We start from the raw sequence: 57,671 nt of genomic DNA, 5'->3' as shown, positions 1-57,671 counted from the left end.
ATACAGTCTATCGCAAATGAACTTGTAGAACATATCGGAAAATATAGTGAGGTTAATATTGTTGAAGAGTTTGCTGCACCTTTACCTGTTACCGTCATATCCGATTTGTTAGGAGTGCCAACAACTGACCGTAAAAAAATTAAAGAATGGTCTGATATTTTATTTATGCCGTATAGTAAAGAAAAGTTTAATGATCTGGATGTAGAAAAGGGGATAGCACTAAATGAATTTAAAGCATATCTTCTACCAATTATTCAGGAAAAGAGATACCATTTAACCGATGATATTATTTCAGATTTAATACGAGCTGAATATGAAGGTGAAAGATTAACTGATGAAGAAATTGTAACTTTTTCTTTAGGTTTATTAGCGGCAGGTAATGAAACAACTACTAATTTAATTATTAATAGCTTTTATTGCTTTTTAGTGGACTCACCTGGAACATATAAAGAATTAAGAGAAGAACCTAAATTAATTTCAAAAGCAATTGAGGAAGTATTACGCTATCGCTTTCCTGTTACATTAGCTAGGAGGATTACAGAGGACACAAATATATTTGGACCTTTTATGAAAAAGGATCAAATGATTGTTGCATGGGTAAGTGCAGCAAATTTAGATGAGAAAAAGTTTTCAAAAGCCTCTAAATTTAACTTACACCGAATAGGAAATGAAAAGCATCTAACATTTGGTAAAGGCCCTCACTTTTGCTTAGGGGCACCACTTGCACGTTTAGAAGCTGAGATTGCATTAAGAACTTTCATAAATGCTTTTGAAAAAATAGAGTTGCCTTCATCTTTCAATTTAGAAAAATGTATATTGGAAAATGAACAAACTTTGAAATTCTTACCTATTTGCTTAAAAACTCAATAAACAGTGCAGCAAGGTACAAATTTACTGTACCTTGCTTTTTATTTCTCAATTGTAAAATTTTAGTATGTTATTTAGTATGGAGGTGTGTGAAAAAGAATAGAGGAGGACGCTTATGTTAACGTGTAATGGAAGTAAAACGTTTCAAACATTTATTAAAGCTGTAACGGATTTAATTGATAGTAATTTATTAGAAGATCAAATTGTTTGTAAGATTGAAAAATTACTTGAAGAACTTTTAGAAAAGAAAACATGGCTTCCGTTAGAAAAACAGAAGGCGAATTCGGCTCAATATGCACGACACTTGCTATATGAAGATCCTTTAAATCGTTTTGAAGTATTAGCTCTTGTATGGAAAGATGGACAATCTACACCTTTACATGATCATGATGGTACATGGGGAGTAGAAGGAGTTTTTACAGGAAAGATAATGGTACAGAACTTTATACAAACTAAGCAGCTTGAAAATTCACTTGTTTATTTAACACATAAAGGAAATCTTTATTTGGGAGAAGGAGAAACAGATAAAGTCATTCCACCAGCTGATTGTCATATTCTTGAAATAGCTAAAAATGAAAGCGTTATCACCATTCATATTTACGGAAAACGTTTAGAAAAGTTTAAAATATATGTCCCAACTGAAGAAAAGAATGTGTACATGTGTGAGACAAAATATATTAGTTATAGTTCATAGTTTAAAATCAAAAGCTTTTCTTTTTAAAGAAAAGCTTTTGATTTTATTTTTAATTATTTCTTGACCTGAAACGCTTTTCATAAATTATAAATAAGGAGTACTTTACGAGGGCAGTATGAAAACGATACCTTTCGTTTAAGATGAACTCGTGTATATATAGAAAGTGGTGAAGAAATAATGAAATTAATCGCAATTGATTTAGATGGAACTCTTCTTTCGGGGAATAAAATGATTAGTAAAGAAAATGCAGAAGCAATTCGAAAATGTCAGGAAGCGGGCCATGTTGTAGCAATTTGTACAGGACGTTCTATCATCGATATTGAACGATTATTGTTAGAAGTAAATTTAGAGTGTCCAATTATTGCCGAAAATGGTGCGCTTATATATAAAGATAAAAAAATGATGAAGAGATATCCAATTCAAAATGTGCAAGCACTTGAGATTGTGAACTATCTTGAAGAAAATGGCTTATATTATCAGCTTTATACTGATAAAGGTGTGTACGTACCGGAATATGGAGTAGAGAGTGTACGCAATGAAATCGAGTACGTGAAGAATTCAAATGAAAATTTCGACTTGAAAGAGTTAGAAACGATCGCAGCTTTATATCTTGAGCATACAGCGTTTCATAGTGCGGAAAGTTGCAAACCGATTGTAGAAACAGATATACATGTGCATAAGCTGTTACCATTTTCTTATGATATAGAAAAATTAAAAAGGTTAAAAGAAACGTTTCTGCATAATACTGATTTAGCCATTACATCTTCCTATTGGCATAATTTAGAGATTAATCATCGAGATGCCCAAAAAGGAAATGGATTATATACTTTAGCAGAACACCTGAATATTTCAGTTGAAAATACTGTAGCGATAGGTGATGGTCTAAATGATGTTTCCATGATGGAAAAAGCAAATATATCAATTGCAATGGGGAACGCAGTTGAAGAAATAAAAGCGATGTGTCAATACGAAACCTTATCAAATGAAGAACACGGTGTTGCACATGCTTTATATAAATATGTAATGTAAATATAAAAAGAAAAAAGAATCCAAATGGATTCTTTTTTCTTTTTATTAGGGGTAAGGTATTCTATGAGAATCATAGAAGCCTTATTACATTTTATTATATAGAATATATTGGAATAAATGTTTATATTTTTCATGATAATTGTGAAAATTTTATGAACTTTAAATTTTTTGTATTTGTATACTATTAAAATCGATGTGTATGAATCTGATATCAAAATCAGGTGTATGTATGAGTGCGCGATTTGGGTTCTCTTCAAATCAGAATTAGTGTGTGAGGACTAAAATACATATTGATGAAAGGTTCATTTTATACTTATATACTTCTCTTTTTTAATTGAAAAATAAAATTTGTTCGAATAATTGTTCTACAGCTATATACCTACAGGCACATTCTTCGTATAATGGAGAAGTATAAATTTTGAATTTGTATTAATTTTACATATTGAGGTGAAAAAGGAATGAATGCGCGGCTAATGGAACTTATTGATGTGAGTACAATAGAAACCATGGCAGAACAATTTTATAAATTAACCAACATATCACATCAACTTCTTGATGCTGAAAAAGAATGTATCTTTTCATTTGGAATAAATGAGATGAAAATATGTAAACTTCCCAAAATTGAAATCCCCATTTTTTTATACAATCAACATTTAGGATCTTTTGTAGTATGGTCAAACAAAAGCGAAATTTTCAATTGTCAAAAATACTTTGAAATGCTTTCAAATCTAATTATAGATGGGGCAACAAAAGTATTTCAAAGTAAAAATACAACGTTGCTTTCTCGAAAAGAGGAGGAACTACATACGATTTTACAAAACATGCCTGTTATGGTAGATGCGCTTGATTATAATGGAGATTTTGTTTTGTGGAATCGTGAGTGTGAAATTGTAACAGGTTATACCGCTGCAGAAATAATAGGAAATCCAAATGCACTTCAATTATTGTACCCCGATCATAAATATCGTCACCAAATACAAACGAAATTTTTAACTCGTGGAAAAAATTTCAGAGATTGGGAAATGCACTTAACATGTAAAAATGGTGAAATCAAAACAATTATGTGGTCCAATATATCAGAACAGTTTCCTGTAACAGGATATAGCTATTGGGCTGTTGGTGTAGATATTACACATTTAAAAGCGATAGAAGGACAGTTAAAACAACAAACGTCTGAATTAGAATTAATTTTTAAAGCTTTACCAGATTTATGTTTCTTAACAGAAGATGATGGCACGATTATAGATTATAAGGCAGGATCTCCTACAAAATTTTACGTACCGGCAGAAGCTTTTATGGGGAAAAAGTTTTTCGAAGTATTACCATCTCCAGTAGCGCAACAGTTTCAGGAAGCCATTCGTCAAGTGCAGGAAAAAGGAACGAATGTAATTGTTGAATATCCACTTACACTTAGTGGAAGTATTGATTTCTTTGAAGCTAGATGCTTACCATTATTACATGATAAAATTATGATCATTGTACGCGATATTACAGAGCGGAAAAAGACAGAAGAATTGCTAAATAAATCAGATACACTTGCAGCAATCGGTCAATTAGCAGCTGGTGTAGCTCATGAAGTGAGGAACCCATTAACAGTCATTAAAGGGTTTATACAGTTATTCCAAATTAATAAAGAAGATCAAGAAAAATATTTCGATCTAATGCTTTCTGAAATTGAAAGAATAGAAGCGATTCTTCAAGAGTTTTTATCAATTGCTAAAACAGATGAAATAAATACAGAACAAAAAAATATTTATCAAATTTACAAAAATGTCGTATCGTTAATGAATACAAAAGCAATTATGACGAATATTCAAGTTGAATTATATGCAGACGCCAAAGATATTAGTATTGAATGCTCAGAAAATCAATTGAAACAAGTATTTATTAATATTTTGCAAAATTCAATCGAAGCTATGCCAGATGGTGGGAAAATTGCAATTTATTTAAAAGAATTAAACGATGATGGTGTCATTATTCATGTAGTAGATGAAGGAATAGGAATACCTGAAGAAAGAATTAAGAGATTAGGTGAGCCTTTTTATAGTACGAAAGAAAAAGGTACCGGTATTGGATTAATGCTAAGTTATAAAATTATTGAAAGTCATCAAGGGAATATAAGTATTATGAGTGAGGTTGGTGTCGGGACAACAGTGACTATTTATTTGCCGAAAGCTCAGAGTAAAGAATCTTTATCATATTGTGACGAAAGATTCGAATCAATACGCCCAATTATTAACTCGTAAATTACTAAATACCCAATAACAAAAGCTAAGCTTTTTGTTATTGGGTATTTTTGTATTTAATTTAGTAAACTTTACCTTTTCTTTAGATTTGTTTTAATTTCTATTAAGTTTTAAATGTTACATTAATATTTGTACAAAGTAATGTGTGGAAATTGTACGTTGCTTTTAATATAGAAACCAATTTATTATTTGAAATGTTGTAAGGAGGAGATTATGACAAGGTGAAAAAACAAGAGAAAAAAAGCGGTAGAGCAATACCGATGCGGTTAAACATTTTATTCTTTTGTGTATTTTTATTATTTTCTGCCATGATCATACAGTTGGGTAAAGTACAAATCATTGATGGAGAGACGTATAAAAATGAAGTAGAGAAGAGAGAAAATGCAACCGTTAGTCTTTCTGTCCCACGCGGGAAAATATTTGATCGAGAAGGGAATCCAGTAGTTGATAATAAATCTTTACGTACAATTACATATACAAAGATGAAAGGTGTAAAATCAGAAGAAATATTAAAAACTGCAAGACAACTTGCCGACATAATTGAAATGCCACAAGAAGATATTGATAAGTTAACTGAGACAGATAAGAAAGATTTTTGGATGCAATTAAATCCGAAACTGGCTGAAAATCTAGTGTCTAAAAAAGAAATAGATACATTTAGAGAGAAGGATATTAGCGGCAAGAAGCTAGATAAAAAAATAGAAGAGTTAAAAAGAAAACGAGTTACAGATAAAAATCTTCAAGAATTAACAGATAAAGATATAAAAGTATTAGCTATTAAAAGTAAGATGACTTCTGGTTATCAAATGGCTCCTCAAATTATAAAAAAAGATGTTAGTGAAAAGGAATTTACTATAATTAGTGAGGGTTTAGCAAATCTCCCGGGTGTAGACGTTTCGGTTGATTGGGAGAGAGTGTATGTAAATGATGGATTATTCCGATCTGTTCTTGGAAATGTTTCTAATGCCGATGAAGGATTGCCAAGTGAACGATTAGATTACTACTTGGTACGTGATTATAGCCGAAATGATAGGGTTGGAAAAAGTTATATCGAGCAGCAATACGAAGATGTACTTCATGGTACAAAAAAAGAAGTAAGAAGCGTTGCTGATAAACAAGGGAATACAATTAGAACGGAAACAGTTTCTGAGGGAAAGAGCGGTAAGAATTTAACTTTAACAATAGATATGGAATTACAGAAAAAAGTAGAAGAAAGTATAGAAAAAATATTAAAGGCATATAAAGGATCAGAATCCATGTTAGATCGTGCTTTCGTTGTGATGATGAATCCGAAGAACGGACAAGTATTATCCATGGCTGGGAAAAGACTTGTAGAAAAAGACGGAAAAACAGAAGTTGAAGACTATGCATTAGGCACAATGACTAGTTCATATGAGCTTGGATCAACAGTTAAAGGTGCGACAGTTTTAACTGGATTTGAAACGAAAGCTATAACACCAGGTACTTATTTTTATGATACACCTATGAAGTTTAAAGGAACTAAGGAGAAAAAGTCTTGGAAAGAGTTTGGAAATATAGACGATTTAAGAGCGTTACAAGTCTCTTCAAACGTTTATATGTTTAATACAGCATTAAAAATTGCAGGTGTGGATTATGTGAAAAATAGTTCATTAAATATTAAACAGGAGTACTTTGATAAAATGAGGTATTATTTCAGGCAATTTGGATTAGGTGTTCCAACGGGCATCGATTTACCAAATGAAACAGCTGGACAAATTGGTAAAAAAGATAATCAACCAGGTTTCTTATTAGACTACTCAATTGGCCAATATGACACGTATACACCGCTTCAGCTTGTACAGTATATTTCAACAATCGCAAACGGTGGGTATCGAATGAAGCCACAAATTGTTCAAGAAGTTAGAGAGCAAACGTCGCAAAAAGATGAGATTGGTAAAGTGGTGCATTCAGTAGAACCAATCGTTTTAAATAAGATAGATATGAAAGAGGAATATATAAATCAAGTAAAAGAAGGATTTAGAAGGGTATTCCAAGAAGGTGATGGAACAGGAGTAAGGGCGTTCCAAAAAGCATCTTATAAGCCAGCAGGTAAAACAGGGACAGCACAGACTGTATACGGTGGAGAAAGTGATATTGGAAGAAATGAAAAAGGTGAGCGAAGAGAATGTTATAACTTAACGTTAGCAGGATATGCGCCATATGATAATCCGGAAGTAGCGTTCTCTGTAGTTGTACCATGGGTTATTAATGATAAATCTGGTATTAACTCTGATATTGGAAAAGAAGTTTTAGATGCTTATTTTGAATTGAAAAATAAGCGATTGACTGGAGAAACGATGAAAATAGATAGCTCTAAAGAGGATTAAAACATACGAAATGTTATAGAAACCAGTGGCGCCTTTATTTAGGGATAGGCCAAAATGGGTGATGGAGAGGGATAAAATCATTCTATCAATTATTCACGTTTTATAAAAAAATTCATATATTGATAGCATAGGACAAGCTGAAAAGTTTATTCTAACCTCACAGAACACTCCTTATCACGGTTAGGCATCTACTTATGTAGATGCCTTTTTTAATGTATTAACTGACAATTATTTATCAACCTAAAGTAGTAAGTATATTAGGACTATTAGGGGGAGGGTGACGGTAATAATTATAATATGATTAATAAGAGCATTGAAATGTAAGGAGTGAGTAACAAGTGCTAAATATTTTAGTGGTTAATTTCCCGGCAGAGGGACATGTAAATCCTACATTAAGTTTAGTCAAGGCCTTTACTGAACGGGGTGATTACGTACATTATATTACAACAGAACACTTTAAAGGCAGAATTGAAGATTTGGGAGCAACTGTATATACCCATCCAGATTTATTAAAGGAGATTTCTATTGATAGTGAAACTTCATATGGGCTGAATTCTTTCTTTCATGTACATGTTCAAACTTCTTTATATATATTAGAAATTACGAAACAATTAAGTGAAAGCATAAATTTTGATTTCGTAATTTACGATATATTTGGTGCTGGAGAGTTAGTAAAGGAGTATTTACAAATTCCAGGCGTACTTTCTTCTCCTATATTTTTAATTCCTCCAAAATTATTGGAGACTTTACCTTTTCATCCAAATGCAGAAATACAATTCCGACCCGATGAACGTTCTGAAAAGTTACTATGTCAAATGGAACATGAATTTGGAGTAAAGCCTAAAAATAATCTTCAATTTATGCATAATAAGGGAGATATCTCACTCGTGTACACAAGTCGTTATTTTCAACCTGATAGTGATTTGTTCGGAGAAAATAACATTTTTATTGGGCCGAGTATTTCAAATCGTAAAACAAATGTAGAGTTTCCACTTGAATTGCTTAAAGATAAGAAAGTTATTTATATTTCAATGGGGACACTACTTGAAGGGCTCGAACCATTCTTTAATACTTGTATTGATACTTTCTCAAATTTTGAAGGGATAGTCGTAATGGCAATTGGTGATCGAAATGATATTTCAAAAATAAAGCAAGCACCAGACAATTTTATAATTGCTCCATACGTACCCCAATCAGAAATATTAAGTGAAGCAGATGTATTTATTACACATGGCGGCATGAATAGCGTACACGATGCTATTTATTTTAATGTCCCATTTATCATAATTCCACATGATAAAGACCAGCCGATGATAGCACAAAGATTAACTGAACTTGAGGCAGCACATAGGTTATTGAAAGAGCATGTTAATGCGCAAACTTTAAAAGAAGCGGTAACAAACGTTCTTTCAAATGAAAAGTATAAACATGGTATACGAAAACTAAATGATAGTTTTTTAGAATGCGGTGGTTCAAATGAGGCAATTGCAGCTATTAAATCTCTTTTAAATAAATAGTGTGGACAATATAAAAGCATAGAGGTTCAACCTTTATGCTTTTATATTATTATCCCGCAAACTGCACAGCAGTATTTGCATGTAAAAAAGCAGTATCAAAAACAGGAACAGTAAGGTCGTTTTGGGAAATAAGCAAAGGGATTTCAGTACAGCCTAGTAATATACCTTCTGCGCCATTTTGAATTAATGATTTTGTAATTTGTAATAGTTTTTCTTTTGATGTTTCTGAAATAATTCCTTTACTTAATTCATTTAAAATAACATGATGAATAAAATTTCTTTCCTCTTCATTTGGGATAATCGTCTCAATATTATAATTCGCTAAACGTGATTTATAGAAGTCTTGTTCCATCGTTTGTTTCGTACCCAATAGTCCGATACGCTTTATATTTTGTTCTACCACTTCTTTAGCACTCACATCACCAATGTGAAGAAGTGGAATAGATATTGCACTTTCTACTTCTTCAGCAAATAAATGGACCGTATTGGAACACATTAATAAACAATCAGCTCCGGATTTTTCAACCTTTTTTGCAACTGTGACTAATTCGTTTTTCACTTCTTCATATTGATGATTTTGTAACAAAGTAGTTACTTCACCAAAGTCCATGCTATATAAAACAAGCTTTGCATTTTGATCATATTGAGAAAGTGTAAGTGTATTAATATGTTTATAGTATAACGATGTAGATTCCCAACTTAGTCCACCAATTAAACCGATTACTTTCATCATACATTCCTCCCGAAACAATTTTGAATTCATTATTTCATAATTCCGATAAGAATACAATGATATAAATGTGCTATTTAACAAAAAATAAAAATAATTAGAAAACTATTGTAATTTATCTTTCTTAGTGCCATAATACGAATTACAAATTAATACTTATCCAGAGAGGTGGAGGGTACGGCCCTACGAAACCTCAGCAACCCCTATGTAAAATCATAGGAAGGTGCTAATTCCGCAGAGGACACAATGTGTTTTTTGGAGATAAGAGGATTCTTGAACGTGAAAGAAAATGACCTCTTATGCAAGAGGTCATTTTTTGTTGTATAGAAAGGGAGTGTCGATGCATAATTCATTTTTAAAATAAATATAGAGTAATAAAAGTTGACTAATATGAGAGGGGAATTGTAATGAACAAATTATCAACAAAGTTAGTAGCAGCAATCGGAATTGGATCAGCGTTATACGGGATATTAGGACTTTGGGGATTTTCTATTGCACCAAATACATTTATTAAACCTGCATTAGCTATTTTAACTGTTTTTGGAGCGTTATTTGGTCCAGTAGCAGGACTGTTAATAGGACTTATCGGTCATATCGTAACAGATACAATCGCTGGATGGGGTATTTGGTGGGGGTGGGTTATTAGTTCAGGACTTATCGGCCTTGCAATGGGACTCATTCAAAAAAGAGTTGGCTTTAGTGTGAAAAACGGGACGTATAATAAGGGAGATATTTCTTATTTAGCCATTACTGGGTTAATTGGTATTGTCATTGCGATTATATTTGCTGGGGCATTCGATATTATTGTGATGGGAGAACCGTTTGACAAAATTGTTATACAAGTATTAGGAGCAACAATTGCCGATGTTATTGTATTTTTAGTTCTCGGATTGCCAATTACAATAGGTCTAGCTAAATCTAATAAGAAACATACACATTTAAAAATTGAAAAGTAGGGATGTTAACATGCAACCAATTATTTCTTTTGAACAATTTAGCTTTCAATATGAGCATGCGGCACAGCCTACTGTAAAAGACATTACATTTCATATATATCCTGGAGAAAAAGTACTAGTTGCTGGACGAAGCGGTTCGGGGAAATCAACGTTAGCTCATTGTATCAATGGGCTAATCCCATTTTCTTATGAAGGATTTAGTACTGGTAATATTTTAATTGCCGGAAAAGATCCGAGGAAAGAGAGTATATTTGAACAGAGTAAACAAGTAGGAACAATTTTGCAAGATCAAGATGCTCAATTTATTGGCCTTACAGTAGAAGAAGATGTAGCTTTTTATTTAGAAAATGAATGTGTAAATCAAGATGATATGAAAAAGATTGTTTCGGACGCATTAAAAAAGGTAAAGATGCATACTTTTCATAAACAAAGTCCACATGAATTATCAGGAGGGCAAAAACAAACTGTTTCTCTAGCAGGTCTGTTAACGACAAATGCTGATATATTATTGTTCGATGAACCGTTAGCAAATTTGGATCCGCTAAGCGCCTTACATACAATAGAACTTATTCAAGATATACATAAACAATATAATAAAACAATTGTAATTATTGAACATCGAATAGAAGAAATGTTAAACCTGGATTTAGATAAAATTATTTTAATTGATGAAGGTGAAATTGTTGCCATAGGGACACCAGAAGAGATTTTAGCGTCAAATATATTACCATCTATTGGCTTAAGAGAGCCTATGTACATAGAAGTATTAAAGAGATTACATTTTGATAGTAATAATGATGTAATATACCCAATTGAAAATCTTCAAAGGGAAAATGTTAGTAGCGTAATAAATGAGTGGATGGAGAAGCAAGCTTTTTATAAAGATAGTCCTACAAAAAATGAATTATTGAATGTAGAGAATTTGTCGTTCTCATATCCTAATAAACAAAAAGTATTAGACAATGTAAATTTCTCTCTATATAAAGGGGAAATAGTAGGACTGTTGGGCCATAATGGAGCTGGAAAATCAACATTAGCTCATAGTCTTATAGGGATAAACAAAACAAAAAATGATAGGATTTTAATTGATGGAGTAAATATCAATTCTTGGTCTATTCGTAAACGCGGTGAGGTTATATCTTATGTGATGCAAAATCCAAATCATACGATTACACAACATACTGTTATAGAAGAAGTTTCATTCACATTAAAATTAAAAAGGGTTTCAAAGGAAGAGATTAAGCTTAGAGCGGAAGAAGCGTTAAAAGTTTGTGGTTTGTATCCATTTCGAAACTGGCCAATTCAGGCGTTAAGTTATGGACAAAAAAAGAGATTAACAATTGCATCTGTACTAACAACAAATCCGAAACTTATCATATTAGATGAACCGACAGCGGGACAAGATTATTATCACTATAAACAGTTTATGTCGTTTATTAGAAAATTAGCTGCAAAGGGAATATCGTTTATTTTTATCACACACGATATGAATCTCGTATTGGAATATACAGACAGAGCGATAGTTTTACATGAAGGGAAAATTATTGCGAATAATACCGCGTCTATTGTATTAGGGCATCTAGAAACGTTACAAAGAGCGAACCTAAGGGAAAGTTCTTTATACAAACTAATTAAATTTAGTGGGATTGCATTTCCTGAAAGGTTTGTAGAACTTTATTTTGATGTTATTAGGAGGGAGGAAGGTGTATAGTACATATTTTCATCGCATGGATGGAGCAGTGAAATTGTTGTTATTTATTTTCTGTATGACACTTACTTTTTTATTTTTTGATTTTCGCATATTGCTATTTGTATTTATGATTGGATGTATCGGACTTTTAGTTGCTAAAATTCCATTTCGTAAAATTTTTATTGTTTTTAGTGTTATATTTACATTTAGTTTATTAAATTCTGTCATGATTTTATTTATTACACCAACCCATGGATCTGAATTAATCGGATCATATACTTCATTTGTGTATATTGGATATGCAACAATTACATACGAAACCGTATTTTATGCAGCTACACTTTCGTTAAAGTATTTTACGTTATTACCATTTACACTTATATTTATTTATACGACTGACCGAAGCGAATTTGTGAGTAGCTTAAGTAAATTTCGTATTCATTATAAGATTACCTATGCAATAAATATTGCATTACGCTATATACCTGATATTCAGTCCGAATATAAAGTTATTAAACATGCACAAGAGGCGAGAGGAGTAGCTTTTGAAAAAGGTGAAGCAAGTTTATGGATTCGTATGAAAAACCGTGTCTTAATTTTCTGGCCGCTAATTATTCATTCACTAGATAGAATTGATACAGTTTCAAATGCAATGGATTTAAGAGGATTTGGAAAGAAGGATAAACGTACATGGTTTTATACAAATAAAGCGAAAAAAGGGGATTTCATGGCTTTATTTGTAGGTGTTTTTATTTTAATTATTGCAGTATATTTAAAGTTACATGTATTTCAAAACTTTTGGTATCCATTTTAAAGCACTCTCAAATGAGTGCTTTTACTTATTTTTATGTAGACATGCTCAAAAAAGGGATATTCACATAATGTATAATACGAACCAGTTAAAATGATCAACTACCTATTAGTTTTCAAACCAAAAGGAGGAGAAAATATGAGTTACGGTGGTTCTTGTGGTTTTGGTGGAGGTTTCGCTTTACTAGTTGTGTTATTTATTTTATTAATTATCGTTGGATGCAGCTGCTGGGGCGGAGGGTACTAATTTCTAATTAGTCTCCACAAATGTAAACTAAAAAAACATAGAAGATACTTATGTATCGAAACAAATAAAAAAGGAGCAATTATGCTCCTTTTTTATTTGTTTTCAGATGAGTTCGTATTACATTTCGGCAATGTAATTGTCAAAGTTGTACCTTTATTAACGAGACTTCGGATTTTTAAACTACCTTGCATCGTTTCAATAATCTTAACAGCAACCATTGTACCTAATCCTGTACCTTTTGTTTTTGTGCTAAAATAGGGTTCGCCAAATCGATTTATTTGCTCTTGTGACATACCAATTCCGCTATCCTCAATTCGTATTATAACTTTATTATTACTAATAGATGAGGAGATATGTAAAGTACCACCATTAGGCATTGCTTCAATACTATTTTTTATTAGGTTTAAAAAACATTGTTGAAAGTGCTGTTTATTACCAACAATTGATGCCCTAGAGAAATCTTTCGTAATATGTATTGTATTCATATTACATAAAGGTAAGATCATATTAATAACTCGAGTTAACTCTTGTTCTACTGAAATATGATCTAATTTTTCTGAAGCAGGTTTGGCAAATGTTAAATAATCATCAATAATTCCTTGGGCACGATGCAACTCTTCAAGTATATGTTCAATATACTCGTCTCTAGATTCTGGAGTTAAATTCGGTGTTTTTAAAAGTTGAGTAAATCCTTTTACGACAGTTAAAGGATTTCTTACCTCGTGCGATATACTAGCAGCGAGTTGGCTCACAATCTCCATTTTTTCCATTTTAATTAACTTCGATCGCATACATACTGCATCTTTTAAAACTTCATTAAAATAAATTACAAACAACATCAAAGTAGTTGGTAATATTATAAAATAAATAATGTATAAATTATTCACTTCAAAATCCGATAAAGTTAATACAATTACAGTTGTAAATATTGCTAGAAAAAATGTTAAAAACATTCCATAAGCTACTTTAACTTTTCTATTATACTTATTAAATTTTGCGGATGCGAACGCTGTAATGATAAACATTGTGCCATAAACGAGTATTGTTAACATACTAAATCCATAAAATGAAAATCTTGTAATTAATAAAATAGCAAACAATATTATACCGACAGGGAAGCCACCATAAAGCGTACCTATTATAACTGGTATTTGTCTTAAATCATGAATACAATTTTCATCCATATAGATAGGATAGCGCATACATAAAATAAGAGGGATACTCGTACAAAGTATAGTAAGTAGCTTTTTATATTTCTTCAAATAGCGCCCGCTATCAAATATAAAATAAAAGATAAAGATACTAATTAAAATGTAAAGAAGATTATTTAATACGTTTTGATTAATATAAACAAAGTCCATAATATTTGCCTCATTATTTTGAATTTCCTTTTCAAATATATTATACATGATAATAGTATAATATATATATTTGTTTAAATAATATAGGTTTATATTTTTTCAGTATTTGACACGTTTACCCACTCTTCATAAAATTCTTCAACTGATGCATATCGTTCAGTTCGGTTTTCATTTACAGCGCGATACGCTATTTCATATAAATCCCTACTTGCTTCCCATTTTGTAAAGGAGCGATCTTTTCCACCACCTAAGAGCACAAAAGCCATTGCGCCCATATTAAACACATTCGTTTTTTCGTCAATTATAGCGTTTAACTCAAATTCCTCTGGTGACATAAAACGTGAGGATCCCCATAGTCGTCCCATTGTATTTATATAGGGTTTCTTATTGTATAAATCTATATCACAAATCTTCGTCTCATTTGTATGAAAATTATATAAAATACTACCGTCATAAAAATCTATTGCTACATAGTTTTTCTTTTCAACATATGTATGGAAAGAAAAAATGGAATTTAAGGATTGAATCTGTTTCATAACAGATAAATGTTTAAATTTATAAAATGGAGAGTTTGGATTTTTATATTTATCAGGAGGCGGGAAACTCCAGTGTGAATGAAGACATTCTCCATCAAACCAATCAAAAATTAATACATATCCAGATTGAACTGGAAAATGTTCAATTAGTTTTATAAGCGAGTCATGCTTTAATTCCTCGTAAAGGGAAACTGATTTTTTTAATCTTTCAATAGCGTCGTTCATAGTTCCTTCATATGCAATTGTTTGTGCCCCTGCATATTTAATAAATTTCTTATGGCCATCTCTTTCTACACCGAAAGATAGATTGCCTGAATCTTGCTGGTCAAAAACCTCAAATACGGTTCCTAATTTCAATAGCCAATCAAAATTATGATGTTCTTTTAATTGAAATGTTATTTGATTCAACTGAATTTCAACTGGTTTAGCTTCCATAATATACCTCGCATTTATTATAATTAAGTTGTATATTTCAGTATTCGACATATTTTGTGAAAATCCTATGTTAATCACATGGAATTTTATAAATATAATAATAAATAATTATAAAAAGGTGAATAAAATGGAAAAACAAATCGTTATTAAACCATATCAAAAAGACTGGCATGAAGAGTATTTAATAGAAAAGGAGAAATTTATTTCATTATTCGGAGGAGAATGTATTGCTATTGAACACATAGGGAGCACATCTGTACAAGGATTAGGAGCGAAACCTCTAATTGATATGATGATTGGTGTAACGGATTTGCAAATTACCGAAAAGTGGATTGATGATCTGTTGAAAATTGGATATGAATATGTACCAAAAGAATCAACTAATTGGCGCTTTTTTAGAAAGGGAAAATGGAGAGCGGGTACCCATCATTTGCATGTTTATATTTATAATAGTGACGAATGGAAAAACAATCTTTTATTTCGAGACTTTCTAACAAAACATGAATGGGCACGCAATGATTATAGAGAATTAAAAGAGAAACTTGCAGCTACATATCCTTTTGATCGAGTTTCATATACAAGTGCAAAAGCACCGTTTATCCAAAAAATAATAAAGGAAGCTAAAAAAATTTAAGGGGTCTTGAAATTCTTATTTTATTTTAATCTTTCTCTCATGTTCCTTTCTTTTTTATTTGATATTCTGCTTGTTACAGAAGCTTTTTAGAAAGGAGCTTAAGTGAAATGGAAAAGCTACTAAGAAATAAATCTTTTCATTCATTAGTAAAAATTATAGGCTTAATTATTATTTTTTGTAGTGTAGCATTGTTACTTATTTATGTAATTTACGGCAACGTACTAAATGTAAAAGGGTTAAATAAGAAATTAGGTTCTTTCGGTGAGTATGGAGCCATTTTAGCTGCATCGTTATGGTTTTTACATCATGTATGGTTATTTTTTAAAAAGAAAAATATAATTGGGGTTAAGTTGATAAAAGATTTATATTTGTTCATTAAAAAATTTCACGTATTAATTGGATATGCTGTATTAGCTGTATCAATTACTCACGGTGTTTATTTTTTATTAAAAGGAAGTCGGCATATATTCATATTCTATAGTGGTATATTCTCTCTTTTCATTTTAATCATACTAGGGATTGTTGGATTTTCCTTACAGAAGCATAATAAAAAAACAAACTTGAAATTGTATAGAAAAGCACATCAAATCATTGCGATTATATTTGGAATAGGATTACTCATTCATTTAACTGTATAGGAGGAATTACTGTTGCAACACATATTAATTATTGAAGATGAAGAAAGTTTAGCTGATTTTTTAGAGTTAGAACTAAAGTATGAAGGATATAAAGTCGATATACAGTTTGATGGAAGGAAGGGTTTAGAAACTGCACTTGAAACAAATTATGACCTTATTTTACTGGATTTAATGCTACCAGGATTAAATGGACTAGAAGTGTGTCGTAGATTAAGGGCAACTAAAAATACACCGATCATTATGCTGACTGCACGTGATAGTATTATGGATCGCGTGACAGGTTTAGACAGCGGAGCCGATGATTATCTTCCAAAACCATTTGCAATTGAAGAGCTGTTAGCACGTATGAGAGTTATATTTAGACGAGAAGAACATATAGAAAACAAACATGTTTCATCTCTTACGTTCAAAGATTTACAGCTCCAGATTGAATCTCGAACTGTTACAAAAGGAAATGAAGAAATCGAACTTACAAATAAAGAATTTGAACTCTTGCTTATGTTTATGAAAAATATTAATAGAGTACTTACCCGGGATGTTTTATTGGATCAAGTATGGGGATTTGACGCAATGGTTGAGACCAATATCGTTGATGTATATGTTCGTTATTTACGTAACAAGTTACATAGTGTGGATAAGGAGGAATATATCCAAACGGTCCGCGGTGCTGGATATATAATGAAATGATTAAAAATATTGTACATCGACTTAGAAATCTTCCTATAAAATGGAAATTAACACTTTGGTCCACTACACTAGTATTTATTTTATTCATTTTATATAGCGCTTTGCAGTTTATTGTAATTAATAAGTGGACTATAGATTATGAACAGAAACAAATAAATAGGCAAGGGACAGAAATAGCGGCATATTTCCAAGATAAAAATGATACCCTTTCGAGTAAAACGTTTGAAAACAGTAAAAATTTCTTAAACAATATGATTGATAAGCATCAAATGATTCGTATTATCGGCATGGATGGGAAACCAATTGTTACTGTTTCACGAGATTTTAATGAAGCGTGGATAAAGCCAAAACAAGTTACACAAGAGGAATCATTTATAAAAAGACATATAGAAGATCGCATATTAGTTAAGCGCATACCAATTCAAACAAAAGAGTTCACTGGCACTATTGAACTTACGAAAAACTTAGAGGCTTTTGATCATTTATTAAAAATTATTTTAGTGGTAATGGTTATTGCCGGGATATGTGGCTTAATCCTCAGTTTTTTAGGTGGTGTACTAATCACGAAAAAGCTATTATCAAGTGTTCAAAATATAACGGATACGATGGAGCGTATTAAGAAAAATGGGCTAAATGAACGGGTTCCAGTACGTGAAAATAATGATGAACTTGCAAAATTATCGTTTCTTTTTAACGAAATGATGGATGAAGTAGAAACTTCTTTTACACAACAGAAACAGTTTGTAGAAGATGCATCTCATGAACTGAGAACCCCATTAACAATTATTCAAGGCCATTTGTCGATGTTAAATCGGTGGGGTAAAAATGATCCAGCAGTTTTAGATAAATCGCTCCAATCTAGTTTAAAGGAAGTCGATCGTTTAAATAAGTTAGTTTTAGAGTTGCTAGAACTATCAAGAGCTGAATCAGAACAGATGCATCCAATAGCAACTGAGCCAGTCCATATAAATAGCATATTAAAACAAGTTACACAAAATTTTGCTATACTTCAAACTGAATTTCAATTTGATATGCAATTGGATGGAGATGCAGCATATGTCTTAATACCATCATCTTACTTAGAACAAATTCTTATTATCGTAATGGACAACGCAGTAAAATATACAAAAGAAGTTAATCAATATATTTGTATTGAATCTAGAGTACAATCAGAGAAAGTTAAAATTCGTATTATAGATCATGGATCAGGGATACCCGAAGCTGATTTACCTTTTGTCCTTAACCGTTTTTATAGAGTGGACAAAGCAAGGAGTCGAAAAAAGGGTGGAAACGGTTTAGGTTTATCTATTGCCAAACGACTTGTAGAGAGATACAACGGAGCTATTCAAATAGAGAGTATAGAAGGCGAAGGAACAATCGTTACGATTACACTGCCTACAATTTCACTTTAATAGATTGAAAAGAAGGGATGTTTTTACATTCCTTCTTTTTTTACAGTCAAATTATTTTGCTTATTTCGAACTTTCTAGTACATTAGAATCATTAAGGGGGAATAAAAATGAAAGCTATCGTACAACAATATAAAGCAGGAGTTGAAGGAGTAGAATATAAAGTATTACCTGAGATAACACCTAACGCTGGAGAAGTTAAAGTGAAATTAAAATCAGCAGGTTTAAATCATCGAGATTTATTTATAATGAATAATAGAAAAGAAATGCAATTACCATTAATTCTAGGATCAGATGGTGCAGGTATTGTTACGGGGATTGGAGAAGATGTTTCAGGTGATTTATTACAAACCGAGGTTATTATAAATCCTAGCATTGGATGGGAAAATATTGCCGAAGTACCCGAGTTACCAGAGGTGCTAGGTGGACCGAGAGATGGGACGTTTGCTGAATATGTGATTGTACCAGCTGAAAATGTAGTAGCGAAACCGTCATATCTTACTTGGGAAGAGTCTGGCGTCTTATCTTTATCGGCACTAACTGCATACAGAGCGCTTTTTACAAAGGGTAGATTAAAGTGTGGAGAACATGTTTTAATTCCGGGGATAGGCGGCGGTGTAGCGACATTTGCCATGTTATTTGCGAAAGCGATTGGCGCAAAAGTAAGTGTTACTTCGAGGATAGAGAACAAAAGGAAGTTTGCCGAAACATATGGCGCAGATTTTTCTTTTAATAGTTCTGGAAATTGGGAAGAGAGTTTATGCGGAGAGAAAGTAGATTTAATAATCGATAGTATAGGTCCAGCAACATTCTTAAAATACTTTGATGTATTAAAACCAAATGGGAGAATTGTTAATTTTGGTGCAAGCTCAGGAGATAAAATTGAATTACCATTACGAGCATTATTTTATAATCAAATCGATATTATGGGGACATCTATGGGTAGCCGTGAGGAATTTCATGAAATGGTTAAGTTTATAGAGAAACATAAAATTAAACCAATTATTGATAAAGTATATTCATTAGAAGAAGCCCTTCAGGCGTTAAATCGTATGGAACAAGGCGAACAATTTGGTAATATCGCACTTCGTATGTAATAAAAATATGATTTCGCAACTAGTATATTTACATAACTATGTTATGTATTCTGTATATGAAAAGTATGTAATTCGTCTTGTTTTAAAGGTTTTTCAGCTTTATACATAATTAGCCATTATAATTAGCCCTAATATTGTCAAATCAGTACTAGTAAAATGAGAATTAGATGAGAAAAGTTTCAGCCCATTTTCATATTGATGTTGTATACTGTGTAAATCAAGAACGCATTTATGTAAGGAGAGAGTATTATGAATTACACAGTATTTCAATGGTTTAATAATTTTGCTGGATCGTCCAAACTATTAGATACGCTAATGATTGCTATTACAAATAGTGCTGTCTATGTAGCAATTTTGTTTATGTTTATTTTATGGTTTAATAATGGAAAGAAAGTCAATGCCATTAAAAAACAATACACAGTGTTATATACGACACTTTCAGTCATTATCGCATTACTAGTAAATGTTGTGATACATGCGGTATATTACCATCCACGTCCGTTTGTATCACATGATGTACATCAATTAGTGCCACATGCAGCAGACTCATCATTTGTTAGTGATCATTCTGTACTTGTATTTTCCATTGCATTTGTATTTTTACTTAGAGGAGAAAAACTTAAATATGTCGCTCTTATTTGGGCAGTATTAGTTGGTGTATCACGTATGTACGTAGGAGTTCATTATCCTCTAGATATACTTGGTGCAGCTTTCTTAACATTTATTACGAGCGGTTTAGTAGTGCAAAGTACACGTATGTTTGAACCGATAGCAAAATTTGTATTTAAAATGTACGCATTGGTAGCGAAACGAATTCCTTTTTTAGCGAAATATAATCATATAGCTTAATTTTTATAAATAACTATTTATAGGTTTGTTAAAAAGTTCCCCTTTGGAAATCCAGAGGGGAACTTTTTTATTGTGCACAAGAAGAGGGCATATGCATTAAATGAGTGGTGAAAGAAAAACTGAGTTAGCATCTATTAAATTTGTAAGTTTATTATAAGTTAATCATCCTATGACGGAATATTCTTAAATTTCACACACCGTAATATAAATACAAAAATAAAATAAAAACAGAAACAATAACTACTTTCAGAGCGATTTAAAGGAATTAAAAAGAAAAGTTCGAAACATATAGTATTGAAAGTAAAAACTACATAATTTGTAGCACACCTTTGCCGCAATTAATTGTGAAAGAAAGGAGAGCAACATGCATAAACTTCAAACGAATAAAGGCGCGCGGTATTTTATGGTTGCTTTTATTGTTTTGTTCCTTACTATGATTTTACGTATATTTTATATTCAAGCAGTAGGGGTCGTGCATAATGTGGATGTAAAGGATCTTGCAACTGAACAACATAATAAAAAAGGTGTATTGGAAGCGAATCGTGGCACGATTTATGATCAAACTGGAAAAGTGCTCGTCCAAGATTCCACAACATACCGTGTTGTTGTGAATTTGAATGGTAATGACAAAGTGAAAAATAAAGATGAAACCGCAGGGCAATTAGCTGACGCGCTTGAAATTGATAAAGAAGACGTATTAAAAAATTTCCATGAGGGGCGTACGCAAGTTGAAATCGGAAAAGTTGGTCGGAATTTATCTAGAGAAAAGAAAGAACAAATTAAAAAGTTAAAAATCCCGGGTGTATCTTTTATGACTGAGAAAGCAAGAGTGTATCCGAATGAAGATTTTGCATCTTATATTCTTGGTTTTGCTAGACCTGACAATAAAGGAAATACAGAAGGGAAATTTGGACTTGAAAAAAGTTTGGATAAATATTTGCGCTCGACAAATGGGAAAATAGAATATGTAGGCGCGCGAAGAGGTATCCCTCTTACAAATGATATAGGAAAAATAGAACCCGCTAAAAATGGAAATAACGTATACCTTACGCTTGATAAACAAATTAATGGTTTTTTAGAAGAAGCAATGAACAAGGCACAAGAGCACTATGATCCTTCTATGTTAGTAGGAATCGTAGCGGATCCAAAGACAGGGAAAGTTTTAGCAATGTCTAGTAAACCTAGTTTTAATCCTAATAAAGGTGATATCGAATACTTTTTAAATGATCCAATCGCAAATGCATACGAACCCGGTTCAACAATGAAAATATTTACGTTAGCTGCTGCAATTAATGAAGGGGTATATAACGGGAAAGAATATTTCCAATCCGGAAAATATTCAGTTGGTTCATCTGATATTAAAGATCATAACGGTGGGTTTGGATGGGGATCTATTACATTTGATGAAGGTTTTGAAAGGTCATCAAACGTAGCTTTTTCTATTTTAGAAGATCAGTTATTGAAACCGGATAAATTTAAGCAATACATGAAAAAATTTGGATTCAACCAAAAAACCGGAATAGATTTACCTGGTGAAAGTAAAAATACTTTATTATTAAATACACAAATTCAACAAGTGACATCTTCTTTCGGACAAGGTTCTACAGTAACTCCTATTCAATTAATCCAAGCAGCTACTGCTATAGCAAATGACGGGAAAATGATGCAACCATATATCGTTGACAAAGTTGTAAATCCAACAAACAAACAAGTTATTATGGAAAATCAACCGAAAGAAATTGGGAATCCAATAAAAAAAGAGACAGCGGACAAGGTAAGGAACTTAATGGAGCGTGTTATTACGTCCTCAAAAGGTACTGGTACAATGTATAAAGTGGATGGTTATCCAATAGGAGGTAAGACAGGAACAGCTCAAATTCCGAATCCTGAAAATGGACGATATATGGAAGGAAAAGAAAATTATATTTTTTCATTTTTAGGAATGGCTCCAATTGATGATCCAGAGTTAATTGTATACTTAGCTATTAAGCAACCAAAGTTAAAAGGAGACGAATATGGAGCTCAGCCGCTTGCTGAAATATTTAAACCAGTTATGAAAAATAGCCTTGAATATTTAAAGGTGAAACCATATACAGAAATACAAATGGCAGATGCAACGAAACGATCCCAATTAAAAGTACAAAATTATGTCAACCAATCAATGGATACGGTAGAGAATCGTGTAAAAAAGGAGAAACTACAACCGATAATTTTAGGAGAAGGAAAAATAATGAAACAATATCCGCAGTCTGGCGAAGTAATGAGTGAAGGCGATCGTATATTTCTACTAGGGAATAACGCAAAAATGCCAAATTTACAAGGTTGGTCCATGCGTGATGTTATGTATTTCTCTAAACTATTAAAATTAGATTTAAAAACTACAGGTACGGGCTATGTAACGAGTCAAAGCATTGAAAAGGGACATGATATACAAGAAGGCGATATATTAGAACTAGAATTAGAACTAGAATTAGAACCACCGTTACAACCGTTAGCAGAGGCGAATACAAATTAATTTGGGCAATGTGAAGGGTCTATATACAATAGGCTCTTTTTTAATAGATGCAAGTAATTTCACGCACCGTAATTTTTAAAAAAAAACAATAAATAAGAGAATAAACAATGAAACTCCATTAAATATCTGATTATTTTTTATTTACAGTTAAAAATAATTGTGATAATATGGAAAAATCAAATGCAGTGAAGAGAAGAGTAAATAAAATGAATTTTTCACAGAGAGCTCCATTTAGCTGAAAAGGAGCAAAAATTCTTTATTGAATCAAGCCTCTGAGCAGCGCATCGGAATCTATTATTAGAGGGTGGTGTGACGGGAGCTCCCGTTATAGAGCTATGGTATAAGCATGAATCAAAATGCAGTACCAGATAAGGTTAATATGGTGACATATTAACAAACTAGGGTGGCACCGCGATGATAAATCTCGTCCCTAAGACTAAAAGTCTTGGGGGTGGGATTTTTTTATTGTTTTAAAACAATTTGGAAAGCGGGGGCCTAAAATGAAAAACTTACTTAAAGATTGGAAATATCCTTTATTACTACTGTCTGGCGTTGGTATTGCGAATTTAGGGGCGTGGATTTACTTAATAGCACTGAATGTACTTGTCTATCATATGGGTGGCTCAGCCTTAGCTGTTGCTACTTTATATGTAATTCAACCATTAGCCGCTGTATTAACAAATGCTTGGTCAGGAAGTATGATTGATCGTTTAAATAAACGGAAGTTAATGGTTCACCTCGATATATATCGTGCGGTATTTATCGTTATTTTACCTTTACTTCCATCACTTTGGATGGTTTATGTATTCGTATTCTTTATTAGCATGGCCAATGCAATTTATGAGCCAACTGCTATGACATATATGACTAAATTAATTCCAGTTGAGAAAAGACAACGTTTCAACTCATTACGAAGTTTAATAGGATCTGGTGCATTTTTAATTGGTCCAGCGATAGCGGGAGTATTGTTAATAGCAAGTACACCGGAGTTTGCTATATATATAAATGCTATAGCATTTCTCTTATCAGGAGTAATTACATTTCTGCTACCTAATCTTGATGAAAAATCTGATATTCATACATCAAATGCCACACTATCTTTAGCTGTACTAAAAAAAGATTGGAACATCGTTTTAAATTTCAGTAAAACATCTTTGTATATCGTTTTTGTGTACTTCTTATTTCAAGGGATGATGGCATTGGCTGCCGCAAATGATTCACTTGAATTATCATTTGCGAAAAAAGTTTTATTGCTAACAGATAGTGAGTATGGCTTTTTAGTTAGTACCGGTGGAGCTGGAATCATTTTAGGAGCTATAACAAATACAATTTTATCTAAAAAATTAGCGCCTTCATTTTTAATTGGAATAGGATCATTATTCATTGCAATCGGTTATTTAATTTATGCTTTTTCAAATGAGTTTTTAATAGCTGCTATCGGATTTCTTATTTTATCTTTCTCTATGGCATATGCAAATACAGGATTTTATACCTTTTATCAAAATAATGTACCTGTCCATATCATGGGACGGATTGGGAGTATATATGGGCTTGTTATTGCGGTCATAACCAGTTTGATTACGATTTTATTCGGAGTTGCAACTCAATTTATTTCTATACAACTTGTAGTTATTGTAGGGTCATTAATAATGTTATTTATTACTATCATATTGTGTGTGTTTACTTTATTCCCATCACAATCTAAGTTGTATTCTACTGAATCAATAAATTCGAAATGAACTTTGTGTTCTCATTAACAATTTATCGTATTCAATAAGAGGATTCTTTCCCCTTTATATGGAAAAATTAATAATGGGAAAGAACAATACCGAAAGACAAGGGTGGTTGTCGTGATAAAAACAAAAGATGAAATTGATAAAATTGTAAAAGAAATACAAAAGAAAATAGATTTCTCTGGAGTAGTTTTAGTAAAAAAAGAAAAAGACTTAGTCTATGAAAAAGCATTGGGTTACGCAAACCAAAGTGAATATATAAACAATACGATAAAAACAAGATTCGGCATTGCCTCAGGATGTAAAATTTTCACTGCAATTGGCATCTGTCAACTTGTTGAAAAAGGTGTTATTTCTTTTCATACAAAATTAAAAGATTGTCTAGAGATAAAATTTCCAAACTTCGATGAAGATATTACAATACATCAACTACTAACGCATAGTGCTGGTATACCAGATTATTTTGATGAAAGTATTATGGATAACTTCGAAGATCTTTGGAAACAAACACCTATGTATCTATTAAAGAGCTTAAAAGACTTTTTACCATTATTCCAAAACAGTAATATGATGTTTGCACCAGGAAGTAAGTTTCACTACAATAATGCAGGGTTTATCATACTTGGATTAATTATAGAAGAACAAACAGGGCTTTGTTTTACGGAATATATAGAAAAGAATATATTTATTCCACTAGGCATGAATGATTCCGGCTATTTCTCTTTAGATAGATTACCAAGATACACAGCTCTCGGATATATAAAAGATGTAAATAGCCAAAAATGGAGAACAAATGCATACTCTATTCCGATAAAAGGTGGTTCTGATGGTGGTGCTTTTATTACTGCGCCAGATATGCTGAAGTTCTGGAAAGCGTTATTTAACTATGAAATCATAAGCCAAGAATATACAAAAATACTTTTAACTCCTCATATTCAAGTAAATAATAATCAGTCTTACGGCTATGGAATATGGATTGAAACAAGAGAAAATAAGATATTCAAATATCATGTCATGGGATATGATCCAGGCGTCAGTTTTCGCTCGGCCGTATATCCAGACTTAGGAATTACATTAGTTATTCCATCAAATAAAGGAGCAGGACCCGAAAAATTAATGATAGAAATAGAAGGAGCTTTTTAATTATATGAATATAGAAATTAGAGCGTATAGAAAAGAGGATGAAACAGGTTGGGTACGTTGCCGTGTGTTATCTTTTCTAGATACAGCATATTATGATAACGTACTTAGAGAGAAAGAAAAATATGAAAATCCTACTATTGAATTAGTAGCTGTATATGAAAATCAAATTGTGGGTTTAATAGATATTGAATATGAATTAGAAGAGCGTACTGTTTGTTCAAGAGGAACTGGTCTTGGCGGTATGATTTGGCATATTGCAGTTCATCCAGATTTCCGTAGAATGAAAATTGGTAATCAACTATTAAATGAGGCAGAAAAGTTAGCGAAAGAACTTAACCTAAATCGATTAGAAGCATGGACTAGGGACAACCTATGGGTTCATGGATGGTATAAAAAGAACGGATTTGTAAACGTAGATTCATATTTACACGTATATTCCGATCATACAGACCAGATAAAGGGTGTAATGAAAAGTAATATAGATCAGTTATATCCAGTTCACGCATTTGCTCATTATACAGGTGAAAATAAAGAAGAGATAAGAAAACAATTTAAGCGGGTTCATGATTGTTTTTGTTTTGAAAAGTATTTTAACTAACAATTCATACGGGTTAAAGGATATATTTATTTTGAATAAAGATGATAAAAGACGTACGAGTCAAAAGTACGTCTTTTTATTTTTAAAAATAATGCTACAAACTGATGGAGAATCACATTCCATATTTTTCAATTTGAAGTAGCTATCGCATTTCAAGTATGGAATAAAAAGAGGTGAATATAATTTTTAAAGGTAAACAAGTATATAGGAGGACACTAAATGGATATTTTACTTGTTATGCTTATTATCGTATTAATGCAAAGTAAGGAACGTAAAGTGAAAGTTAATCGCATTTGGCTCGTTCCGGCTTTGTTGTGCTTTGTAACAATCCAGTCCATTATTCATATGGGACAACTAACTATATTACAATTACTACTATTTGTTGCAATGTTCGGGATTGGATTGGTTCTTGGAATTATTAGAGGAAAAGCATTAACATTTCGAATAGATAATGAAACGGGTCATGTATTACGAAAAGGAAATTGGTTAAGCACGATGATTCTTCTTGTTATTTTAGGTGCGAAAATTTTAATTAAGCAAAGTATGTTTTCTGGCAGTACTCATTACACACTAATGCTTGTAACGAATGCCTTTTTATGTATCACATTAGGTACAGTAATAAGTAGACGATATTACATTTGGAAAAAATATAATGAACTAACACAAAAAGTGTAAATACATTCATCCCTTGTTTATCAATGCTGTGAACGGTAATACTAAATAACATTGAACTTTTATAATAAGGGATGATAATATGATATTCATTTACACAGATTTCGGCGGAACACATTCAACTTCACTCGCTGCAGCTTATCATTTAAATAAATTACCAACGGATCGTAAGTTAACGAAAGAAGAAATATTAAATGTAGATTACTTTAATAAATTGAAAACAGAAGATATGGGGAAAATTATTTTTCATGGAATAGATGAAAATGGTAACCCAGTTTATACGATTGGATGCGGCGCATCAAAAGTCGTTGTACCTGCGATGAAGCATTTAGGAGAGATTCTGCAAAAACATTATCAAAGCCATGAAAAGATTATTTTTTCTAATACATCACCAACAGTGCCTTTACCAATGACTTTTGGTGGACTGTTTTCTAGAAGATTTCATATTGACTTTATCGGTGTACCGTTACTTATTTGGGGAGCAAAACTTTGCTGCGATAACGTACAAAGACTTGTTAGTTATACGAAAGAAGCCGGGCGATTGACGAATGATTATGTTGTGATTTTAGATAATGAAACCTTTAAATAATGTATGATAAAAAGAAAATCGAGCAAATTCCTTGATTTTCTTTTTAATTTGTGAAAAAGACAAGAAATATTCACATTTATAATCTATCTACTATAGCCAAATCAATAAAGTCCTGTTACTATTACAGGGATATTCTCTTTTCATAACATAAATATATAGAAAAATTAGAAAAGAGGAATTGAATTAAGGGAGGAACAACATGAAGCGTGTTGCTTGGATTACTGATAGTACAACTGCGAGTTTTACAACAGAAGGAGATAACTTTGTTATCCCAATTGAAGTTATTATTGATGGTGTGTCGTACAAAGATTGTGAAGAAGGTGTGCGTGAGCGCGTTTATAATGCTTTGAACGAAGGTAAAACTGTCACTACATCACAGCCTAACATAGGGGAAATGGTAGAGTTATTTTCGAAGTGCAAAGAAGAATATGAAGAGGGATTTGCAGTTGCTATTAGCGGAAAAGTAAGTGGAACCTATCAAAACATGAAGTTAGCTGCAGAAATGGCAGGTTTCCCATTAACGGTATTAGATAGTGAAACAACAAGTTATCCAATGGATGAACTAATTAGAAAAGCGAAATCGTTATACAATGATGGTATGACTTTACAAGATATACACAAAACATTAGTAGATGAAAAAAGAAGACCTTTCCACGTATTCCCGAAAAGTTTAAAAGGCCTTTACGCAAGTGGACGTGTAAAGGGAGTTCAATTTTTACTTGGAAGTTTATTAAGTGTCAACTTAATATTAGAAGTAAAAGGTGGAGAGCTTTTACTTGAAAAGAAAGTTCGTAAAATCCAAAAATGTCGAGAATACATTAAAAATGAACTTGAAAAAGAATTACCAAAAGTACTTCACATGTTCCATGCTAACGATAAAGATGGAGCTGAAGAATGGATTGCAGATATTAAAAATTCATTCCCAGAAATGGATTTTAAACTATATCCATTACCAATTTCATTTGCGGTTCATGCAGGTGAAGGAACAATAGCAATTAGTTATTAGAAAGAAAACCCGTGAATGATTCACGGGTTTTTTTATTTGAAAATGTTGCACACCACACCGCCATCAAGTTGAAGTTTTATAGCACTCTAGAACGAAATTTGTATTAACTCGAAACAAAAATCTTATTTTATCGTTTTGGGGAGCAACCACAATTCCTCGACTTGATTTGAGATTAAAAATATAAACCTTTTCCTACCGGCTGAACAGTTTCTAGTACAATATCAACCATTTCTTCATTAAGTAGGGTCCTTATAATCCAAGCTGAGAGTTCTTGAGCAGCAAAACAACCCGCAGCAGTCGAGATATTCCCTTCGTTTACGAAACTTTGTTCAATAACGTCTACATCAAATTCTTTAAGCTGTTCTACTGCGGATGGATATGTAGTTGCTTTTTTGCCAGTTAACAACTTTTTAGCTCCTAATAGTAGAGAACCAGAACACATAGATCCTATTAATTGTTTTTGAGGATCTACATGAATGCTATTAAGATATTCTTGATTTTGATATAGATCTTGTACACCCTTACCACTTGCGAATATTACGGCTTCAGCAGAAGGAATATCAGATAGGCTTCCTGTCATCGGAATACGCAAACCAGACATGGAAATATGAGTTTTTTCCGTTCCTAATAGTTGGACATTCCAATCAGAAATACCGCCTACTAAACGTACACGATTTAATAAATCCCATGGTAGAAAAACATCTATATCAGTAAAGTTATCGAAACAGACTATCGCAATTTTCATTTTCTAATCCTCCATTACTGTTGTTAACGTTGCCAATTAAATTTTCTAACAAAAAATTGCTTTAACAATTGATTCTAACTCCATATGTATGTCCCTTTACTTACAATATAAACTTCTCCTTTTTATGTTCTATATTAAGTTTTATATTCCTGTATATTCCATGTGTATGAAAGAGGTGTTAGCGATTTTTTAACTCCTCTAAACAGAAAAAGATATAAAATCTTTTTCTTGCTTTCTATCGATTTTTTGTACAAAAACAAGAGATGAATGTACTTTTGAGAGTAAAGATCTTTTAATTTTGCCAGGAGGGACTACTTGGAGTGAAGAAATTCATCAACCTATGTTGGAAAAAATTGGCCAAGCTTTAAAGCTTGGCACTATTGTCGCTGCAATTTGTGGTGCAACTGATGCCCTCGCGAATATGGGATACTTGGATAATAGAAAGCATACAAGTAATAACTTAGAATATACTAAAATGGTATGCCCTAACTATAAAGGAGAAAAGTTCTATGAGTTGGGATCTGCGGTATCTGATGCGAATTTAGTTACTGCATCAGGAATAGCTCCTCTGGAATTTGCAATGGAGGTACTGAAAAAAATAGATGTATTTACACCAGATGCATTACATTCATGGTATAACCTAAATAAGACTCATAAACCTGAATACTTCTTCCAGTTAATGAATTCAATAAATAAATAAATAAATAAAAAGCTCAATTTCTCTATTTTGATTTGCAGAGAAGTTGGGCTTTTTAATTTGGAATTCCCTTATCGTTGTAAATCCGTATTTTCCTGACGCTACCCCATGCCCATCAAGCTAACCAAGTAAATTACTAGATATGAAATGATCCTTGGTTCAAAACTAACAATTGATAGAAAAGTAGGCATACTAAAGAAGCCTATTAAAATCTGATTTTTTCGCTAGGCAGTTTGTCTATGCTTCACCGTCGTTTTATACACAATCCCTAGAATATCAAAGACGGTCATTTTCTTATACCGATGACATTTACGACCGTTCTTTTTGAGCAATAGATAAAGACGATGCAAAATTTTTAAAAGTTGTTCTGTGCCAATGGCTATCGCTTGAAACAGTAACGGAAAGTAATCTTTAATCATATAAATCGCTTTGTATTCACTTAGCTCCTGATTTGTTTTTTCAAGCAGAAACTGTCGCATTTGAAACATCGTAGAAGAACAGAGGAGAATGCCGATGAGTTGTCCATATAAATGGCACTCTAGGCGTTCTCTTTTAATATTTTTACATTCATCAATTTCAAAAAATAACTTCCACGTTTTAAACAAAATTTCAATCTGCCAACGAATTGAATACAGTGAGTGCACGTAGTTCGTTGGTACTCCTTCTAGAGACGTGTTCGTGATATATGCATTCATACTCATTAAACGTTTACTTTTATCCTTCATGACAATGCCTTTTTTCTTTTCACGTATCGCTTGGTTTTTCAGGCGTGCTTGCGTTTGATTATCGGTTAAACGATGGATAATGACACGTGCTGGAAGCTTCTGATTTTGTCCAATGTATGCCTCGGTAATTTCTATCGTTTCACCAGGGATTAGATCTGACATCATTTGTGTCATATCAAGCTGGATGTATTCTGTTTGCTTTTTTAACGTGCCGTTGTTGAAGTATTCTGGCTCAGGGTTCTTGATATAAATCCGCGTATTCAGCTTCAACCGCGAGATGTAGTAAGCTCCTTTATCATGAATAGTTTGTAAGTCTCCTAAATCGAAGTAACCAAGATCACGTAAACACAAATCGCCGGTCTCTACGGTTTCAAGGCAGATGGTACCGTATGTTTTATCATTATTCTTTCCTGGTCCAAGCTGCACGTTAAGAAATTGACCACTAAGTAAATCATATTCCAATTGGATTTTTACGCCTGCCGTATTACTACTTCCACCTGAACCTTGATAGTCAGTGGCGAAATGATCAGGCAGTTGAAACACTGTTGCATCCAAAATACGGATACGATTGAAAGTAGAGATCATGTGTGCAGAAAGTGAGTGATTTGAACAGAGTTTTTGTTTGAGAAGAGAAGTAAAGACTTCTCGAAGAAATGCGACAGCTGCTGGATTAAAGCGTTGATTCAGTCCTTCTGAGCTCATAAGTACCCCAGTGGAAACTTCTAACTGACTACACAATTGTGTAAGTGATGTGCTAGCAATTTCTTGACTAAGCCATACGCAAAGGGCAATGAGTTCTTTTGCTTGATACTTACTAGATCGTTGTACAAAGCCAACTTGTTTGGCAATATCTTGTAGGACCACTGGAGATAAAAAGTATTGTAGCTCTTGAGCGAAAAGATTCAATCTATTTGAAATGATAGGATTCATCAAAACGCCATCCTTTCTTATAAACTGTTTACAATAAGCATAGCGTTTTTTCATTTTGAAGGTATGATTTTAACTTTGCTTGAAGGGAATTTGGAGGGACCACTTTAAACAACAGGAGTGATTTTTTTATGAAGAAAAATGGGTTTTTTTATGTTAAAATTTTTAAAAGAATATAATAATTTTTATTTTTCTAACCGTTTGTATTGAATTATAAAATTTTTGGGGGAATAATCTTATGGTTAAACTAAGTGAAATAGTGTCTAAACTGGACATTGAACTTGATATAAAATCATTTGGGAAGGATTCTGCTTTCAGTCAATTCATACCAATGGTCTATGAACCTTTAAAGTTTGACTGGAAATCAATTTTTGAAAAAGACTTTGTGGAATTATTTAATGGTCTAATGTTAAAAGGAGATGCAAATGTAAAGAAAATTTTTCTTGCCGTCTTCCCTACAGATGAAGTGTTGGAACGTTTTATAGAAGAAAGTAATAGCGGAGACTTACTTTTTATGCACCATCCCTTATTGATGGAATGTGGAGATCCAAAAGGAGTATGGGGCAAAGGTTTTGTTCCTATAAAAGAAAAATACATTAAACAAATAAAAGAAAAGAAATTATCATTCTATACATGCCATGTACCGATGGATTATCATGCCAATTTAGGTACAAGTGTAGCTATTGCTAAACAATTAAATGCAGAAATTATTGATGGGTTTTTAACAAGTTCTATAAATAATGAAGACCTAGTTCTAATTTGTAACATTGAAGAAAAGAGTACAAGTGAGCTAACTTCTCACTTAAAAGAAATATTCGATATTCCATATGTTGATTTTGAAGGTAAGAACATAAATAACGTAAAGAAAATTGCTATCGTTGCAGGTTGTGGCGACAAAGTAAGTTGGATGGAGGAAGCTGAAAAAAGAGGAGTTCAAGCCTATATCACTGGCGAAATCCATTGCCATATTGATAACGAATATGGTAAACAAAGATACAAACAAATGATGGATTATGTTACTAATACTTCGATGTCTTTAATCGGCGTTTCCCATTCTGCATCAGAATATCTGGTCCATAAAACATTGATGAAGGAATGGTTTGAGAATAACTTTGATATTGAAACAGTTTTAATTCCACAGGAAAAATGGTGGTTATAAAATTATTAAGTAATATTTAAAAGAGCTTGGGAATTCAAGCTCTTTTTTGCGAATTTAGCTGAGAATTATATCGTGAAAACTAGATGTTTTAGTCTGTGCTTATTGCTGAAGTTTTAAGTCTAGCACCCCAAAAATGCAAAAAACAAGCAGAATTTTCATAAATAATTGTAAAAAAGTAAAATTCTCGTTATGGGGGTGTCTTAAAATCTTAGCTTGATGGGCATGTGACGCTACCCCTATGTAACCTTCTACAGTAATCCTACTCCAATAGTTCAATAAAGTAATGCTATAATGTCCGTTTATAAGTACATTTCATTAAGTATAAAGTAATAAATCCATTGAGGTTTAATAATTTTGATACTGATAATATGACATGCATAAAATCAAAATTTGCATGTTATATTATTAGGCACACCAATATAAATAATACCATTTTTTCATTCCGTAAATAATGTTGATAAAAAAGGTGAAAGGATTTTTAAAGATAAAAATAGAAATCTATATAAAAAAATATTTAAATGGTAGGGATATTATGAAAATTGGTAAGTTTGGAGAAGTAAATAACATAAGTATTGATACTGTTAGACATTATATGGATCTCAGTCTCATTATTCCTGAAAAAAAGGGAGGGCACTATTTATTTGATGAATATTGTCAAGCAGATTTAGAACTAATATTACATTACAAAGATCTAGGATTTAGCTTGAATGAAATTAAAGAACTATTTTTTTATAAAAATTTAGCGAAATCTATGAATTACGAAAAAGATACTTTTTACCAATCTTTATTTAAACTGAAATATGACAAGATGGAACAGGAAATAGAACTTTTGGAGAAGAAACGAGATAAATTAAAGGGAGTGTTACATGATTTATTATTAACAAATGAAACTTCTAATTCAATTATAGGGATAGATTTAAGTGTACTACATTTACTTACATGTTCTAAATGTAGTAAAAAATTAATTCTTCAAGATGGAATTATTAATAGTAATCAAATTATTGAAGGAAAGTTAATTTGTAATTGTGGTGAAGAATACATTATTACTTCAGGAATTATAACTGCTGGTAAGTTATTTAAAGCAAATGAGCGGACGTCACTTGATGATACTATTTCGGATTATATTCATGAAACTGATAATGCATATTTGGAAAATATGCATAGAGAAGGGGCATGGGCGAAAAAGAAACTAATACATTTAGATTTAAATAACAAATTAATACTGGATATAGGATCAGGACTTGGGTTCTTTTTGAGGAACATTTATGAAGAACTACCCGAAGATTGCCTATACATCGCAGTGGATCGAGATTTCAATAAACTTTTATTTTTAAAAGATGTATTAGCGAGAAGAAATCCGAGAAGAAACATTCTCTTTATCTGTGCGGATTTTTTGAACATCCCTATTCAAAATCGGTCTGTTGATATCGTAATTGATCACTCTGGTACGAGCAATTATAGTTTTGAGCATGATGATTTTTTACTTCACGAATTAAATCCACTTTTTAAACCTGATTGTTATTTATTAAGTTTATTTATTTTATTTAAAAATTTCAGCTCAAATAGCCAAATTACAAATAACTTTCGAGCAAATTTTACACTTTCAAAAGTAACGAAAGAAATCCAAAATCTACAGTTCCAATCGATTGATGAAAGTACTTCAAATTATTTGAAACGAGGCGGAAAGTACGAGGATTTCTTTGTTCAAGGAGAAGAAATTTATACATATTCATTTTTCGGAAAAAGATGGGGTTAACCCCATCTTTTATTTATTTCCTCATAAAACTTTTCAAATAGTACGTATTGATATTGGGTTAACCCAAGAACTTACACTTAATGTAATACAAAGAAAAGTGGGGGAAATGTTATGGGAAGTTTACGATTACTTATAGAAAATAAAAAAAGAAACCTGGAACTAAGAAATATTTGTTTATATTCAATCGCAAAAACAGTATCAATATTCGGTACCTCTATGTATAGTTTCGCATTAAGTCTATATGTTTTACAAATAACTGGATCAGCGTTAAATTTCGCGATAACACTCATATTAGGAACAATTCCAATGATTGTTATGAATCCATTTGCCGGTGTAATTGCTGATAAGGTTAATAAAAAGAAACTCGTCGTTTGTATGGATGTACTAAGTGGCTGCTTATTAATAGCTGTTTATATATTAAGTAGCCATTATGGATTAAACTTATTCATTATTTATACTACTACCTTTCTTATGACGGTATTTACAACCTTTTTTGGAATAGGATTAGAAGCTGCAAAACCCAATATCGTCTCTAAAGAAAGGCTTATGAGTATTAATTCTATAAGTAAAATTATCGATTCTGTATCTTTAATTCTTGGCCCTATGTTAGGTGGCATCGTTTTTTCAGTATTTGATATTAAAACTTTTATAATTATAAACGGTATTTCATTTCTTCTTTCAGGGATAGTATTACTATTTATTCAATTTAAATTGTTCGAGTACAACATAAATGAGGAAATTTCAAAAAGAGGAGTAAATTTTATTAAAGATATAAAAGAGGGGTTTTCTTACTTACTTAAAAAGGATAGCTTAAAGAATACGTTTCATATTTTAATTTCGTTTAATTTCTTCTTAGGCTTCGCTGTAACTGTTCCATTTCCATACATTATTAACACAGTACTCAATCTTAGTTCTAAGCAATTTGGTATCATTCAAGGGACTTTTCCAGTAGGGATGATAATTGGTGCAATTGTAGTAAAAAAGATAACTGATCGTCTTTCTTACTCTTATCTTTTGAAAAAGCTAAGTTCTATGTTGGCAGTTATTATGATTATTTCAGGGATTCCAGTTTTATTCAAAAGCTTTGAAGTGAATGATTTTGTATTCGTGATTACGTATTGTGTTGTTATGATTTTTTTAGGGCTTATTATAGCGTTAATTGATATTCCTTTAATTTATTTCATGCAAAAAGAGATTCCTGATGAATATAGGGGCAGAGTGCTTAGTATTGGATTAAGCTTAGGTAAAATGATGCAACCAATAGCACTTGCAATATCAGGTCTATTATTAAATTATATCCCATCCTACATCATTCCAATTGTAGGTGGATTCTTATATTTAATAGTAATTAAAGTTTCATCAAATCGTTTCACGTTAGAAGTTCATTCGAAAGATTATAGTGCTTCGTAGAATCTTAGGTTATTTATAGAATGGATATTTCTACATCTTTCAAGCTGAGAAAAGCAAATAATATAAAACGAAAAAATGGACTGATTTCCTATGGACAATGTTGAAGAGATTACGTATTCGTTTTAGGGGGCTAAATACAATAAGGAAATTTAACTTTATGGATTGCCCTTCCCCTTACAGGAAGCATTATATTTAAAATAATTAGTAACAGGAGGTGAGTGGTATGCTTTCAATTGGGGAGTTCTCAAAAATATCGCATCTTACAATGAAGACGCTGCGCTACTATGATGAAATTGGGCTTTTAAAACCTGATTTCATAGATGTTAAGAATGGCTATCGCTACTATAATATTTCCCAATTAGAAACAGCTTTATTGATTACACGATTAAAAACTTATTTATTTTCGTTGGAAGAAATTAAGGATATTTTAGCAAATTGGGAGAATACTGAGTTGCTTAATTCTAAAATGAAAACCAAACAAGAAATACTAACACAACAAATTACATTTTATTCTTCTTTATTAAAAAAATTAAAGTTTGATATTCAACAATTAGATGAAGAGGAAAGTATCATGGATTACTTAAATCATATTGAGATTAATCTTGTAAATCACTTAACCTATCATATAGTATCTCAGCGAAAACGAATAAATATCGCTGATTTTCTAACACACTTTAATGGGTTGTTTAGTAAAATTTTATTTGAAAATTTATCACCTATTGCAAAACCACTTGCTATATTCCATAGTTCAGAATATACATCTGAAAATTATGATGTAGAAATTTCGATTCCTCTTGCCGAGGCCACAAATAAAACAAAAGTGTTTCATCCCGGCCTTTGCGCAATGGCTATACTTAATGGATCTTACAATGAATTGCCTTCTATTCATACAAAGCTACATGTTTGGGTTAAAGAAAATAACTATAAACTGAATGGCGCTCCGTTTGAAGTTTATAAAACGAATCCTTATAGCACATCAGAGGAGAATAATCTCATAGAAGTATATTTTCCTATAAAATGAGTAAAGGAAGGGGCGTATAACAATGTATGGTATAAATCGGCCAACGATAAAAGAAAAGATCTTAATTGTAGTTGCTGAGATTATATACTTATTCATTGCATATTATTTACTTTTCATTATTTATTTCAAACCAGGTATTTCAATAGGGCTTTTTATAGCATTAATTATTACCGCTTTACGATTAACAGCTATGATGTTTATATGGTTGCCTAGAGGGATTGCATGGCAAGAAGCCATTATGAACAGTATTGCTTTTGGAATATATTATGTAGGTTTTCCAATCTTACTGATTACTAGTAATCAGGATCCAAACTTAACATTGCTTATTATAGGCTGGATATTGTTTTTAGGGGGAAGTATATTAAACACAGTTTCCGAGTTACTTAGAAAACCTTTTAAAGACAATCCTATAAATCAAGGTAAGCTATATACAGGCGGTTTATTTAAATATGCGATTCATATTAATTATCTTGGGGATTGCATTTGGGTGCTTGGTTTAGCATTAATCTCGAGCAATATTTTTAGTCTATTTATCCCGCTAGGCCTATTCTTAGTATTTGTTTTTGAATATATTCCAAAATCTGATGATTACTTACAAAACAAGTATGGGGAACAATTTACAGTGTATAAACAGAAAACAAAAAAACTAATACCGTTTATTTGGTAAATCAACTTCATAAATTATAAAAAAGCACAGGATCATCATCCTGCGCTTTTTTATCGTAATTCAGCTGTTTTTCTAATCACAATCTTATCAATATCATCTTCTTCATCACCGATAAATAAACCGCGTTCTTTTAAATAGGCCTCAAAATATAAATCTGCTTCTGCACGTTCATCATATGGTTTTATAGATAGAACGAAACCTAATTTGTTTTGTTCCTCTAAATGAGAAGTGGAGATGTAGGCCGGTACATTGTGGCGTAGAAAGAGTTCTTTAACTGGAATTATCATATCTTTCATTAATTTCGTTAACATACCCATTTCAAACTCGAAATTAAAGCGATCTATGCTACATAAATCAGCGAACACTACACCGATAAAACCTGTATTAAATACTTCTTGATATTCTGCTTCTTCGTTACTGTAAAAATTCTTTTCGATTAAATAATTTACAAAATAAGCAACACCGTCACTTTGTTCAAATGGTTTCGTTGAAAGAACAAAGCCGATTTTCTTTTGTTTATGTAAATACACACATGACATGTATGCTGATATGTTATGTTCTTTAAATAGAGAACTTGTTGCCCCAGAGAGACCATCTAGTACGTGATGAACAATTTGAAGTTTTTTACGAGCGAAATAATAGGATTTCTTTTGTAACTCCAATGTATCAATAAAGACAGAGCCGATAAAGCCTGTATTTGAAATAATAGGTGTTTGCTTTTTTCTTCCTCTGCGCTTTGCTTGAGCCATTGTAAAAAATCATCCCTTCATGTACAATTAAAATAAAAAGAACATTTGTTCGTATATTTATATTTTACTATTAAAACGCTCTAAAGTAAAGGGTTTTTGACGAAAAAACAACAAAAAAGACACCTATAAAAGGTGCCTTGAACGCGGTAGGGAAGAGGGTTCATCCCAACTATTTATATTATGATACAGAAACAATCTCTTCTGTATCTTCTACATCTAAATGACAGTCCATAGTACGAACATCTTGATCTTCATGACTTCCGAAATAAATAGTAATTTTCATATGTATCGCTCCTTTATTCTAGGAATACCTAAAATAATTACTAGTAATGTTAATATTTATTATATACCACTTTTTTCATTCCGACAACGTTATATCATTTTTAATTCTTTTAGGGCGCAAAGAGTGATGTATAGAGCTATTTTTATAGAAATAGGTACATTTCTTATATGTTATATTTAATATTGAAGGAATCGAATACGGATTTTTATGAAAGGAGCAAAATGAATGAGTTATAAACAGTTACTAATAGATAATTTTACATATAAAACCTCATATATTGCGCGGCAGGTACATGGAATGGATGTAAAAGAAACGAAGGATTACATTGCTGTCAATTGTGGTTTACCTGCAGATACATTTAATATCATTACTTTACTAAACAATGATTTAACGGAAGGCATTGAGAAACTATACAAAGTGGTAAACAACTATAATCAAAAGAAACTTCCAATGAGTGTTTGGTTTTGGGATGATAGGCATGAGCAGACTATAAAAAGCGAATTAATAAAACTTGGCTTAAAAGAAGCAGAACAAAATATCGCGATGGTAGCAGACTTAAGAACAATTCATCCAACAATAAACATGCCAGAAGGTTTTACGATACAAAAATCATCTTCTTCAGAACAAATTAAAAAGTTTGGGGAAACATTAGCTAATCTATTTGGTAAATCAGAGGAAGGTACACATGTACAAACGTTCTACAATCAAACCGCTTCTTTCGATTTATGGAATAGTGAAAATATGAAACTGTACTTAGGTCTTTATAAAAATGAAGTCGTATCGGTTGGTTCATTAATATGTACAATAGATAGTATTGGTATTTATGATATAGCAACTAAAGAAGAAATGAGAGGAAAAGGATTTGGCTCTACTATGTTTAATTACTTGTTGCAAGAAGCAAAAGAATTGAAAGTTTCTCAATGCGTATTACAAGCTTCACCTGATGGGATTAATATTTATAAAAAGACTGGTTTTCAATCTGTAGGACAAATGACTGTTTTTGAAAATCGACATTTAATTGAATAAATCATCCAAATTAAACTACTTTCATGTAGGAGTTAATACATCATTATGAAAAAGATATATATCGTTACAATCATTTGCACCTTTATAGTAATAGGTACTTTTGTTTTTCATAAAGTAAATGAACTTAAGTACACGAAAGCTATTAATCAATCCAATCATATAAAATACATTGCACATAGAGGCGCTTCTGCGTATGCGCCGGAACATACATTACCAGCTTATACATTAGGACAACAATTAAAAGGAGATTATATAGAGATTGATCTTCAAATGACAAAAGACGGACATCTAGTAGCTATGCATGATGAAACACTAAATCGCACTACAAATGGCACGGGGCTAGTTAAGGAACATACATTAGAAGAAATAAAGCAACTAAATGCAGGTTCTTTTTTCAATGAAAAGCATCCAAATTTAGCAAAGAAAGAATTTGAAGATGCTAAAGTTCCAACACTAGAAGAAATTATTGAAACGTTCGGGCATAATGCTAATTATTACATTGAAACAAAATCGCCAGATGAATATCCCGGTATGGAAGAAAAGCTATTAGAAATGATAAAGCACTACGAAATAAGTGATAAAGTTATTATTCAATCATTTAGTAAAGAAAGTCTGCAAAAAATTCATAGTTTAGATGTTAATATACCTCTAGTACAATTATTATCTTACAAAAAGGCAGTCCAATTAACTGAATTAGAAATAAAAAAGTATAAAACGTACTGCATCGGTCTTGGTATGAACTACAAATATATTGATTCAGCTTATGTAACGAAAATAAAGAAACATGGTTTAGAAGTCCATCCATTTACTGTAGATAATGAAGCAGATATGAAAAAGCTACTTTTATGGGGCGTTGATGGGATGTTTACGAACTACCTGGATCGTTTACATTCATTATTACAATCTTAAACTATAATGGTGTAATTATCACTGAACCAATAAAACAAGTACCCATAAGAATACAAAGATAGTTCGTGATCCAAATGGTAACATCATTGAATACATAGAGCTGATATTGAAATGAAATCCGAAAAAGAATCCAATATTTTTATTGGATTCTTTTTATTTAACTCTAAGTGACTAACTTAAAGCAATACGATTTTGAATTTATTAATAAAATATTACATTGAGTATGATTTTTCATAGTAATCATCAGAAAGTATCGAAAATGTAATGAATTTTAACTACGCTTTTTATATTTTTTTGATACACTGGCTACGAGAGGAATACCGATTAATGTAGGTAAAAACCAAAACCATATAGGTGGCAGTAAATTAATCAAAGGGATATGAATACCGACGTTTACTAAAAGTGCGGTTACCGCACCTATATAAGAACCTAACATACCTCTAATATGGTGATGGAGCCAATTTTTCCAACGTTTTTTTCGTGCAAGATAGCCATAAATCGCAAATGCATAAGAGAAAATTGCTACATAAAATAAATATGCGATTTTATCCCAGTTAATAATGGATAATATAATTGCAGTAACGGTGATGACAACATAGGATGCATGATATATTTCACCCCATTCCGTATGTTTTCCTTTTTTCTTTTGAGCAACCATCGCTATAATACCGGTGAGTAAACATATTGTTCCAAATAATATGTGGATGGTTAAAAGAACGTTGAAAATGCTCATAATAATTCCTCCTTTTTTATTTTTATAGTATTGCAGAATAGGAGAAAAGTTGAAACGTATTCTTTATTCGCCTTAATATATTGAAATAAAGGTACTCCTAGAACAAATAGAAACGGACAAATTTTTTTTGAACTTAGCGAGACACGTATTACGTGAAAAGAAGGAGAGACTTCCATGTTTACATCTATTTCATATTTACAATCTGGGAATGAGAAGCAACAAAAAGTGTATGATGTTTTGAATAAACTAAACATTATGGAGGATTTAACTTTGTATAGTCCGGTTCTTTGCGGGACAATTCCTATTAGAATTGATACTCTTCAATCTGACTTAGATATTGTAATGGAAGTACATAACTTTGATGTTTTTGAACAGGAAATGAGATCTTTATACGGTTCTTATAAAGGATTCAAAATAAAAAAGAAAAAAATTAAAACTACCGAATCGATAAAGGTAAATTTTGAATTTGAGGGTTTTGAATTTGAATTATTTGCTCAGCCTAAACCAGTGCGTAACCAAAATGCATATAGACATATGATAGTAGAGCACATGCTATTAATGCAGCATCCCCATATAAGGAGAGAAATTATTCGCTTAAAAGAGAACGGTTTAAAAACAGAACCTGCTTTTGCTCAAGTATTAAATATTGACGGAGATCCTTATGACGAACTTATTTTATTGGGACAGGAAATGAGATTGTGGTAAATAGGATACACAAAAACTCCTCTATAAATAAAAGAGGAGTTTTTGTTATGCCATTAGCTTACGTATTAATTCACTCAACAATTTAATCCCGTTAGTCATTTGTTCTAGAGAAGCATATCCATATGATAAACGAATGTATTGATCTGATTCTTCTTCATAGATTCGTCCTGGGTTTAAAAGAATTCCTTTTGATAGTGCCTCTGAAAATAATTTCTTCATCGGAATGCTAGGTACAATCTTTAGCCATATAAAAAATCCACCACTAGGAATATCCCAAGATGCAATGTCTGTACAATACTTATTTAATGATCGTATCATGATTTGTCTTCGTTCTTTTAGTTGAATTCTTACGTTCGCTACATGATCCTCATAAAAACCTTTATGTATCCATTCAGCAGCAACTCTTTGAGATAAAGAGCTAGATCCATAGTCTGTTTGCATTTTTATATCTGACAATCTATCAATTACAGGTTCTGGTCCAATAATCCATTCAATTCTAAGTCCTGGGCTAAGTGTTTTAGAAAGACTACCAACATATAATACATGTCCATGTTTATCTATCGACTTTAAAGGAGCTGGAGGTGGTTCATCAATCCATAACTCTCGGTAAATATCATCTTCAATTATAGGTAACTGTTCCTTTTCACATATTTTTATTATTTCTTTTCTTCGTTTTTGAGACATTAATATCCCCGTCTATATTAAATGCGTGTTAATAACTCGTTAGATAAAATACCGTGATGATCCATAGATATACCAGATAGATTTATATTTGCTGATTGAAATACATGAAGTGAATATCTATGTAAAAGACCAATTGATATTAATTGTAGTGCTTGTAATGCACAAGAGACGATTAATATAGAACTGGCTGATGCATGTATTCCAAATGATTTTACGTATTTACTTATTGCTTCACGTAACGGTAAAAAACCTTGTTGTTCTTCGTATCCAAAATAATCTAATTCGTCACTTACACTTTTCATAATGGACTGCATAGTTTCTAGCGGAAAAGTTGTTAGTAATATTCATATAAAATTGTATAGTTTAATTATATTTTCACATATACATAATTAACATCATCTATTTTCCTTATGAAAGGGCGGGATTTCTTGGAAAAAGTATTATTTTTCGGAGACCCAGGTATTGATGACTCGTTCGCCATTATGTATGGTTTATTGCATCCCGAAATTGAAATTGTCGGTATTGTAACCGGATATGGAAATGTTGAACATATACATGCTGCGCATAATGCAGCGTATATTTTACAGTTAGCAAATAGACAAGACATTCCTGTAATTAGCGGGGCAACAAAACCACTTACAGAAGAAATTACAGCATATTATCCTGAAATTCATGGACCAGAAGGATTAGGTCCTATTCATGTGCCAGAAAGTGTATTGTCTATCCCGATATACAATTTTGGTAGTATTGCTTCGATTCTTGTAAAGTACGGAAAGGATTTAACAATTGTCGATGTAGGCAGATCTACTTCGTTAGCGATTGCTTTTAATTTATGGAATGATTTAATGCTGAATGTAAAAGGAATCTATTTCATGGGTGGTGTCTTTTTAGAAGTAGGTAACGTTACGCCATTAGCAGAGGCAAATGTGTATGGAGATCCTATAGCAAGTAAAATTATTTTTCAGCAAGCAAAGAATTTATTTATATTCCCTTTGAATGTAACAAATAAAGCTGCGTTAACTCCAAATGTATTTAACTATATCCAAGCTAATTCAAAGAATCCATTTCATACGATAATGAAACCGATGTATGATTACTATTTATCTGCATACCAAAAACTTAATCCATCTATCGAAGGGCCTTTGCTACATGATGTGGTTGCTATAAGTGGATTAGTTAACCCAAGTTTTTTTAAATTTGCGCATCGTACAGTGAATGTAGATACATTCGGAGATACGAAAGGACAAACATTTGCTGATTTTCGCCCTAGCTCTTTATCTGAAGGAGCCCGTATAGCTTTAGAGATAGATGAACAAAAATTCATTCAAGACTTTATAAAAATCATGTTATAAGTTGTTGTCGAAAAAGGAAGTTATTTCACTGTGTAGAATATAAAAACATATATTCTCTGTATAAAGGAGCTTACAATATTGAATGTCCAGTTAAAGGTTGTTACGAGAGAAAATTGGGAAGATGCATTAAAGTTACAAGTTAAAAAAGATCAAAGAAAATTTGTCCCGATTGTAGCAGTTTCACTTGCTAAAGTGTATATAAAACCAGATGGTGACAATGTGGAGTACATACCATTTGCGATTTACGACGGCAATCTAATAGTTGGTTTTATTATGCATGCTGTTGTAAGAGAGACAACTGATATGTATTGGATAAACGGTTTTATTATCGATCAAAAGCAGCAAGGTAATGGTTATGGAAAAGCGGCGTTGCAAGAAAGTATTTACTTAATAAAAAATACATGTAAGGCGTGTAAAGAAATTAGATTAACAGTACATAAAGATAATATCTCTGCAAAGAAACTATATGAACAGTACGGTTTTCAACCATTGGGATATGATTATGATGGAGAGCAAGTATATCGTTTATTCGTTTAAATATTATGAAGTAAAGGTGTGAAAGGAAAGATGTAATTTTCGGAAGTGAAAATCGAAGTGTTTATTCCTAAAGGATACATTGAGATATTACGGAATGAGCTAAATAGAATTGGAGCTTGCAAAACAGGGAAATATGACCATTGTCTTTCCTATAGTTCCGTGAAAGGATATTGGAGACCATTAGACGATGCATCACCTTTTAATGGAGAAATAGGTCAAATATGCGAAGGGCAAGAATGTAAAATTGAAATAAAATGTAAACGAGACCTTGTAAAGGCTGCACTTGAAGTGATTAACGAAATTCCCCCGTATGAAACACCTATGATTTATATTATCCCTATATTAAATGACTTTTTTAATTAAATATAAAAAAATGACTAGGAGGAATAGCAATTGAAAAATAAATTTCATCATATTGTACGAGCTGTTATGATTAAGGATAAAAAATTGTTAGTGGCTGAATATATTGGCCAGCATTATTTTTTACCTGGTGGTCATGTTGAAGTTGGCGAATCAGCTGAGAATGCATTAATAAGAGAAATACGAGAAGAACTCGGAGTAAACTGCAGTATAAAACAATTTTTAGGTGTCATAGAAAACCAATGGGAAGACCGAGAAGTCCTTCATCATGAAATCAATCACATTTTTGAAGTAGATTCTTTAGATTTACATATTGATTTCATACCAAAATCTAAAGAGTCTCACTTAGCGTTTCACTGGATAGATTATAATCAAGAAGCTTTAAATATGTATAAAATCATGCCAGTGCCTTCAGTTAAAGAGTTGCTAGAAAGAAAATTAAGTGATGAACTACTAAACTGCTGGATTAGTAATTTTTAAACCTTTCTATTAATTGTAAATACGTCCATCGAAAGATAATAAAGAAAATAGGCTAAAAAACAAGGTACATCACCTAGTGTAAGTTCATATTTTGTTGATGTACGTATTTAGTCTATAGTCTTGTTTCTACTTTGTTTACAAAGATATATGAAATTTAACATTTGGACGGAATTTATTTTTATAAATGGAGGGTTTCGTAATGAATCAGTTTCAACAAGAACTACAATCATTAAACCTAAATGATTATAACTCGGGTAATGTTGTGTATTGGGATCAACTACAACAAAATCAATATCCATATTACTACATTCAAGATGATGCACGTCGTTGCGGCGGATGCGGTGGTTGCGGCGGACGCTGTGGTGGATGTGGCGGCGGAAGATGCGGAGGTTGTGCAGGACGTTGCGGCGGATGTGTAGGCTGCGCTGGATGTTTCAGCTGCTTTAATTGCTGGAACTGGTGGGTTATTTAAGTATAGAAAATCAATAATATTTCATATGAAAGAAAGGTGTAAATACTATTTTATACTTTTCTTTCATGCTGTAATTTTTTATTCGTGTTAAGGGGGATTTATTTGTATACATACGATAAATTGATTTCTTGGGTAGAAAATATAAAAGAAGAAAATCATAGTTCTGCAACAGCACTGTGCATTATAAAAGATAATAAAATCGTACTAGAGCATTATAGTGGCCATCATTCAAATACATCTACAAGTAAAAAAGTAACAGCACCTTCACAATTCAACGTTGCTTCTGCGAGAAAAAGTTATTTAGGTTTAATGGTAGCATATGCACTTTACGAGGGGAAAATAAACTCTATTGATGATGAAGCGATAAAGTATTTTAAAAACTTTGATCCTGTATTACTTGGTAAAACAACGATAAGACATTTAGTAACCCATTCGCACGGTTTAGGAGAAACGCATGACGGGACAGTTTTTCGTGAATTTGAACCTGGACAAGCTTGGGCGTATAGAGATATTAACGTAAGAATGATTACACGTCTTATTTATCAGCTCTATAACAAAAGTTTTCCTGAATTGTTAAAGGAGCGTGTATTTGACCTAGTTAACTTCCAAGAAACAGCTTGGAGAATTCAGCAAGATGAAAATTTAGTTAAAGTTATTGATAATCCAAATGAAGACGCGATTAGTGAAATTGGTACGGTAGATGATGGTACTGAAAAAAATCTATTTGTTTCTGCTAGAGAATTTGCTTATTGGGGTAACCTTCATTTAAATAAGGGAATGTTAAACGGTAAACAAATTGTACCAAAAGAAGTGATAGAAATTGCTACAAGCTTGCAGAGTCCGACGTATAAAAATAATGAGCTACCCCAAAACGGATTGTTTTGGTTCGTTCAAAATGAACCTGCACAACTAAGTGAACTTGGTGAACGAGTTCCAAAAGGAGCATATCAAATATTAGGAATTACAGGACCGACTCTTTTAGTAATACCTGAATATAATGTAGTTGTTGCGAAAATGTATAATAAAAGATATAACTACGGCGGTGATAATTATTTATATTATTTACGTGAATTTAGCAATTTAGTCGCTGATACATTTCGTAACAGTAATAGGGCATAATTACTCCTATAATGGAAAGGAGTGAAAGAAAATGAAAGATAAAATAAATAAAAACAAAAAGCAAAATATTAAAGATGTAAATACAGAACAAAATGCAATTTATAGCGATCCAAAAGATGCAGCTAATATGCAAACGGTACCGCAGCCGAAGGATTTTGATGAAATTGAATACTAATTTTTCGTTTATCCGACTATATAATGAATGAAAAATACATCTTAAGTCCCATCACATGAAAGAAATCTTTTGATATCATATATACATAAGCATTTGAAAATGTCTTATCTTAACAAAACAAAGCTTTCTTTAAGTAAATCTAATATAACCTGCAAAAAGACACTTCATAATGGAGTGTCTTTTTGTGTATATGAACTTAATTACCATTTTTCGTATAGTATCTTGTGTTTTACGATGGTTATACTAACTGTGAAAATCCATGTCAAGATAAAAGAAGGGGACAGTTAGTATGAAACAAACTTCTATAAATCCATTACTAATTGTTTTAGGTACAATTATTGTTCAAATTGGCCTTGGAACAATTTATACATGGAGTTTATTTAATCAACCCCTTGTAAGTAAGTTTGGATGGAACCTCAATGCCGTTGCGATAACTTTCTCCATAACAAGCTTTTCTTTATCATTTTCAACCTTATTCGCAGGTAAGCTACAGCAAAAATTAGGACTTCGTAAACTTATCGCTACTGCAGGTATTGTTTTGGGACTCGGTTTAATACTTAGTTCACAAGTTTCTTCCTTACCATTATTATATTTATTAGCTGGTGTGATTGTTGGTTATGCAGATGGAACTGCTTATATTACATCACTATCTAATTTAATTAAATGGTTTCCAAATCGGAAAGGACTTATTTCTGGTATATCTGTTTCTGCATATGGAATGGGCAGCTTAATCTTTAGATATATAAACGGAAGTCTTATCGATAGTCTTGGGGTATCACAAGCATTTTTATATTGGGGGATTATCGTGTTACTTTTAGTATTAACCGGATCGTTCTTCTTACGGGAAGCTGTTGTAAGTAACACCGTAACTGAGACATTACACAATGACTATACACCTCGTGAAATGATACGAACGAAACAAGTATATCTCTTGTTTTTCATGTTATTCACATCATGTATGGGGGGACTGTATTTAATCGGTATGGTAAAAGATATCGGAGTACAGCTCGTTGGACTTAGCGCAGCAACTGCCGCTAACGCCGTTGCAATGATTGCAATCTTTAATACAGTAGGTAGAATCATTCTTGGAACGTTATCAGATAAAATTGGCCGAATGAAAATTGTCTCTGCGACGTTTGTTATTATTGGATTGTCAGTCTTTACTTTAAGTTTTATCCCACTAAATTACGGCATTTATTTCGCTTGTGTAGCAAGTGTCGCCTTTTGCTTCGGCGGTAATATCACTATATTCCCAGCTATTGTCGGTGATTTCTTCGGCTTGAAAAATCATAGTACAAATTACGGAATTGTTTACCAAGGTTTCGGATTTGGTGCGCTTGCAGGATCATTCATCGGAGCACTACTTGGTGGATTTCAACCGACCTTTATTATAATCGGTGTTTTAAGCGTTATTTCCTTCATTATTTCGATATTAATTCGTCCACCAAAAGCAGAGAAGAAAAAGGAAATAAAACATTTACATCGGAAAATAGCTTAATTTTAAAAAGAGTCCTCATAAAGGACTCTTTTTATATTACAAAACATTTGATTTTCCCTTTTTAGTCATTGTATAGGAAGTAAAGAGTTACTATACAGCGTATAAAAGTCTTATTACAGATGAAATGTAGTAGGGCTTTTCTTTATTTTAGTGAAATGAAACAGTGCCCTATGACTATTAAGTTAGACAGGATATTACGATTATTAAATTGAATAGATACCATAAAAGGAGTGTGCTATTTAAAATGAAAATAGTAAAACAATGGGTCCAGGAAGATAGTGATTACATAAGAGAAAAAGTAATTGAATATAACCAAAAACATATTTCAGATGAAGATAAAAAGCCTTCAGAAAAAATTAGTTTTATAGTGAAAAATGAAAAGGAAGACATAGTAGGCGGAATAACTGCAATTACATTTTGGCACCACGTGCATGTTGATTTCCTATGGGTTTCTGAAGAACATAGACACGAAGGCTACGGAAGCAGGTTAATAAAACTTATTGAAGAATTTGCAATTGAAACAGATTGTGGGCTAATCAATTTAGATACTTTTAGCTTTCAGGCACCTAATTTTTATAAAAAGCATGGATATAAAGTGATTGGAGTAAGTGAAGACCACCCTAAAGGGCACTATCGATACTATTTAGAAAAAAGGTTATAAAGTATATTGAATCTAAAAATGAATGAATTATAGCAAAAAAAAGAGCGTACGTTAAATGACCACTTTCAAAATACGCTCTTTTTTATATAGTAATGAAGGATTATCGATTATTAACTTTGCTAAGAACGGATAAATGAAATACTCAATTAACTTTTTTATATTTTAAAACGATTAAATGGTAGAATGTAACAAAGACAGAAAATTCCTGTTATTAGAGGTGGACTTAGATGAAAAAAGTAAATGTTACATATGCAATTTTATACGATAAAGCAAATGAAAAGATCTTAATGGTCAAAAACAAAGGGAAGAGTGGTTCTTATTACACGCTACCAGGTGGCGCGGTTAAATTGGGAGAAACGTTAGAAGAGGCAGTAATTCGGGAAGTGAAAGAAGAAACCGGGCTACATATAACTGTAAACGGTATTTGTTACATCAGCGAAGCTTTTTTCGAAGAGAGAGGTCATCATGCAATTTTCTTTAATTTTTTAGGTGAAATAATTGGCGGAGAGACAAATATATCAAGGCCAAAAGAAATTGAAGAGATTACTTGGATGGAATTACATAGAGCAGCACCATATTTACGTATACCAGAACATTTACTAAATAGATTACAAAGGAAAGAAACAGTACCTTACTTTTTTAATGGAACAATCGTTCATCAATCTTCATAAAATTATCATTTCATGTAAGGCGGGGAAAGAATGGAGTTTATCGTTAATCACAAACATTTCACTCAAGCACTTTCAGAAGTAAGTAAAGCTATATCTACTAAAGCTATTATCCCTATATTATCCGGCATAAAAATAACTGCGGATCAATCTGGAATTACTTTAATCGCAAGTAACTCAAATATTTTTATCGAAAAATTCCTTGCTGTTTCAATTGAAGACGAAAAAATTGTAACTATTTTAAAAGCAGGAACTATTGTCGTACCTGCAAAGTATTTCATTGAAATAATAAAGAAAATGCCAAGTGATATAGTAATAAAGAGTAAGAATGACCAAATAATTACGATACAGTCAGAAGAAATCACATTAAACTTAAATGGACTTCCAGCATACGAGTTTCCGAATGTACCACTTATAGACGATCATGCAAAAATACAAGTGGAAACAGAAAGCTTGATTGAGGTGTTTAAACAAACTGTCTTTGCAGTAGCTAAAAATGAATCAAGACCTGTTCTTACTGGCGTTCATTTAGAGTTAGATCATAATAAATTAATTTGTGTAGCAACTGATTCACATAGACTTGCTATACGTGAAACGATAATATCTACAGATGTGAAAGCAAGTTGTATCGTACCAAGTGCAACTATTAGTGAACTTTTAAAATTAATGAGCAGTACTTCCGAAGTCGTATACATCTATCTTTCAGAAAGTCACATTATTTTTACATTCGGCACAACTACATTATATTCAAGACTAATTGAAGGGAAATATCCTAGTATATCTAGTTTAATTCCAAATGATTTTCAGACAGTCATTAACATAGATAGAAAAAAGATTTTACAAGGTGTAGATCGATCAAACTTATTAGCAAGTGAATGGGCAAATAACAATGTAAACTTAGAAATCATAAACGAATCAACAATTAAAATTTCTTCTAACGCTTCTCAGATTGGAAAAATATCCGAGACACAACAGATAGATACGATTCAAGGTGAAAAACAATTAAACATAACTTTTGATGGACGATTTATGATGGATGCTTTAAAGGCGATAAAAGAAGAAACGGTTACTTTAAGTTTCAGCGGTTCTATGAGACCGATATTAATTGAAGCAGGGAAACAATCTGCAGCAGTACATCTTATATCTCCAGTAAGAGCGTATTAATAACAAAGGAAGGAATTACATGATGTACAAGCATACTTTATGTTTTATAAAAAGAAATGAAGAGATACTTATGTTAAATAGAGAATATGACCCTGTAAAAGGATTGTGGAATGGGGTAGGAGGAAAGATAGAAAAGTGAGAAACACCTTTAGAAAATGCAATTCGTGAAATAAAAGAAGAGACTAATATAGAAGTTACGCATGACAATATTCAGTTTAAAGGTATTATTAAATGGGAGGATTCTTCATATTCTGGCGGTATGTATGTTTATCTAGTAGAGCTACATAATGAATTTGCATATCTAACTCCCAAAAAAGTCTCAGAAGGAATTCTAGATTGGAAAGAGATTTCTTGGATTCTAAGTGATTATAATTACGGCGTAGGAGAGATGATACCAAATTTTTTATCTGAAGTACTCCTCAATGAATTAATATTAGAACACAACTTTGTTTTATCTAATCATAAATTAATAGATTATAGGAATGAAGAATTGGCTAAGCAGGACAGTTCTATAGATAATATAATTCAATTATAAAAAGCAGGAAAGCGAATATAGTGATATAAACTTAAATACAGAAAAAAGAGCGAATCACTTATAGAAAGGTGCGCTCTTTTTTTATTTATAATTAAATTTCTCTCCACCAGGCTGATGAAGGATAGTCTGTAGATTTCAACGTAATAGATTCACCGATTTGAGGTGTTGCAATATTAACTCCTAAACGATTTGCTTCTTTTGTCACACGTTCAATAGGATCACTCCATTCATGTAATGCTAATGTAAAAGCACCCCAATGAATCGGAAGAAGGAGTTCTCCTTTCACGTCAATATGAGCTTGTACCGTCTCTTCTGGCAACATATGAATAGCAGACCATCTCGGATCATATTGTCCGCATTCCATCAATGTAAGATCGAATGGACCGTATTTATCACCAATTTCCTTAAAGTGAGGAGCATAGCCGCTATCACCACTAAAGAAGACTTTAGTCTCTTGACCAAGAATAAGCCATGAACACCATAAAGAACAATCTCTATCTGTCATACTTCGTCCTGAGAAATGCCTTGCAGGTGCACATACTAACTTAATATTATCAAACATAATTTCATCCCACCAATTATGCTCACTAATTTTACTAGGTGAAAGACCCCATTTAATTAAATATTGCGCAACTCCAGTTGGAACATAAAAGTGCTTTGCACGATCTTTTAACTGCATAATACTCTTGTAATTCATATGGTCATAGTGATTATGAGAAATGATAATCGCATCAATTTCTTGAAAATCTTCACGTTCTAAAGAAAAAGCACCACTATAACGTTTACTATTAAACACAGGAAATGGGGAAGATGCATCTCCAAACATCGGGTCTAACAACAATTTTTTACCTTCTATTTTTAAAAGAGAAGCAGAATGGCCAAACCAGGTAACACTCTCTAAAGACTCATTAGTTTTATCCGATAAAACAATAGGTAAATTCTTTACAGGACGCAGCTTTGTTTTCATTTTAAAGTAATCAGTCATTAAACCTATAATATCTTTCGGTTTAAAACTTACATCAGTATGAATTTGATTTATATATTTCTTTTTCATTCGTTCTCCTTTTTACGTTTAACAATATACGTATGTTGTTATTGTAGCTACTTGTAGTTTAAACGAAATCTTTTTACCTTTCACCTTAAATGCAGTACTTTTCATAAATTTATCAAATTCATTATTCTTATATATAAAATATAAACCATACAGCAGCAGATAAAACCAATATAAAGTAAATGTAAATTGTTTTATTTTAGTAAATTCCTTCTTATACGCAACAAAGAACGTATGTTTCGTCGTATGTTATTGAAGTAAATACGACTCTAAAAAATAAAAGGAAGGAGAGTTAATAAATGCATGCAGATAGAAAAAAGAAATCAAAATGTAAACTATCAAAATCTGAAATAACTCAGCTATATACAGAAGGGACGAGCACTTCAGAAATCGCTATACTTGCTAATGTGTCTGCTAGGTATATTCGTATGGTTTTAACAGACAATAACGTTCCAAGGCGCGCTATAGGGAGTTGGAAGAGAAAGTATGACATAACAGAAGATTATTTTAAAACGTGGTCAAATAACATGGCTTATATATTAGGGTTTATAGCAGCAGATGGTGTCATAAAAAAAGAAAATCAATGCGTCAGTATATCACAAAAAGAAAGTTACATTTTAGAAGATATAAAAAAAGAATTAAACACCAACCAGCCACTATATCAAAATAAAAATACAGGCGTATATATGCTAAACATTAATAGCAAAACAATAAAAGATGACCTAATGAACATACACGGAATTATGCCATGTAAATCATTAAATATCAAATTTCCATTCGTGCCTGAAGAATATTTACATCATTTTGTTCGTGGATATTTTGATGGGGATGGTTACGTCAAGTATGAGACTTATACAGTAAGCTTTGTAGGAGGATCATATAATTTTATGAATTCTTTAAATCAGGTACTACAAAATCACAATTTACCAACCGATTTACTAAATCAAAATAAACATTATCGCGTCATTTTAACCGGGAGAAAATCAATACAACTATTTTCAAATTGGATTTATAAAGACAAAGATATTTATTTGCATAGAAAATATGAAGAATTTCAAAAAGAGAATCTAAGTATAGATCAATTACAAGATCGGAAACTAAAACAAACTCAAACTGCTGTTAAACAAAGAAAACAAAATTTCCTTAAAGATTATATGAAAAATAAATGTAATGCTACAGCTTGTTCTAATTTAAAAATAAGCGAATCAACTTTTAAACGTTGGTTAAAAAAAGATAATCAATTTAAAAAAGACTACGAAAGAATTCATTCATTATAAAAATGCAAGAAACCTTAGTATATCTATGCTAAGGTTTTTAATTTGAGATTCTTAGAGGATACTTATTTTCGTTTATAGAACTTAATAAATACATAGATTTTACAATGAATTCACTAGTAAGGGAGGGAATATGAAATGCTCACTAATAATAGTCCAGAGAATATATTACATACAGCTTATGAAGCAAAAATGATTTCGTCTGGAGATAATTCGCCATCTATAAAAATAAAAGGGACGAAACTTCAATATTTACTTATAATGTTTCATCTTGGTTTTGAGTCAAATGTTATAAAAACGATGCTAAGTTGGACGAAAGGGGAATTTGAAGAGCACGTTAATTCATTAGAAGTAGAGGGACTGTTGAAAAAAACAGGAGGGAGGTACTATCCAACATGTATGGTTATAACGGCTTGTGAAGGAAAAACCCTTTATAACCTTTGTGAACCTCTAATTAAACCAACACTTAAGATCATTGAAAATTATTCAAGTCAAATTGAAGCTATTTCAAAAAGAATCGATACGTTTAATCATGTATCTAAAGAATCGTATAGTCTTTTACTATATAGTGGTGTGTTATTAGATTTTGGACAAATAAATTACATTGAAGAAAATTATTTAAAAAAGAAACGACCTTTAAGAAATAAGAAACGATATTATTATGCAATTCAAGAACAAGAACTAACAGATATAGAGGCTTTCGGGATGTATGGTAATACGTATTTAGATTTAGGAGAAGTTCAAATTGGTCTTTATGGAAATTCTCGATATTCAACATTAAATTTAATAACAGCAGATAACGAAACATTTGAAGAATATTTTCAAAACACGAATACTGATATTAATTATAAGAAAAAGCAATTAGTAAAAGGTTTCGTAGAAGCAGATAGACAAATAGATTTACATTTAAACATAGTTTACGAAAAATTAGGCTTATATCAAAATTCACAACCTGTAATCCCTGTATTTAAATCAACAGACTTATCTATACTTAACGAAATTGCAAACACAATCAGTAAAGATTTAGTCTTATTGTTTAAAGAAAACGATAAACATTTAAAAGAATACTTCGTGAGCAGCAGATACTCAAAAGAAATAACTTATGAAGAGTTTTTTATCTGGTGGTATCACTTTTTCTATACAAAAGTAACTGAAGAATTAATAAAACAAGGTGTAATTATAACAAGCGCACAAGAAAATCAAACGTACATAATTCATTAATAACTTTAAATTAAAGTGTTAATATACTTTTACAAATGTAGCAGCTAAATGGATACATAATTATTAGTAAATAGAGGATAATCTGAAATTAAAATCTAATATAAAGAAAATGAAATATTTAAAGGGGAGAAGAGCCGTGTAAAAGAAATTCATCAATCCAGAAACGATGCCACCAACTTTTGGATACTCGCATGTAGTCGAAGTTAGTAACGCTAAACGAACAATTTACATATCTGGACAAGTAGCGATTAAAACAGATGGTCAAATAGTTGGCATTGGTGATTTAGCTACACAAACGCGACAAGTTTTCGAAAATATTAAAAGTGCATTAGAAACTTCGGAGTTGAAATTTAATGATGTAGTAAAATTAACTTTTTTCGTAACAGATATTTCTCAAATGGCCATCGTTAGAGATATTCGAGATCAATACATTGATACTAAGAATCCACCAGCAAGTTCAGCTGTAGAAGTTAGAAAGTTAATTAACGATAACTTGTTAATTGAAATCGAAGCAATTGCTGTAGTAAACTAATTTTAAAAATTTATTATTAATCATATCTATACAATTCGTTTTAAATGAACGTTTTAAACGAATTGTATTTTTATTGTCTTAAATATAATTTATATAAAAACATAAGTATCAATAACTTATAAAACAACTAAAACACACAAATAGCCAAACAATCCATCACATATTAGTAACTCGATGAAAAAGGGGAGCATAACCACCTAAACTAACATTTAATAAGTTTATTATTTTTAATTAGTTAACATAATATATATTATAGGTAGTTATAGAAACAAAGCGATATCAGGTATCAAAAACCAAGTAAACTATACTTAATGAGACGAAACGGAGATTTTTAGTGAGATTTGCATAAAATTTTATCTAGGCGTATTTCTACAGTTTTTATCGTTTGTTTTGCTATACAATCATCACAGCAAATCTTAATCAATAATCGATTAAGATTTAACGAATCCAAATCATTTTTGATCAGCAAGAAATTTTTATGTGGGAAAAATTATTTCTATACAAAATATAAATTAGTAATTTTATTTTATGTGTTACTTTATAAATTTATTGCTATTTGCACACGTTTTACAACTTTACACTATTTGTTGTTATTTCTGTTATTTAGGCTTGACTTTCATTACACTTATTGTTTTTTATTCTAGTTAACATAACGCTTATTTTTAACATAAAAAAATCTCCCTCACCTTCAGGAAGATTTTTTAGCTTGCTAGTATTTCATTTATATACTTTTAGTAACAATCCCAATTGTAAATAACATTGGAAAAATCTAGATGTAACAAATCGTCTTTTTTTATAAAGAAATTAGCAACACCAGAATCGCCCCACATAATATTTAATGAATCATCTGTATCGATTTGCAACAATAATATGTCATGTTGCTGGTATTTTTCTTCCCATTCCCTTGGATCTGTCTGTGTGAAAAATGGATAACCGCCAATTTTATGTCCTTGATCTTCACATAAATCATCATACAGTTCACCTAATTCTGTATTATTTTCTTCATCAACGATTTCTTCCCAATCAATGTCATCACTAATAATCTTTTCAAATCGATAATCTCTTGATGTAACGGGTTGATAACCCAATTCAAACTTTAGTTTCGCTGCTTCAGGTATGATAAATTCCTCTAATTCTAAAGTGTTTAAATAACTAAAATCAGTAATTACCTTATTTAAATCTTCGATAATTGTAGAATGATAAATAATTCGAAAGTCTTTTTGGATTGTTGGATGATCAAAATCTGCTCCGTAAAGCTCATCATCAGCACTTACAAAAAACTGTAACATTCCCTTTTGGGGCATATATTCAACATGCGGCATTTCTTCAAAGTTAAGCTG

Annotated in this window: 55 protein-coding genes, 2 pseudogenes, 1 riboswitch and 1 other annotated feature (2 of these 59 running past the window's edge); of the genes and pseudogenes, 47 read left to right on the top strand and 10 right to left on the bottom strand. The window is 31.8% G+C overall.

What is annotated here, in order from left to right; all coding sequences use genetic code 11:
- From QCI44_RS15005 to QCI44_RS14980, 6 genes are all read left to right on the top strand, one after another.
- Positions 1-870, top strand: the 3' portion of a protein-coding gene (locus tag QCI44_RS15005; protein ID WP_016134596.1) for a cytochrome P450. The gene continues 345 nt to the left of window position 1, outside the view; 870 of the gene's 1,215 nt are visible here — the last part of the coding sequence; its start codon lies off the left edge, out of view; it ends in the stop codon at positions 868-870.
- 112 nt (positions 871-982) lie between these two features.
- Positions 983-1,561 carry a cysteine dioxygenase family protein gene (locus QCI44_RS15000; protein WP_016087705.1) on the top strand — a complete coding sequence of 193 codons (579 nt, stop codon included), beginning with the start codon at positions 983-985 and terminating at the stop codon, positions 1,559-1,561.
- Between the two features lie 177 nt (positions 1,562-1,738).
- Positions 1,739-2,590 (top strand): Cof-type HAD-IIB family hydrolase, encoded by an 852-nt coding sequence (locus QCI44_RS14995; RefSeq protein WP_016087704.1) that lies wholly within the window; start codon positions 1,739-1,741, stop codon positions 2,588-2,590.
- Positions 2,591-3,048: 458 nt separating this feature from the next.
- Positions 3,049-4,836: an ATP-binding protein gene (locus tag QCI44_RS14990; protein WP_353811246.1), complete on the top strand. Its 1,788-nt coding sequence runs from the start codon at positions 3,049-3,051 to the stop codon at positions 4,834-4,836.
- A 221-nt stretch (positions 4,837-5,057) separates the two neighbouring features.
- Positions 5,058-7,184 carry a peptidoglycan D,D-transpeptidase FtsI family protein gene (locus QCI44_RS14985; protein WP_016134598.1) on the top strand — a complete coding sequence of 709 codons (2,127 nt, stop codon included), beginning with the start codon at positions 5,058-5,060 and terminating at the stop codon, positions 7,182-7,184.
- 338 nt (positions 7,185-7,522) lie between these two features.
- Complete coding sequence (locus QCI44_RS14980) at positions 7,523-8,701, top strand: macrolide family glycosyltransferase (RefSeq protein ID WP_016087701.1); 1,179 nt, start codon at positions 7,523-7,525, stop codon at positions 8,699-8,701.
- 49 nt (positions 8,702-8,750) lie between these two features.
- Here the strand turns inward: QCI44_RS14980 and QCI44_RS14975 are convergent, their stop codons facing one another.
- Entirely contained in the window at positions 8,751-9,434 is a 684-nt protein-coding gene (locus tag QCI44_RS14975; protein WP_016087700.1) for an aspartate/glutamate racemase family protein, read from the bottom strand.
- A 150-nt stretch (positions 9,435-9,584) separates the two neighbouring features.
- A riboswitch (SAM riboswitch) is annotated at positions 9,585-9,699 on the top strand.
- Between the two features lie 139 nt (positions 9,700-9,838).
- Here QCI44_RS14975 and QCI44_RS14970 point away from each other — a divergent pair.
- From QCI44_RS14970 to QCI44_RS14955, 4 genes are all read left to right on the top strand, one after another.
- Complete coding sequence (locus QCI44_RS14970; RefSeq protein ID WP_016134599.1) at positions 9,839-10,387, top strand: ECF-type riboflavin transporter substrate-binding protein; 549 nt, start codon at positions 9,839-9,841, stop codon at positions 10,385-10,387.
- Between the two features lie 10 nt (positions 10,388-10,397).
- Positions 10,398-12,098 (top strand): ABC transporter ATP-binding protein, encoded by a 1,701-nt coding sequence (locus tag QCI44_RS14965; protein WP_016134600.1) that lies wholly within the window; start codon positions 10,398-10,400, stop codon positions 12,096-12,098.
- Positions 12,091-12,891: an energy-coupling factor transporter transmembrane component T family protein gene (locus tag QCI44_RS14960; protein WP_353811245.1), complete on the top strand. Its 801-nt coding sequence runs from the start codon at positions 12,091-12,093 to the stop codon at positions 12,889-12,891. The genes QCI44_RS14965 and QCI44_RS14960 overlap by 8 nt, the downstream gene beginning before the upstream one ends.
- A gap of 135 nt (positions 12,892-13,026) precedes the next feature.
- Complete coding sequence (locus QCI44_RS14955; RefSeq protein WP_000120182.1) at positions 13,027-13,134, top strand: YjcZ family sporulation protein; 108 nt, start codon at positions 13,027-13,029, stop codon at positions 13,132-13,134.
- Positions 13,135-13,226: 92 nt separating this feature from the next.
- Here QCI44_RS14955 and QCI44_RS14950 read toward each other — a convergent pair whose 3' ends face one another.
- On the bottom strand, positions 13,227-14,495 hold the full coding sequence (locus QCI44_RS14950; RefSeq protein ID WP_016087696.1) for a sensor histidine kinase: 1,269 nt from the start codon (positions 14,493-14,495) through the stop codon (positions 13,227-13,229).
- Positions 14,496-14,584: 89 nt separating this feature from the next.
- Entirely contained in the window at positions 14,585-15,466 is an 882-nt protein-coding gene (locus QCI44_RS14945) for a protein kinase (RefSeq protein WP_016087695.1), read from the bottom strand.
- A 127-nt stretch (positions 15,467-15,593) separates the two neighbouring features.
- Here QCI44_RS14945 and QCI44_RS14940 point away from each other — a divergent pair, with 127 nt between their 5' ends.
- The 13 genes from QCI44_RS14940 to QCI44_RS14880 all read left to right on the top strand — a co-directional run bounded on the left by QCI44_RS14940 (position 15,594) and on the right by QCI44_RS14880 (position 29,036).
- Positions 15,594-16,100 carry a GrpB family protein gene (locus QCI44_RS14940; protein WP_016134602.1) on the top strand — a complete coding sequence of 169 codons (507 nt, stop codon included), beginning with the start codon at positions 15,594-15,596 and terminating at the stop codon, positions 16,098-16,100.
- A gap of 107 nt (positions 16,101-16,207) precedes the next feature.
- Entirely contained in the window at positions 16,208-16,738 is a 531-nt protein-coding gene (locus QCI44_RS14935; RefSeq protein ID WP_016134603.1) for a hypothetical protein, read from the top strand.
- A gap of 12 nt (positions 16,739-16,750) precedes the next feature.
- Entirely contained in the window at positions 16,751-17,425 is a 675-nt protein-coding gene (locus QCI44_RS14930) for a response regulator transcription factor (protein WP_016087692.1), read from the top strand.
- The gene (locus QCI44_RS14925) at positions 17,422-18,837 is read left to right on the top strand and encodes a HAMP domain-containing sensor histidine kinase (RefSeq protein WP_088083779.1); all 1,416 of its coding nucleotides are present in this window, start codon (positions 17,422-17,424) and stop codon (positions 18,835-18,837) included. The genes QCI44_RS14930 and QCI44_RS14925 overlap by 4 nt, the downstream gene beginning before the upstream one ends.
- A 107-nt stretch (positions 18,838-18,944) precedes the next feature.
- A complete protein-coding gene (locus QCI44_RS14920) occupies positions 18,945-19,931 on the top strand; it encodes a zinc-binding dehydrogenase (protein ID WP_016087690.1) in 987 nt (328 codons plus the stop codon).
- Between the two features lie 249 nt (positions 19,932-20,180).
- Entirely contained in the window at positions 20,181-20,780 is a 600-nt protein-coding gene (locus tag QCI44_RS14915; protein WP_016134605.1) for an undecaprenyl-diphosphatase, read from the top strand.
- Positions 20,781-21,144: 364 nt separating this feature from the next.
- The gene (locus QCI44_RS14910) at positions 21,145-23,295 is read left to right on the top strand and encodes a penicillin-binding protein (RefSeq protein ID WP_353811244.1); all 2,151 of its coding nucleotides are present in this window, start codon (positions 21,145-21,147) and stop codon (positions 23,293-23,295) included.
- 176 nt (positions 23,296-23,471) lie between these two features.
- Positions 23,472-23,730, top strand: a binding site (T-box leader).
- 65 nt (positions 23,731-23,795) lie between these two features.
- Positions 23,796-25,034, top strand: coding sequence for an MFS transporter (locus QCI44_RS14905; protein ID WP_353811243.1), 1,239 nt, complete (start codon positions 23,796-23,798; stop codon positions 25,032-25,034).
- Between the two features lie 111 nt (positions 25,035-25,145).
- A complete protein-coding gene (locus QCI44_RS14900) occupies positions 25,146-26,171 on the top strand; it encodes a serine hydrolase domain-containing protein (RefSeq protein ID WP_016134608.1) in 1,026 nt (341 codons plus the stop codon).
- Positions 26,172-26,175: 4 nt separating this feature from the next.
- The gene (locus tag QCI44_RS14895; protein ID WP_016087685.1) at positions 26,176-26,769 is read left to right on the top strand and encodes a GNAT family N-acetyltransferase; all 594 of its coding nucleotides are present in this window, start codon (positions 26,176-26,178) and stop codon (positions 26,767-26,769) included.
- Positions 26,770-26,988: 219 nt separating this feature from the next.
- Positions 26,989-27,444: a CcdC protein domain-containing protein gene (locus tag QCI44_RS14890; protein ID WP_098986428.1), complete on the top strand. Its 456-nt coding sequence runs from the start codon at positions 26,989-26,991 to the stop codon at positions 27,442-27,444.
- A gap of 79 nt (positions 27,445-27,523) precedes the next feature.
- Positions 27,524-28,030, top strand: coding sequence for a DUF3189 family protein (locus tag QCI44_RS14885; protein WP_016087683.1), 507 nt, complete (start codon positions 27,524-27,526; stop codon positions 28,028-28,030).
- Between the two features lie 199 nt (positions 28,031-28,229).
- On the top strand, positions 28,230-29,036 hold the full coding sequence (locus tag QCI44_RS14880; RefSeq protein WP_016087682.1) for a DegV family protein: 807 nt from the start codon (positions 28,230-28,232) through the stop codon (positions 29,034-29,036).
- A 172-nt stretch (positions 29,037-29,208) separates the two neighbouring features.
- On the opposite strand, the gene QCI44_RS14875 is transcribed toward QCI44_RS14880, so the two are convergent.
- Positions 29,209-29,781: a DJ-1/PfpI family protein gene (locus tag QCI44_RS14875; protein ID WP_016087681.1), complete on the bottom strand. Its 573-nt coding sequence runs from the start codon at positions 29,779-29,781 to the stop codon at positions 29,209-29,211.
- Between the two features lie 214 nt (positions 29,782-29,995).
- Here QCI44_RS14875 and QCI44_RS14870 point away from each other — a divergent pair, with 214 nt between their 5' ends.
- Complete coding sequence (locus tag QCI44_RS14870; protein ID WP_082181406.1) at positions 29,996-30,481, top strand: DJ-1/PfpI family protein; 486 nt, start codon at positions 29,996-29,998, stop codon at positions 30,479-30,481.
- Positions 30,482-30,702: 221 nt separating this feature from the next.
- Here QCI44_RS14870 and QCI44_RS14865 read toward each other — a convergent pair whose 3' ends face one another.
- Positions 30,703-32,133: an IS4 family transposase gene (locus QCI44_RS14865; RefSeq protein ID WP_016134611.1), complete on the bottom strand. Its 1,431-nt coding sequence runs from the start codon at positions 32,131-32,133 to the stop codon at positions 30,703-30,705.
- A 235-nt stretch (positions 32,134-32,368) separates the two neighbouring features.
- On the opposite strand from QCI44_RS14865, the gene QCI44_RS14860 reads away from it, so the two are divergent.
- From QCI44_RS14860 to QCI44_RS14840, 5 genes are all read left to right on the top strand, one after another.
- Positions 32,369-33,289, top strand: coding sequence for a Nif3-like dinuclear metal center hexameric protein (locus QCI44_RS14860; protein WP_016134612.1), 921 nt, complete (start codon positions 32,369-32,371; stop codon positions 33,287-33,289).
- Between the two features lie 532 nt (positions 33,290-33,821).
- Complete coding sequence (locus tag QCI44_RS14855; RefSeq protein ID WP_016134613.1) at positions 33,822-35,045, top strand: methyltransferase domain-containing protein; 1,224 nt, start codon at positions 33,822-33,824, stop codon at positions 35,043-35,045.
- Positions 35,046-35,156: 111 nt separating this feature from the next.
- Positions 35,157-36,455 carry an MFS transporter gene (locus QCI44_RS14850; RefSeq protein ID WP_016134615.1) on the top strand — a complete coding sequence of 433 codons (1,299 nt, stop codon included), beginning with the start codon at positions 35,157-35,159 and terminating at the stop codon, positions 36,453-36,455.
- Positions 36,456-36,678: 223 nt separating this feature from the next.
- On the top strand, positions 36,679-37,476 hold the full coding sequence (locus tag QCI44_RS14845; RefSeq protein WP_016134616.1) for a MerR family transcriptional regulator: 798 nt from the start codon (positions 36,679-36,681) through the stop codon (positions 37,474-37,476).
- A 22-nt stretch (positions 37,477-37,498) separates the two neighbouring features.
- The gene (locus QCI44_RS14840) at positions 37,499-38,143 is read left to right on the top strand and encodes a methyltransferase family protein (protein WP_016134617.1); all 645 of its coding nucleotides are present in this window, start codon (positions 37,499-37,501) and stop codon (positions 38,141-38,143) included.
- Positions 38,144-38,193: 50 nt separating this feature from the next.
- Here QCI44_RS14840 and QCI44_RS14835 read toward each other — a convergent pair whose 3' ends face one another.
- Positions 38,194-38,892: a hypothetical protein gene (locus QCI44_RS14835; protein ID WP_016087672.1), complete on the bottom strand. Its 699-nt coding sequence runs from the start codon at positions 38,890-38,892 to the stop codon at positions 38,194-38,196.
- Between the two features lie 508 nt (positions 38,893-39,400).
- Between QCI44_RS14835 and QCI44_RS14830 the strand changes: the two genes are divergently transcribed.
- Both QCI44_RS14830 and QCI44_RS14825 read left to right on the top strand, forming a co-directional pair.
- On the top strand, positions 39,401-40,201 hold the full coding sequence (locus tag QCI44_RS14830) for a GNAT family N-acetyltransferase (RefSeq protein WP_016134618.1): 801 nt from the start codon (positions 39,401-39,403) through the stop codon (positions 40,199-40,201).
- 45 nt (positions 40,202-40,246) lie between these two features.
- A complete protein-coding gene (locus tag QCI44_RS14825) occupies positions 40,247-41,110 on the top strand; it encodes a glycerophosphodiester phosphodiesterase (protein WP_098986426.1) in 864 nt (287 codons plus the stop codon).
- A 271-nt stretch (positions 41,111-41,381) separates the two neighbouring features.
- On the opposite strand, the gene QCI44_RS14820 is transcribed toward QCI44_RS14825, so the two are convergent.
- Complete coding sequence (locus QCI44_RS14820; protein WP_016087669.1) at positions 41,382-41,843, bottom strand: DUF2306 domain-containing protein; 462 nt, start codon at positions 41,841-41,843, stop codon at positions 41,382-41,384.
- 174 nt (positions 41,844-42,017) lie between these two features.
- Here QCI44_RS14820 and QCI44_RS14815 point away from each other — a divergent pair, with 174 nt between their 5' ends.
- The gene (locus QCI44_RS14815) at positions 42,018-42,548 is read left to right on the top strand and encodes a DUF4269 domain-containing protein (RefSeq protein ID WP_016087668.1); all 531 of its coding nucleotides are present in this window, start codon (positions 42,018-42,020) and stop codon (positions 42,546-42,548) included.
- Positions 42,549-42,593: 45 nt separating this feature from the next.
- Here the strand turns inward: QCI44_RS14815 and QCI44_RS14810 are convergent.
- A pseudogene (locus tag QCI44_RS14810) lies at positions 42,594-43,561 on the bottom strand (aminotransferase-like domain-containing protein); the annotation flags it as partial.
- Positions 43,562-43,660: 99 nt separating this feature from the next.
- Here QCI44_RS14810 and QCI44_RS14805 point away from each other — a divergent pair.
- The 12 genes and pseudogenes from QCI44_RS14805 to QCI44_RS14750 all read left to right on the top strand — a co-directional run bounded on the left by QCI44_RS14805 (position 43,661) and on the right by QCI44_RS14750 (position 52,253).
- A complete protein-coding gene (locus QCI44_RS14805; RefSeq protein ID WP_016087665.1) occupies positions 43,661-44,584 on the top strand; it encodes a nucleoside hydrolase in 924 nt (307 codons plus the stop codon).
- A 78-nt stretch (positions 44,585-44,662) separates the two neighbouring features.
- The gene (locus QCI44_RS14800) at positions 44,663-45,121 is read left to right on the top strand and encodes a GNAT family N-acetyltransferase (RefSeq protein ID WP_016087664.1); all 459 of its coding nucleotides are present in this window, start codon (positions 44,663-44,665) and stop codon (positions 45,119-45,121) included.
- 57 nt (positions 45,122-45,178) lie between these two features.
- Positions 45,179-45,484, top strand: a complete 306-nt coding sequence (gene cutA, locus QCI44_RS14795) for a divalent cation tolerance protein CutA (protein ID WP_098986424.1) — start codon at positions 45,179-45,181, stop codon at positions 45,482-45,484.
- Between the two features lie 30 nt (positions 45,485-45,514).
- Complete coding sequence (locus QCI44_RS14790) at positions 45,515-45,961, top strand: NUDIX domain-containing protein (protein WP_016087662.1); 447 nt, start codon at positions 45,515-45,517, stop codon at positions 45,959-45,961.
- 199 nt (positions 45,962-46,160) lie between these two features.
- On the top strand, positions 46,161-46,433 hold the full coding sequence (locus QCI44_RS14785) for a heterocycloanthracin/sonorensin family bacteriocin (RefSeq protein ID WP_016087661.1): 273 nt from the start codon (positions 46,161-46,163) through the stop codon (positions 46,431-46,433).
- A 102-nt stretch (positions 46,434-46,535) separates the two neighbouring features.
- The gene (locus QCI44_RS14780) at positions 46,536-47,552 is read left to right on the top strand and encodes a serine hydrolase domain-containing protein (protein WP_016087660.1); all 1,017 of its coding nucleotides are present in this window, start codon (positions 46,536-46,538) and stop codon (positions 47,550-47,552) included.
- A gap of 31 nt (positions 47,553-47,583) precedes the next feature.
- Positions 47,584-47,727: a hypothetical protein gene (locus QCI44_RS14775; protein ID WP_000653324.1), complete on the top strand. Its 144-nt coding sequence runs from the start codon at positions 47,584-47,586 to the stop codon at positions 47,725-47,727.
- Between the two features lie 289 nt (positions 47,728-48,016).
- The gene (locus QCI44_RS14770) at positions 48,017-49,225 is read left to right on the top strand and encodes an L-lactate MFS transporter (protein ID WP_016087659.1); all 1,209 of its coding nucleotides are present in this window, start codon (positions 48,017-48,019) and stop codon (positions 49,223-49,225) included.
- 244 nt (positions 49,226-49,469) lie between these two features.
- Entirely contained in the window at positions 49,470-49,886 is a 417-nt protein-coding gene (locus QCI44_RS14765; RefSeq protein WP_098986423.1) for a GNAT family N-acetyltransferase, read from the top strand.
- A 227-nt stretch (positions 49,887-50,113) separates the two neighbouring features.
- On the top strand, positions 50,114-50,557 hold the full coding sequence (locus QCI44_RS14760) for an NUDIX hydrolase (protein ID WP_016087657.1): 444 nt from the start codon (positions 50,114-50,116) through the stop codon (positions 50,555-50,557).
- Positions 50,558-50,587: 30 nt separating this feature from the next.
- Positions 50,588-51,718: a DNA polymerase III subunit beta gene (gene dnaN, locus QCI44_RS14755; RefSeq protein WP_016134621.1), complete on the top strand. Its 1,131-nt coding sequence runs from the start codon at positions 50,588-50,590 to the stop codon at positions 51,716-51,718.
- 22 nt (positions 51,719-51,740) lie between these two features.
- Positions 51,741-52,253 (top strand): annotated as a pseudogene (locus tag QCI44_RS14750) (NUDIX hydrolase).
- A 91-nt stretch (positions 52,254-52,344) separates the two neighbouring features.
- Here QCI44_RS14750 and QCI44_RS14745 read toward each other — a convergent pair.
- Positions 52,345-53,307, bottom strand: a complete 963-nt coding sequence (locus QCI44_RS14745; RefSeq protein ID WP_016134623.1) for an MBL fold metallo-hydrolase — start codon at positions 53,305-53,307, stop codon at positions 52,345-52,347.
- A gap of 296 nt (positions 53,308-53,603) precedes the next feature.
- On the opposite strand from QCI44_RS14745, the gene QCI44_RS14740 reads away from it, so the two are divergent.
- From QCI44_RS14740 to QCI44_RS14730, 3 genes are all read left to right on the top strand, one after another.
- Positions 53,604-54,581 carry an LAGLIDADG family homing endonuclease gene (locus QCI44_RS14740; protein ID WP_098986421.1) on the top strand — a complete coding sequence of 326 codons (978 nt, stop codon included), beginning with the start codon at positions 53,604-53,606 and terminating at the stop codon, positions 54,579-54,581.
- Between the two features lie 135 nt (positions 54,582-54,716).
- A complete protein-coding gene (locus QCI44_RS14735; protein WP_016134625.1) occupies positions 54,717-55,799 on the top strand; it encodes a hypothetical protein in 1,083 nt (360 codons plus the stop codon).
- Positions 55,800-55,965: 166 nt separating this feature from the next.
- A complete protein-coding gene (locus QCI44_RS14730) occupies positions 55,966-56,331 on the top strand; it encodes a RidA family protein (RefSeq protein ID WP_353811242.1) in 366 nt (121 codons plus the stop codon).
- Between the two features lie 731 nt (positions 56,332-57,062).
- On the opposite strand, the gene QCI44_RS14725 is transcribed toward QCI44_RS14730, so the two are convergent.
- Positions 57,063-57,671, bottom strand: the 3' portion of a protein-coding gene (locus tag QCI44_RS14725; protein ID WP_016087651.1) for a YwqG family protein. The gene runs 207 nt beyond the window's last position; the window shows 609 of its 816 coding nt (coding positions 208-816); its start codon lies off the right edge, out of view; the stop codon is at positions 57,063-57,065.

The organism is Bacillus cereus group sp. RP37 (assembly GCF_040459695.1).
Lineage (GTDB): Bacteria > Bacillota > Bacilli > Bacillales > Bacillaceae_G > Bacillus_A.
The sequence above is the reverse complement of the archived record's forward strand: the minus strand, read 5'-3'. Positions and strand labels throughout refer to the sequence as shown.

Excerpts from the sequence above, each read along its gene's own strand:
- QCI44_RS15000 (WP_016087705.1), top strand. The coding sequence starts at position 983 with ATGTTAACGTGTAATGGAAGTAAAACGTTTCAAACATTTATTAAAGCT.
- QCI44_RS14995 (WP_016087704.1), top strand. The coding sequence starts at position 1,739 with ATGAAATTAATCGCAATTGATTTAGATGGAACTCTTCTTTCGGGGAAT.
- QCI44_RS14990 (WP_353811246.1), top strand. The coding sequence starts at position 3,049 with ATGAATGCGCGGCTAATGGAACTTATTGATGTGAGTACAATAGAAACC.
- QCI44_RS14975 (WP_016087700.1), bottom strand. The coding sequence starts at position 9,434 with ATGATGAAAGTAATCGGTTTAATTGGTGGACTAAGTTGGGAATCTACA.
- QCI44_RS14970 (WP_016134599.1), top strand. The coding sequence starts at position 9,839 with ATGAACAAATTATCAACAAAGTTAGTAGCAGCAATCGGAATTGGATCA.
- QCI44_RS14965 (WP_016134600.1), top strand. The coding sequence starts at position 10,398 with ATGCAACCAATTATTTCTTTTGAACAATTTAGCTTTCAATATGAGCAT.
- QCI44_RS14955 (WP_000120182.1), top strand. The coding sequence starts at position 13,027 with ATGAGTTACGGTGGTTCTTGTGGTTTTGGTGGAGGTTTCGCTTTACTA.
- QCI44_RS14950 (WP_016087696.1), bottom strand. The coding sequence starts at position 14,495 with ATGGACTTTGTTTATATTAATCAAAACGTATTAAATAATCTTCTTTAC.
- QCI44_RS14945 (WP_016087695.1), bottom strand. The coding sequence starts at position 15,466 with ATGGAAGCTAAACCAGTTGAAATTCAGTTGAATCAAATAACATTTCAA.
- QCI44_RS14940 (WP_016134602.1), top strand. The coding sequence starts at position 15,594 with ATGGAAAAACAAATCGTTATTAAACCATATCAAAAAGACTGGCATGAA.
- QCI44_RS14935 (WP_016134603.1), top strand. The coding sequence starts at position 16,208 with ATGGAAAAGCTACTAAGAAATAAATCTTTTCATTCATTAGTAAAAATT.
- QCI44_RS14925 (WP_088083779.1), top strand. The coding sequence starts at position 17,422 with ATGATTAAAAATATTGTACATCGACTTAGAAATCTTCCTATAAAATGG.
- QCI44_RS14920 (WP_016087690.1), top strand. The coding sequence starts at position 18,945 with ATGAAAGCTATCGTACAACAATATAAAGCAGGAGTTGAAGGAGTAGAA.
- QCI44_RS14915 (WP_016134605.1), top strand. The coding sequence starts at position 20,181 with ATGAATTACACAGTATTTCAATGGTTTAATAATTTTGCTGGATCGTCC.
- QCI44_RS14910 (WP_353811244.1), top strand. The coding sequence starts at position 21,145 with ATGCATAAACTTCAAACGAATAAAGGCGCGCGGTATTTTATGGTTGCT.
- QCI44_RS14905 (WP_353811243.1), top strand. The coding sequence starts at position 23,796 with ATGAAAAACTTACTTAAAGATTGGAAATATCCTTTATTACTACTGTCT.
- QCI44_RS14895 (WP_016087685.1), top strand. The coding sequence starts at position 26,176 with ATGAATATAGAAATTAGAGCGTATAGAAAAGAGGATGAAACAGGTTGG.
- QCI44_RS14890 (WP_098986428.1), top strand. The coding sequence starts at position 26,989 with ATGGATATTTTACTTGTTATGCTTATTATCGTATTAATGCAAAGTAAG.
- QCI44_RS14885 (WP_016087683.1), top strand. The coding sequence starts at position 27,524 with ATGATATTCATTTACACAGATTTCGGCGGAACACATTCAACTTCACTC.
- QCI44_RS14880 (WP_016087682.1), top strand. The coding sequence starts at position 28,230 with ATGAAGCGTGTTGCTTGGATTACTGATAGTACAACTGCGAGTTTTACA.
- QCI44_RS14875 (WP_016087681.1), bottom strand. The coding sequence starts at position 29,781 with ATGAAAATTGCGATAGTCTGTTTCGATAACTTTACTGATATAGATGTT.
- QCI44_RS14865 (WP_016134611.1), bottom strand. The coding sequence starts at position 32,133 with ATGAATCCTATCATTTCAAATAGATTGAATCTTTTCGCTCAAGAGCTA.
- QCI44_RS14860 (WP_016134612.1), top strand. The coding sequence starts at position 32,369 with ATGGTTAAACTAAGTGAAATAGTGTCTAAACTGGACATTGAACTTGAT.
- QCI44_RS14855 (WP_016134613.1), top strand. The coding sequence starts at position 33,822 with ATGAAAATTGGTAAGTTTGGAGAAGTAAATAACATAAGTATTGATACT.
- QCI44_RS14850 (WP_016134615.1), top strand. The coding sequence starts at position 35,157 with ATGGGAAGTTTACGATTACTTATAGAAAATAAAAAAAGAAACCTGGAA.
- QCI44_RS14845 (WP_016134616.1), top strand. The coding sequence starts at position 36,679 with ATGCTTTCAATTGGGGAGTTCTCAAAAATATCGCATCTTACAATGAAG.
- QCI44_RS14840 (WP_016134617.1), top strand. The coding sequence starts at position 37,499 with ATGTATGGTATAAATCGGCCAACGATAAAAGAAAAGATCTTAATTGTA.
- QCI44_RS14835 (WP_016087672.1), bottom strand. The coding sequence starts at position 38,892 with ATGGCTCAAGCAAAGCGCAGAGGAAGAAAAAAGCAAACACCTATTATT.
- QCI44_RS14830 (WP_016134618.1), top strand. The coding sequence starts at position 39,401 with ATGAGTTATAAACAGTTACTAATAGATAATTTTACATATAAAACCTCA.
- QCI44_RS14825 (WP_098986426.1), top strand. The coding sequence starts at position 40,247 with ATGAAAAAGATATATATCGTTACAATCATTTGCACCTTTATAGTAATA.
- QCI44_RS14820 (WP_016087669.1), bottom strand. The coding sequence starts at position 41,843 with ATGAGCATTTTCAACGTTCTTTTAACCATCCACATATTATTTGGAACA.
- QCI44_RS14815 (WP_016087668.1), top strand. The coding sequence starts at position 42,018 with ATGTTTACATCTATTTCATATTTACAATCTGGGAATGAGAAGCAACAA.
- QCI44_RS14785 (WP_016087661.1), top strand. The coding sequence starts at position 46,161 with ATGAATCAGTTTCAACAAGAACTACAATCATTAAACCTAAATGATTAT.
- QCI44_RS14775 (WP_000653324.1), top strand. The coding sequence starts at position 47,584 with ATGAAAGATAAAATAAATAAAAACAAAAAGCAAAATATTAAAGATGTA.
- QCI44_RS14770 (WP_016087659.1), top strand. The coding sequence starts at position 48,017 with ATGAAACAAACTTCTATAAATCCATTACTAATTGTTTTAGGTACAATT.
- QCI44_RS14765 (WP_098986423.1), top strand. The coding sequence starts at position 49,470 with ATGAAAATAGTAAAACAATGGGTCCAGGAAGATAGTGATTACATAAGA.
- QCI44_RS14760 (WP_016087657.1), top strand. The coding sequence starts at position 50,114 with ATGAAAAAAGTAAATGTTACATATGCAATTTTATACGATAAAGCAAAT.
- dnaN (WP_016134621.1), top strand. The coding sequence starts at position 50,588 with ATGGAGTTTATCGTTAATCACAAACATTTCACTCAAGCACTTTCAGAA.
- QCI44_RS14745 (WP_016134623.1), bottom strand. The coding sequence starts at position 53,307 with ATGAAAAAGAAATATATAAATCAAATTCATACTGATGTAAGTTTTAAA.
- QCI44_RS14740 (WP_098986421.1), top strand. The coding sequence starts at position 53,604 with ATGCATGCAGATAGAAAAAAGAAATCAAAATGTAAACTATCAAAATCT.
- QCI44_RS14735 (WP_016134625.1), top strand. The coding sequence starts at position 54,717 with ATGCTCACTAATAATAGTCCAGAGAATATATTACATACAGCTTATGAA.
- QCI44_RS14730 (WP_353811242.1), top strand. The coding sequence starts at position 55,966 with ATGCCACCAACTTTTGGATACTCGCATGTAGTCGAAGTTAGTAACGCT.